We start from the raw sequence: 56,752 nt of genomic DNA on the forward strand, positions 1-56,752 counted from the left end.
CACGACTGTGGCAAGGTCACCAGCCCCGAGTATGTAGTGGACAAGGCGACCAAGCTGGAAACCTTGTACAACCGTATCCACGAGGTGCGCATGCGTTTCGAGGTGCTCTGGCGGGATGCCGAGCTGGCTTATTGGCAAGGCCTGGCCAGCGGTGGCGACCAGCAGGCGCTGCAAGCCACCCTGGTGCGCAGCCAGGCGCAGTTGCAGGACGACTTCGCCTTCGTCGCCCAGGCCAACATCGGCGGCGAGTTCATGCAGGACGCCGACATCGAGCGCCTGCAGCAGATTGGCCAGCGCCTTTGGCAGCGCCATTTCGACAACCGCCTGGGCATCTCCCGTGATGAGCTGGAGCGCTTTGCTGACGTGCCTCCACCTGCGCTACCGGTTGACGAGCCACTGCTGGCCGACCGCCCCGAGCATTGCGTGCCCTGGGGCCCCCGCAAGCCGCCGGTGGCCAAGGACGACCCGCGCAACCGCTGGGGCTTCGACATGCGCCTGCCGGCCTGTGCCAGCAATTACGGCGAGCTGTACAACCTGGCGATCCGCCGCGGCACGCTGAATGACGAGGAACGCTTCAAGATCAACGAACACATCGTGCAGACCATCATCATGCTCAGTTCCTTGCCGTTCCCCCGCCAGCTCAAGCGGGTTCCGGACATCGCTGGCAACCACCACGAGAAAATGGACGGCAGCGGCTACCCGCGCAGGCTGGGCGAGCAGGACCTGGGCATTGCCGAGCGGGTGATGGCGATTGCCGACATCTTCGAGGCGCTTACCGCGGCCGACCGGCCCTACAAGGCGCCGAAGACCTTGTCCGAGTCGGTGAAGATCCTGGTGGGCATGGCCCGCGGCGGGCACATCGACGGCCAGTTGCTGGAGCTGTTCCTCAGCAGCGGGGTGTACCGCCAGTATGCCGAGCGGTTCCTGCGTGCCGAGCAGATCGACGAGGTGGACGTGGCTTACTGGCTGGGGCAGATGCGTTGCCCGGCTTGAGCGAAAAATCAGATTTAGCCCCTTCCTTGTAGGCCATTTCCCAAAGATACTCACGCCGCCTGTTTCCCGTTGCGGCCGCTTTGGCAGCGCTCTAGTCTCGGCGGGTCGCTGCACATCAGCGATCGGCTTTGACAGGCCGCGACGAGATACTTCGCATGGCTTTGCGCTTCATGGTGGCTGTGCATGGGGCACGTTCGCGTGCGCCGGTTCTGGTATCCGCCGGTCTGTCAACCTATGTACAGCTGCCACCTACTTGTTTGACAGCAGGCCGGTAGTGGCCCAACAAATGGATACCAAAGCATGCTGAAAGTTGTCCCCGATCCACCCCACATCGCCCGATTCCTTCGAAGACACTTTGCACCAGGGCATAAGTAATGTGTTGCCTGTTCTGGCCTCTTCGCGGGCACGCCCGCTCCCACAGGATCTTCACCGTACTCAAGAGTTGCACAGTACCTGTGGGAGCGGGCGTGCCCGCGAAAGGGCCAGTGCAAGCAGTCGAGAAATTTCAGGGGATTCACCAATGACCACAGAAGAGACCCAATTTACCGTCGGCAAGACCACCTTCTACCAAGGCGAAAACGGCACCCATCCACTGTTCCGCATCGAGCCCGGCATCCCCTGCCGCGATGCCCGCGAGCAGTCCTCGGAATTGATGGGCTATGTCCGCGAACTGACCATTACCGGCCTGATGGATGAGAAACCGATGATGATCTGGGCCGCCCATTACCTGAGCGCGATGGCCAAGGCGCTGATGGATGATGCCGAACTGGGCATGAAGCACTGAGGTATCGCAGGCAGGCGCGGTTTCCTGTAGGAGCGGCCTTGTGTCGCGAAAGGGGTGCGAAGCGCCCCCAACGATCTGTGCATCACCGCAAAAACGCCGGGGCCGCTTTGCGGCCCTTTCGCGACACAAGGCCGCTCCTACAGGAATCGCGCCGTCCATGAGGTACAGGGCATGGCCATCAGTGATCGCTCACCTCATTCATACTCCCGCACCCCAGCAATATGCCGCCCGGCCACATAGCCAAAGGTCAGCGCCGGGCCCAGGTTGATACCACCCGACGGATACCAGCCGCCAAACACGCTGGCCATGTCGGTACCCGCCGCATACAGGCCAGCAATCGGCTGCCCAGCTTCATCCAGCACTCGGGCATTCCCGTCGGTGCGCAGCCCGGCAAAGGTGCCAAAGCAGCCGGGCTGCACCTTCACCGCATAGAACGGCCCATGTTCGATAGGCGCCACGCAAGGGTTTGGCCCCTTGTGCTGCGGGTCACCCTGCTTGCGGTTGAACGGTGTGGAACCACGGCCGAACGCCGGGTCCTGGCCGTTGCGGGCATGGTTGTTGAAGTCGCTGACCGTGGCGCGCAACCCTACCGGGTCGATGCCGCAGGCCTGGGCCAACTGCTCGAGGGTGGCAGCCCGCTTGAGATAGCCGCTGCGCACGTGCGGCCACACCGGCAGTGGCGCCGGGCGGGCGTGGCCCAGGCCGTAGCGGCGCAGGAAACGGTGGTCGCAGACCAGCCACGAACACACCTCTTCGCCCTGTGGCACCGCCGCGACCATCGCTGACACGTAGTCGTAGTAACCATGCGCTTCGTTGACGAAACGCTTGCCGTTGGCCAGCACGCCGATGATGCCCGGTTTGCCGCGTTCGATGATGTGCGGGAAATGGCCGACGCTGCCGTCGCGGTGCGGCACGCGCGAAACCGGCGCCCAGGCCACCGGCGACTTCAGGTCGGTAGCGACCACGCCGCCGGCCGACTCGCCCAGGCGCAGGCCGTCACCCGAACAACCTTTGGGGGGCAGGGCCAGGTTGTCATGGCCACTGGCATCGCGCGGGAACAGTTGCTTGCGGCGGGCGTTGTCGTTGGGGAAGCCACCCGCCGCAAGCACCACGGCCTTGGCACGGATCAGTTGCTCGCCCTGCGGTGTAGCCACTAGCGCGCCCCGCACCTGGCCATCCTCGACCAGCAGGCGTTTGGCCGGCGCCGATTCCTGCAGGCGCACGCCCAGGTCTTGTGCCGACCTGGCCAGGCGGGCCACCAGCGCCACGCCGTTGACCAGGTGCATCGCCCGGCCGTACCGGGCCAGGTGATACAGGTGGCGGCCAAAGCGTTTGCACACGTGCAGCAAGGCCTTGGGCGAGCGGGTCATGTTGAGGAACGCGGCAAGGTCGGCACCCGCCATGATCGGCATGCCCATGAACGAGGTTTCGCGCATGGTCTTGCGCAGGCGTGGCAGCAGCGCACCCACCTCGCGGGCATCATAGGGCGCGGCAATCACCTGGTGCCCGCCCTGGGCCGCGCCCGGTGTGTCGCCATGCATGTCGGGGATGCCGTTGCCGTCGGCAAACTGCAGTGCCGTGTGCTTTTCGAAAAACGTCACCATGTGCGGGCAGGCTTCGAGGAAGGCGTCGACGCGTTCGGCGTTGTAATACGCCCCCAGTTCATTGCGCAGGTAGGTACGCGGCTGCTCGATGTCCTCCTCGATGCCAGCCCGGCGTGCCAGCGGGTTGCGCGGCACCCAGGCCCAACCACCGGACCAGGCGGTGGCGCCGCCGAACACTGGCTCCTTCTCCACCACGATCACCTTCTGCCCATGCCAGGCCGCCGTCACGGCCGCAGCCAGCCCGGCGGCACCAGAACCTATGACCAGCACATCGCATTCGGTTTCGTAGGGAGCGGAAGGCATTGCGGGATTCCTGTATTGTTATTGGAACAAGGTTCCACATTCTTATTGGCAGCGAATCGGCCCGCAAGGGTATGGCGGCCCTTCCGGGCAAGTAATGGGCGATAACCGGACAGTTCGTGCCGCCCTTGCTGCGGCGGCTATTGGCGGTGTGGAATCATCTTCTAGAATTCGCAGAAATTTCAGGGACCTGTGTCATGGCTGGTAGTCAGATCGAACGCGCCTTCAGTCTTGTAGAAAGCCTTACCGGTGAGCCGCAAGGGCTGCCGTTGCAAACCCTGGCCGAGCGCCTGGATATCCCCAAGAGCGCCACCCATCGCATGCTCACCGAACTGGTGCGGCTGGGCTATGTGCGGCAGAACCGGGATAACAGCCGCTACCAGCTGTCGGCCAAGCTGGTGGCGCTGGGCTTCCGCTACCTGGCCAGCAGCGGTGCCGACATCATTCAGCCGATTCTCGACCGCCTGGCCCAGGACAGCGGCGAACTGGTGCGCCTTGGCGTGATCGACGGCGCCCGCCAGACCTGGATCGCCAAGTCCCAGGGGGCCCGCTCCGGGCTGCGCTATGACCCGGACATGGGCCGCGACGCGCCGCTGTTCTACACCGCGTCCGGGCATGCCTGGCTGGCCAGCCTGGACGATGAGCAGGCGCTGCAGATGGTGTTGCGCCAGGGTATTGCCGACCCGGCGCAGTTCGGCCCGAATGCGCCGCGCTCCACCGACGAGTTGCTCAGCTACCTGCGCCGCGCTCGCGAGCGCGGTTATGCCTGGGTCGAGGAAACCTCGGCCATTGGCACCTCGGCCCTGGCTGCGGTGGTGCGCCGCCCGCAAAGTGACGAGGTGATCGGTGTGCTGAGCATCGCCGGGCCCAGTGCGCGCCTGGCGCAAAGCCGCCTGGCAGAACTGGCGCCGCTGTTGCTGGCGGCGGCAGAGGAACTGTCGGCGGCCAGCCGGGCCAGTGAGTTGTTCGCCTGAAGGTGCATTTCCGGTCGATTACCGCACACTCTGTCCTGCGGCTTCTTCTTAAAAGCTGAACCTGGTTCTAAATTGTCGAATGTGGATTGTGGAATCGGATTCCGGAATCCGCATGACAACAATGACAAGAGGACAGGCTGTTGAACGCACCCCTTCGTATTGCCTTGATTGGCGCCGGCAGCATGGGCCGCCAGCATTACCAGCATTTGCTGAATGTGCCGCAGGCCCAGCTGTGCGCTGTGGCCGACCCGGGCCCGCAGGCCGAGGCCTTTGCCGCCGAATGCGGCGTGCCCTGTTTTGCCGACCACCGCCAGATGCTGGAGCACGCGCGCCCCGAGGCAGTGATCGTCGCCAATCCGAACAACCTGCATGTCGCCACCGCCCTGGACTGCGTCGAGGCCGGTGTACCGGTGCTGGTCGAAAAACCGGTGGGCGTGCACCTGGATGAAGTCCGCGCGCTGGTGGAAGCCTCGCGCCGCCACGATGTGCCGGTGTTGGTCGGCCATCATCGCCGGCATAACCCGCTGATCGCCAAGGCTCACCAGGTGATTGCCGACGGCAAGCTGGGCCGACTGATCAACGTCACCGCGCTGTGGCAGTTGCAAAAGCCCGACAGCTATTTCGACACCCCCTGGCGCCGCGAGCCGGGCGCTGGCTTCCTGCTGACCAACCTGATCCATGACCTCGACCTGCTGCGCCACCTGTGCGGCGAGGTGGTACAGGTGCAGGCATTCACCCGCAACGATGTGCGCGGTTTTGCCAACGAGGACAGCGCCGCGGTGCTACTGCAGTTCGCCAATGGAGCATTGGGCAGCCTGACTGGCTCCGACGCGGTGGCCGCGCCGTGGAGCTGGGAGCTGGACTCCGGCGAAAGCCCGGTCTACCCGCGCCAGGATGGCCAACCGTGCTACCTGCTGGCCGGCACCCAGGGGGCCCTGAGCATTCCGCAACTCAAGCGCTGGCACTACGCCGAGGTCGGGTCGGGCTGGCACACGCCGTTGTTGCAGAGCGAGGAAAGCATCCCCGCCGGCGAGGCATTGACCTTGCAGTTGCAACACTTCGTGCGGGTTGCCCGGGGTGAGCAGGCGCCACTGATCGATGCCGCCGATGGTGGCCGTACCCTGGCGCTGATCGAGGCGATCCGCCAGGCCGCGGAAACTGGCCGGGCCTGTGCGCCCGAGCACATTGCTTGAATTGTCGGGTGACGATAATGACTGAACGAATTTTCTCCCTGGCGGCCCTGACGGTACTCGAGCTGTCCCCGCCGGACATGGTCGAGGCAGCAGCCCGCGCCGGTTACAGCCACGTTGGCCTGCGCCTGGTGCCCGCCACCGAGCAGGAGCAGCATTTCCCGCTGGTGGCCGATGCCGGCCTGCGCCGGCAGACCCAGGCGCGCCTGCGCGATACGGGCATCAAGGTGCTCGACCTGGAGATCCTGAGGCTTAAGCCGGAAACCTGTGTCGCCGATTTCGAGCCGATCCTGGCGGTGGGCGCCGAGCTGGGCGGCACGGAGCTGCTGGTGGCTGGCAACGACCCGGATGAAGCGCGGCTGACCGAGCGCTTTGCTGCGTTGTGTGACCTGGCGGCGGGGTATGGCATTCATCCGCACCTGGAGTTCATGCCCTGGACTGATGTGCGTGACCTGCGCCAGGCCATGCGGGTGGTGGCCAACGCCGACCGCGCCAATGGCTGTGTGCTGGTGGATGCCTTCCACTTCAACCGCTCCGGTTCTTCGCTGGACGATCTGGCGCAACTGGCACCGCAGCGCATGCGCTATGCCCAGCTGTGCGACGTTGCCGGCCCGGTGCCGGCCGAGATGGACGAGATCCTGCGCCAGGCACGCAACGAGCGGCGCTTCCCGGGCGAGGGCGATGCCGATCTGGTCGGCCTGCTGCGCGGTTTGCCGCCAAGTGTGCCGTTGAGCCTGGAGATCCCCACACGGCAGTTGCTGGAACAGGGCATGAGCGGCGAACAGCGTGCGCGCATGGCGCTGGAGAAGGCCATGGCAGTGTTGGCCAGAGTCTGATTGACAGCGCGCGGCGCATGGCACGGGCTACCGCCCGTGTTCGCGGGCACGCCCGCTCCCACAGGTACAGCGACAACCTCGAGAGCAACGCTGTACCTGTGGGAGCTGGCTTGCCGGCGATGAGGCCGGGCAGGCAAATTACTGTTTGCTGACTGGCCAAAAAAAGGGCCCGCAAGGGCCCGTAGAGGAAAATGGTCAGCGCGTTCAGGCGCTCTCGATCTTGCGTGGTGCCATGAAGTACATCCACACCAGCGCCAGGAAGTACATCGCCGGGATCATGGTGAACAACACGGCATAGTTGTTATTGGTAGCGGTCAGCACGCTACCGACGATCTGCGTCATGAACATCCCGCCAATCGCCGCGCACATGCTGCCGAAACCGAACACCGTACTCACCAGGTGCTTGGGCGTGTAGTCCATCACCAGGCTCCAGATATTCGCCGTCCATGCCTGATGCGCGCCCACCGCCAGCGAGATGGCCGCCACCGCGACCCACAGGCCACTGGCGTTGGCGGCAAAGGTGACGCTGACCATGGTGCAGGCGAAGATCAGCATCGACACCAGCCGCGCGGTGGTGGCGCGCACGCCACGGCCGATCAGCCAGGAAGACAGGATGCCGCCGCCGATGCTGCCGAAGTCCGCCGTCAGCCAGATGATGATCAGCGGGATGCCCATCTGGGTCACGTTGATGCCCAGGCTGTATTGCTGGTTGAGGAACGGTGGCAGCCAGTACAGGTAGAACCAGAACACCGGTGCGGTAATCGCGTAGGCCACCGCGAAGGCCCAGGTGCCACGCAGGCGCAGGATACGGCTGAACGGCACGCGGGTCGGCTCGGGCTCGTCATCCTGCTGGATGTACTCCACCTCGCTCTGGCGCACGCGCGGGTGATCTTCAGGGTTGTAGTACTTCAACACCCACAGCACCACCCACACCAGGCCCAGGCTGCCCATGGCGATGAACGCGGCCTGCCAGCCCCACACGGCCAGAATCATCGGCAGCAGGGCCGGTGTGACCATGGCGCCGACGTTGGTGCCGGCATTGAACAGGCCGGTGGCGATGGCCCGCTCGCCAGCCGGGAACCACAGGCGCACGGTCTTCACGCAGGCCGGGTAGTTGGCGGCCTCGGTCAGGCCGAGGATGAAGCGGCAGACCATGAAGCCAGCGGCCGAGGTGGCCAGGCCGTGAGCGCCGGTGGCCAGGCTCCACAGCAGCACGGCGAAGAAGAACGCGCGCTTCACCCCGACCTTGTCGATCAGCCGGCCCTGCAGCAGGAAGCCGACCGCGTAGCCGACCTGAAACCAGAAGTTGATGTTGGCGTAGTCCATCGCCGTCCAGCTCATTTCCTTGGCCAGGACGGGCTGCATGATGCCGAGCGCGGCACGGTCGATGTAGTTCAGGGTGGTGGCGAAGAACACCAGGGCGAGCATGCCCCAACGGGTCTTGCCGACGCCGAAGGCGCCGCGAAGCTTGTCGCCGATCGAACCCTGGGGCATCCGGGGGGCGGCGGGGGTGATCTTGGAGTGGTTCATAAACTGCTCGATTCTTGAAATTGTATTCAGCTGCGGTGCTGCGAGTACGTGACCAGTTCCCAGGCAGGGGGCACGCAAGGCCGGTGCATGGTGAGCAGTGAAGGCGGCAGCGTCAATTAAAGGGAGGGGCTAGTGTTCGGTTACCGAACGGTTGCGTTGGGCCTGCGGGCGAGGCAAGGGGCAACGTGAATTCAGGTGGTCAAGGTACTCAACGCTCTACCAGCCAGATAACCGAATGTCATCCCCGGCCCCAGTGTGATACCGCCACTCGGGTAGTGCCCGCCCATCACGCTGTGCATGTCGTTGCCCACCGCATACAGCCCGGGGATCGGCCGCGCATTGCGGTCCAGTACCCGGGCCGAGGCATCCGTGCCCAGGCCGGCGAAGGTACCCAGGCTGCCCGGCAACAGTTTCACTGCGTGGAACGGCCCGTGCAGCAGTGGCCGCAGCGACGGATTGGGGGCTTGCGACGGCTCGCCCTGCGCCCGGTTGTAGGCCGATACACCGCGCTGGAAAAGCGGGTCTTCACCCCGGGTTGCATGGCGGTTGAAACCGTCCACCGTGCGCTGCAACTGCTCGACGTCGATCCCGCAGCGCTGCGCCAGTTCCTCCAGCGTGCGACCGCTGTGCAGGTAACCGCAGCGTTGATAGTGACGAGTGGGGAAAGGGAAGGGCTTGGCCCAGCCGATACCATAGCGACGTTGCGCGGCATGGTCGCAGATCAGCCAGGCTTCCGGCGCTTCACCCTGCGGCGTGGCGGCGAACAGCGCGTTCATGAAGTCGTGGTAGCAATCGGCCTCGTTGACGAAGCGCCGGCCATCGCCGCGCACGGCGATGAAACCGGGCTTGGCGCGATCGATCAAGTGCGGGAAATGGCCGAAACTGCCATCGCTGCGCGGCACCCTCGACACAGGTGCCCAGGCACCTGCATGGGTCGCAGTCGCCTGGACCATGCCACCGGCCTGTTCGCCCAGGCGCAGGCCGTCGCCGCTGTTTTCCCTGGGGGCTGCGGAGTAATGCTGGGTACCGTCCGGCGCATGTGGCATCAGGTGCGCGATGCGCTGGCGATCATGTGCAAAGCCACCGCAGGCCAGCACCACACCGCGGCGGGCGTGGATCATCTGGCCGTCGGCAAACTGTGCGCCGCTGACCCGGCCTTCGCCCAGCAGGCGGCTGGCCGGCTTGTCGGTCAGTAGCGTCACGCCCAGGTCCAGGGCGCTGCGCAGCAGCCGTGCCACCAGGGCGTTGCCATTGACCAGTTGCAGGCTGCGGCGGTGCAGCAGCAGGTCGCGGCCATGGCGCAGCAGGCGTTTGCCCACATGCAGCGCTGCCGTGGGCGAGCGTGTGGCGTTGAAGAAGGCGGCCATGTCGGCGCCGCCGGCAATGCCCATGCCGGCCAGGCTGACGATGTCCAGCGGTGGGCGCAGCTTGTGCAGCCAGGGCCCGAGCAGGCGCCCGTCGTATGGCAGGGCGCACAGCGAACGACCACCGCGCGTGCTGCCATCGCCCTCGCGCATGTCGGGCATGCGGCTGCCGCACTGGAACTGCACGGCGGTGTGTTGCTGGAAGAACGCCACCATCTCCGGGCCATGGTGCAGGAAGGCGCGCTGGCGCGGGTCCAGTTCGCTGACGTGGGTTTGCCCGCGCAGGTAGCGCTCCGGGGCATCGTCTGTCTCGACGATGCCTTCGGCAATGGCCAGCGGGTTGCGCGGTATCCACAGCCAGCCCCCCGACCAGGCACTGGTGCCGCCCAGTTGGCTGGCTTTTTCCGCGACGATCACCTGCTGGCCGTGATGGGCGGCAGTAACGGCGGCAGCCAGGCCAGAGGCACCGGAGCCGATGACAAGTACGTCACATTCGAGGGGTTGCATCGTGGGGTTCCGCTCAGGCATTGGAGGAAGATTTTAGTTTTACTGCAGCGGCGAAAAGCCGGTGGGCCGCAGCATTCGCGACTGCAAGCGCAGCACCGCGCCCAGTTCGCGATTGCGCCTTGAGAACTCTGCCCAACGGGGGTCCGCTGCCATGGCTGCGCGGCGTGCCATGCGTTCGTCGAGGCTGGCATAGCCCCAGATATGCACCACCTGGTTGACCTCGCCGAACTCGCTGGTGAAAAAGCCGACCAGGTTACCGAGATGCTCGCTTTGCACCTCCAGCGCGTGGCTTTGGTACAGGCTCAGCCAGTCGGCCATTTTCAGTGGGTCGAGGGTGTAGGTTCTCAGTTCGTAGTACATGCTGGGGTCTCCATTTGGGTGGGTGGCGCCTGCAGGCGCGCGGCGATGTGGTTGGCAGCGAGCCAGCCGAATGTGAGGGCGGGGCCCAGGGTGATGCCGGGGCCGGGGTAGGTGCCTTTCATCAGTGAGTTCATGTCGTTGCCGACTGCATACAGCCCGGCAATCGGCTGGCCATCGCGGTTCAGCACGTTGGCCTGGGCGTTGGTCACCAGGCCGCGGGCTGAGCCAAGGTCGCCGGTGTGGATGCGGATGGCGTAGAACGGGCCGCTGGTCAGCGGCGCCAGGCATGGGTTGGGCGTGTGTTGCGGGTCGCCCATGTAGCGGTTGTAGCTGTTGCCGCCTTTGCCGAACGCGCGGTCGATGCCGTTGCGGGCATCGGCGTTGAACTGCTCCAGGGTCTGCATGAATACCTGTGGGTCGACACCAATGGTCTTGGCCAGTGCCTGCGCTGTTGCGGCGCGGTGCAGGTAGCCGGCATGGATCAACGCCTGGTTGTCCACCGGCTTTGGCCGCGCCAGGCCCAGGCCGTAGCGGTTCATCGCTTCGGCATCGCAGACCAGCCAGCAGCTGGCGATGCCTTTGGCGAACATGGTCTGCACGAAGTGGTGGTAGGAATCGGACTCGTTGACGAAGCGTCGCCCGTCCGGGCCCACCGCGATCATCCCCGGCTTGGCGCGGTCGGTGACCAGGTGCGGGAAGCGCTCATGCTCGCCACTGGCATGGCGCAGTTCCGAAACCGGTGCCCAGAAGAAGTTGGCCACCAGGCCCTCACCCTGGGCTGCGGCCACGGCTTGGCCAAGGCGCAGGGCAGCGCCGTCATTTGTGGGCGGTGACATGGTCAGGTGCGGCGCTTGCCGGCCCGGCCGGTAGCTGTCGGCCAGCGCGCCTGCAGCGAACCCGCCCATGGCGCACACCACACCGCCCCGGGCCAGCACCCGTTCACGGCGCCCTTCGCGTTGCACCACCACGCCGGTGACCACGCCGCGTTCGACGATCAGCTCCAGGGCTTCGCTGCGCAACCACAGCTGCGTGCCATGGGCGAAGGCGCTGCTGGCCAGGCGGGCGATCAAGGCATTGCCGGTGGTAAGGCGGGTGCCGCGCGGATGATGCAGGCGGTCCCGCGCGTAACGCGCCATCAGCTTGAGGCAATGCCACAGCGACCGGGGCGAGCGGCGAATACTGAGAAAGTGCTGGATATCCACGCGGTTGACCATCATGCCGCCGAACAGCAACATGCCGGGCGGCGGCATCTGCAGGTCCTTGAAGTGCGAGCCGAGCTGCCTGCCGTCGTACTCGACCATCTCCAGCGCCCGGCCAAACTGGGTGGCACCGGGGGCGTCCGGGTAGTAGTCCGGCGAATGCGGGCGCAGGGCGTAGCGCAGTTCGGTGTTCTGCTCCAGCCAGCGCAGCGCCTGGTGGCCATGCTCGATGAAGGTGTCGACCAGCGCGGGGTCATAGCCGTCGCCGATGACCTGCCGGAGGTAGGTGCGAATGGCCTCGGGGGAATCCACCGCACCAGCGGCGCGGGCTTGATCAGTACCATAGAGCCACACCGCCCCACCGGAAATTGCCGAGGTACCGCCAAAGTGCTCGGCCTTTTCCACCACCAGCACTTTCAGCCCCCGGCGGGCGGCGGTGGCGGCAGCGGTAAGGCCACCGGCGCCGCTGCCCAGCACGACCAGGTCAAAGTTGTGTTGCGTATGTTCATGTGTCGGCATGGCTTCAGATCTCCAGCGGCGTGACGCCCATGAAGGCGCCCAGGTGGCCGAGTTGGGCGAAGGCCATTTCCGGGCCGGTCTGGACCGAGCAACCTGCCTGGCGTGCCCGTTTCAGCAGCGGGGTGATCTCGGGTGAGGTGACCACATCGGCGACCAGGGTTTCGGGTTGCAAGGTGGCGAGCAGGGCGGCAGGCAGTGGCAGCTCCGCGCTACCGCCCATGCCGACAGGGGAGGCGTTGACCAGCAGGTCGAAGCCTTCCAGCCCGTCGACCCGGGTGGCGAGTTCGACCGCGGGGAAGGCATTGCCGAGCAGCTCGCACACAGCGCCCATGCGCGCGGTGCTGGGGTCGCTGAGGGTGATGCTGGCGATGCCGGCCTCGCCCAGCGCATAGGCAATGGCACTGCCGACCCCGCCACAACCGATCACCAACGCACGCTTGCCCGCCGGCTCGAAGCCATGTTTGCGCGCAGCACCGAGGAAGCCGGCGCCGTCCACGTTGTCGCCCAGCAGTCGCCCGTCACGCTCTCGGCGAATCACATTGACCGAGCCCAGCGCGGCTGCGCGCTCGCTCAGGCCGTCAAGGCGGCTGGCCAGGGCCTGCTTGTACGGCACGGTGACCACGCAACCGCGCAGGTTCTGCCAGCCGCGCAGGGTGCCGGCGAAGGTAGCCAGCGCGGCCTCATGCAGATCGATGGGCAGCATGGCGAGGTTGCAGTTGTTGTTGGCGAACCAGGTGTTGAAGTTTTCGGGGGACTTCACCTGGGCAATGGGCGAACCGACGATGGCGACCAGTTCAGTCGAACCACGAATCATGCTGACCTCCTTATTGGCGTTGTTATGCAGGCCAAGGGTGAGGCAAGGGGGCGTGGGCAACAATGCGCTGATCGGGCGTTTGATGCGATAATCGCAACCTTGATCCGGTTATCGCGGTAATCGGCTGTTTTTGCCCTGCTTGCGAGTCGAATAGATGAACACCCCCGCTATCCACCCCCGTGACCTGATCGCCGGCTTGCAGAAGGGCCTGGCGCTGATGCAGCTGTTCAGCGCCGAGCAGCCGCGCCTTAGCGTGCCGCAGGCGGCCAGGTTGTCCGGCCTTACCCCCAGTGCCGCGCGGCGGTTTCTGTTGACCTTGGTGCACGAAGGGTTTGCCGAAACCGACAGCCGTGAGTACTGGCTTACGCCCAAGGCGCTGCGCCTCGGCCAGGCGTATGTGGATTCGGCGCAACTACCGCGCATGCTGCGGCCGATAGTCGAGCAGGTGGCGCGGCAGACGCAGGAGCATGTGTCGGTGGGTACCCGTGATGGTGACGAGATCATCCATCTGGTACGCAGCCGTTACAGCCATGTGTCCTCGTTGTCGATCCGGCCGGGTTCGCGGGTGCCGATGTATTGCACTGCCGGCGGGCGCGTCTGGCTGGCCTGGCTGGATGAGGGGGAGCGGGATGCCTACTTTGCGCGTAACCCGCTGCGAGGGTTGACGCCTTATACACAGACGGACCGGTTGCAACTGGAGGTGGAGTTGCTGCGGGTGAGGGAGCAAGGGTTCTGTATCGTGGACCAGGAGTATGAAGTCGGCATGCGCGTGCTGGGTGTGCCACTTCTGGACCGGGCTGGCCGGCTGAAGGCGACATTGACCATCACCACCCATGCTTCGCGGTTGAGTGTGGATGAAATACGCTTGCGGTATCTGCCGACCTTGTATGAGGCCCAGGCGTTATTGCGGCCGGTGCTGGATTGAGGCGGTATGGTTCGGGAATCGTGCTGCCGTCTTCGCGGGTAAACCCGCTCTCATAGAACAACACATGACTCATTGGTTTAGTGAGGTTCTGTAGGAGCAGCCTTGTGCTGCGAAGAGGCCGGTACTGACAAAGCCTGTCTATTGCTTGTACCGGCCTCTTCGCAGCACAAGGCTGCTCCTACAAAGGACGCTTCAAACGAGCGATATTTGTTCTATACGTGACGGCCCAGGTCCTCGGCTTATCGCTCGATCTGGCGGTTCCAGCGCGCGTTCCACTCGGGGCGCTGGGTATTGACCTGGTCCCAGTCGATGGTCACGGCGGTCTGCAGGTAGGTCTGCATGGCTTCGACCTGGCCACGGGTCTTGTCGCTGGTGGGCGTGTTGGGGTTGGACGGGATCTGGTCACCCAGCTCCAGTGCCGGCGACTGCGCCTCGGGGCTGAGCAGGAACTCGGCGAGCTTCTGTGCAAGCTCCGGCTGGTCGTTGTTGGCCGTGACGCATTCGGCCTGGTTGAGCACCACGGCACCTTCCTTGGGCGCGGCGTACTCCACCGGGATGCCTTTGAGCTTCAGCGCCGTCACCTGGGTGGGGGTGAGCGGGAACAGCGCGGCTTCGTCGGTTTGCACCATTTCCGAGAGCTTGGCCGAATTGGGGATGTACTCCAGCACGTTCGGGCCCACGTTCTTCTGCCAGGCGGCGAAGCCCGGGTTGACGTCGGTATCGCTACCGCCGTGCAGGCGGTTGTACATCAGGAAACCATGCAGGCCGAAGGTGGACGATGCCATCGACTGGAACACCACCTTGTCCTTGAAGCGCGGGTCGGCCAGGTCGTTCCATGAGGTAGGCGCTGCCCAGCCATTGGCCTTGAACAGGCGGCTGTTGTAGGCAAGCCCGGTCACGCCCAGGCTGACTGCGGCAGCCTTGTCCTTGATCAAAGCCTTTTCCGGCAACTGGGCCAAGGTCGGGTTGGGTTTGAGCGTGCTGCACAGGCCCATGCCGATGGCGCGGTACATGATGCCGTCATCCAGCACCATCACATGGATCGACGGCTTGTTCGGCGTGGCCTGGACCTTGGCCAGGATGTCGGCCGAGGTGCCGGGAACGATCACCACCTTCACCCCGTTGGCCTGCTCGAACCTTGGCAGGATATTGTCGCTGAACAGCCGCTCCATGGTGCCGCCGTTCATGCCCAGGTACAGCGTGGGTTGGGCCATGGCGGGCAGGCAGGCGAACAGGCCGGGCACGGTGCAGAACAGGGCGAGCAAACGTTGCTTGTGCGTCATGACAGGTTTTCCTTGTAGTGGTTGGGCTGAAAGCGGTTGATGGAAAAAGCCGCCAGGCTGAGTGCCGGCGCGCCGTGCAGGATGCATTGCGCCAACGCTTCACCGGCAGCCGGGCCTATCTGGAAGCCGGCACCGGCAAAGCCGAAACCATGCAGCAGGCCGGGCTGGTGCAGGCTGGGGCCGAGCACCGGTTCGTCATCGGGCAGGTAGCCTTCGGTGCCGCTCCAGGTGCGAATGGCCTGGGCGCCGGCCAGTGCCGGGTACAGCTCGGTGGCGTTGCGCAGGATGTCGAGCACTGCGGCCTGGCCCGGGCGTGCGGTGGTCGGGGTAAGGGCAAAACCGCGCCCGCCACCCAGCACGCAGTTGCCACGCGCCACCTGGCGGGCGTAGATGCCGCCGCCTTCGACCCCGGTGCTGGCGGTCATGAACAGCGGCAGCGGCTCGGTCACCAGCATGGCGGGGTGGGCCGCGGTCAGCGGCACCGGCTCGCCGAACTGCTCGGCCAGTTGCGCCGACCAGGCGCCGGCGCAATTCAACAGCCAGGGCGCCTTGAAGCCTTGGCCGCTGCTGGTGCTTACGCTGAAACGGTGGCCGTCGTGCCCCACCTCCAGCACCTTGCACTGCTCATGCACCTGGGCGCCGCTGCGTCTGGCCGCCTGGGCGAAGGCCGGTGACACCAGCCGTGGGTTGGCATGGCCGTCCTCGGGGCAGTACGAGGCGCCGACAGCGATATCGCCCACCCAGGGGAAGCGCTGGCGCAGTTCGCGTCGTTCAAGCAGTTGCAGGCGAAGGTCAAAAGCCTGGGTACGCCGGGCATAGGCCTTCAAGGCATCGAAGTCGGTTTCGCTGCGGGCCAGCTTCAGGTGGCCGCTGCGGGCGTATTCGCCATCGATGCCGATCCAATCGCGCAGATTCCCCCAGATGGCATGGGCGCGCATCGACAACGGCAGCTGGGCCAACGAGCGGCCCTGGCGGCGCACACCCCCGTAGTTCACCCCGCTGGAGTGCGAGCCGCAGAAGTCGCGTTCCAGCAATGCCACTTGCCGACCAGCGCGGGCCAGGGTCAAGGCAGCGCTGCTGCCGACGATGCCGCCGCCGACGACGATGGCGTCCACTTCGATCAGCTTCATGGTTTTATCTCCAGGCCAAAGGGCAGGGGCTTGACCGGAGCCTGGCCACGCAGGCGCCCGACCTGGTCAATGGCCCGACCGCTTTCGCAGGCGATCAACTCGGCGGCAGCAGCACCGCACACGCGGCCCTGGCAGCGGCCCATACCGACTCGGCATATGGCTTTGACCCGGTTGATTTCCCAGTGCCCGGCACGCACGGTGGCGCGGATTTCCCCGGCGCTGATCTGCTCGCAGCGGCACACGGTGAGCTGGTCCGGAGCTTGCCGTGCCCACTGCTCGGGAAACGGAAAGGCCTGCTCCAGCCCCTGGCGGAAGCGCTGCAGGGTGGCCAGGCGCCTTTCCAGTTGCTGCTGGCGCTGCGGGTTGCCGGGCTTGCCGAGGTCGGCCAGCAGTGTCAGGGCGGCCAGTTCACCGCTCATCTCGGCACCGTCGGCACCGAGGATGCCGGCACCGTCGCCTGCCAGGTATACGCCGGGGCTGCTGGCCCGGCCCTGGGCATCACGTACCGGTAGCCAGGCGCGGTTGAGCGCGCTCCAGGCGAACTGGCAACCCAGCAGGTCGGCCAGTTGGGTTTCACTGCGCAGGGCGTGGGCGAATGCCATGGCGTCGCACGGCAGGTCGTGTTGCTGGCCATTGCTCAACCAGCGCACACCGCTGGCGCGTTGCTCGCCGTCGATACCCAGCAGGGTCACGCCCTGGTGCACGGGCACCCCCTTGCGGGCCAGCCAGGCTCGGTAGTACAGGCCCTTGGCAAAGGTGCCCGGTTGCAGAAGCAGGCGTGGCAGGGCACGCACCTGGGTGCTGAACGGTGAGGTGTCGAGCACCGCGCTGACCCTGGCACCGGCCTTGGCATACTGGTAGGCCACCAGGTACAGCAGCGGCCCGCTGCCGCCCAGCACCACCCGTTCCCCGATCGCGCAGCCCTGGAACTTCAGGGCGATCTGCGCAGCGCCCAAGGTATAGACCCCAGGCAGGGTCCAACCGGGTATCGGCAACACCCGGTCGGTGGCACCGGTGGCGACGATCACCCGGTCGAACGCCAGGCGGTCGGCCAGGTGGCCCTGTTGCAAGGTGTCCAGCACTTGGTTCTCGGCGTTCCAAACCAGGGTGTCCGGGCGGTAGTCGACCTGCCCGCGCAGTTGCTCGAGGGTGTTGTGCAGGGCTTGGGCCTTGCCGGCCTCGAAGCCGTACAAGGCTTTGGCCGAGCGGCGAAAATTGGCCGGCTGCTGGCGGTAGATCTGCCCGCCGCCGCGGCTGGCTTCGTCCAGCAGCACCGGGCGCAGGCCGTGGGCTACGAGGGTTTGCGCGGCGCGGATGCCGGCCGGGCCGGCGCCGATGATCACGATCGCACTCATGGCTGGCGCCCCGGGTCGCGGGTCACGCACTGGCCCGATTCCAGAAAGGTCGAGCAGGCGCGTACCCGGCGGCCATCCTGCAGCCGTACCCAGCAGTCCTGGCAGGCGCCCATCAGGCAGAAGCCGGCGCGTGGTTCGGCGTTGAAGTCGCTGCCGCGCAGGTGCCCGGCATTGGTCAGGATGGCAGTCAGCAGGGTATCGCCGCTCATGCCTTTGGCCGGTTGGCCGTCGAGCAGGAAAGGCACAGGCTCGCGGTCGTGTTCGGCCACGCGCTTGAACAGGGGCATGGGAGCATTCCTTGTCATTGCTTGCCCACCAGCACGCGGTCCAGGCCATATACGCGGTTCAGGGCGACCATGGTCAGGGCGGTGACGGCGATCACCAGCGCCGAGACGGCGGCCATCATCGGGTCGATGGATTCGGTGGCGTATACGTACATGCGCACTGGCAGGGTCTGGGTGGCAGGCGAGGTGACGAAGATCGACAGGGTCACTTCGTCGAAGCTGTTGATGAACGCCAGCAGCCAGCCGCCGGCCACACCGGGCAGGATCATCGGCAGGGTGACCTTGCAGAACAGCGTGACCCGGCCAGCACCCAGGCTTTGCGCGGCCTGCTCGGCGCTGCGGTCGATACCGATGGCTGCAGCCAGTACCAGGCGCAGCACGTAAGGTGTGATCACCACGACATGGGCGAACACCAGCCAGGCGAAGCTGCCATTGACCCCCAGCAAGGCGAACAGCCGCAGCAAGGCAACACCCAGAACCAGGTGCGGGATGATGATCGGCGACAGCAGCAGGCCGTTGAGAAAGCCTTGGCCGGGGAAGCTGTAGCGGGTGATTGCCAGGCCCGCCGGCACGGCGATCAAAGTGGCCAGCGAGGCAGCCAGGGCCGCGAGTTTCAGGCTGTTGTAAAACGCATCGAGGAAATCGGCACGCTCGAACACGGCGCTGAACCAGCGCAGCGAGAAGCCGGCGGTGGGCAGGCTGAGGGTGTTTTCCGGGGTGAATGCCACCAGGCACACCACCACCAGCGGGGCGAGCATGAACAGCATCACCAGGGCGTGAAAGGACAGGGCCAGCGGGCCGTTACGGGTCATCGGTTCAGACTCCAAGTGCGCGTTTGTAGCGGTGTTCGACCAATCGGTTCCAGCTGAGCATCACCAGCAGGTTGATCAGCAGCAGGGCCACGGCGATGGTTGCACCCATCGGCCAGTTCAGTTCGGCCAGGTACTGGTCGTAGATCATGGTGGCGACCATCTTCAGGCGGCGACCGCCCAGCAGGCCTGGGATGGCGAACGAGCTGGCGGCCAGGCCGAACACGATCAGCGTGCCCGACAGCACGCCGGGCATGATCTGTGGCAGCACGATGCGGCGGAACACCGTCCACTGGCTGGCACCCAGCGATAGCGCAGCCTGCTCGGCAGTCGGGTCGAGTTTCTGCAGCGAAGTCCACACCGGGATGATCATGAACGGCAGCATCACGTGGACCAGGCCGATGATCACTGCAAACGGCGTATACAGCAGCTTCACCGGCTGCCCGCCGAGGGCAGTGATGCCCTGGTTGACCAGGCCGTCGGCGCCTAGCAGCAGGCTCCAGCCGAAGGCTCGCACCACTACCGAAATCAGCAGCGGGGTCAGCACCAGGATCAGGAATATGGAGCGCCACGGCGCGCCCATGCGGCTGAGCACCAAGGCCTCGGGGATGCCGATCAGCACGCAAAGCAGGGTGACCAGGGCGCTGATCCAGAAGGTGCGGAAGAAGATCTCGTAGTAGTAGGTGTCGGTCACCAGGCTCAGGTAATGGCCGAGGGTGTACTGGCCGGCCTGGATGCCGCTGCTGTAGTCGAACGCGTTGAACGACAGCAGCACGGTCAGCCCCAATGGCACCACCAGCAAGGCCAGGAACAACAGCAGCGCCGGGCTGCTCAAGCCATAGCCCCAGGCGCTGCTGCGCAGCTTTGCCGCGCTCATGCCGCCACCTCGCCAGCGTTCAGCACCCGCAGCAGGGCATCGTTCCAGTCCAGGCCGACCTGTGTGCCTTCATCCAGCGGGGTGTTGCCGTCGTTGGCACGCACCACGGCCAGGTTGCCCAGGGCGGTGTCGACCCGATACAGCCATTGGCTGCCGAGGAAGTAACGGCAGCTGATGCGGCCTGCGAGCTTGCCGCTGCCGGCCGGGCCGAGGCTGATCTTTTCCGGGCGCAGGCTGAGGGTCAGCGGGCCCTGGGCATCCGCCCGCGGTTGCCCGTCGGGGCCGGTTACGCCGTGCAGGCGGTTGGCCTTGCCGACAAAGTCGGAAATGAAAGGCGTGCCCGGGTGTTCATACAGGCGGTAGGGGGCATCGACCTGGGTAATGCGCCCGGCTTCCATCACCACCACCCGGTCGCTGATCGACAGCGCCTCGGCCTGGTCGTGGGTGACCATCAAAGTGGTAATGCCGACCTCGTTCTGGATACGGTAGATCTCGAACTGCATTTCTTCACGCAGATGGGCGTCCAGGTTGGACAGTGGTTCGTCCAGCAGCAGCACCGGCGGTTCGATCACCAGTGCACGGGCCAGGGCCACCCGTTGACGCTGGCCGCCGGAGAGTTCGCGCGGGTAGCGCTCGGCATGTTTGTCCAGGCGCACCAGCGCCAGGGCCTGGTCGACCCGGCGGGCTATGTCGGCGTTGGCCACCTTGCGCATGCGCAGGCCGAAGGCGACGTTGTCGCGCACGGTCATGTGCGGGAACAGCGCGTAGCTCTGGAATACCACGCCCAGGCCTCGGCTGGCCGGCTTGGCGTGGGTGATGTCGCGGCCGTCGAGGACAATGCGGCCGCTGGTGACCTCGACGAAGCCGGCAATCATTTGCAGGGTGGTGGTCTTGCCGCAGCCCGAAGGGCCAAGCAGGGAGACGAACTCGCCTTTCTCGATGGCCAGTGACGAGCTGGCCACTGCCTCCGTGGCGCCATAGCGCTTGCAAAGCTTGTCGATCAACAGAAAGGTCATGGCTGTGCTCCATCGCAAACGGAACCGGGGTCAACCGGCAGTTTCAGGGTGGGCAGAGCGCCAGCGGCGAAAAGCAATGCTTTTACGGACGTTGGCGCTCGCTTCTGTGGCGGCGGCCGATGTTGTGATATCGCCCTATGGACCGGAGAGTAGGGCAATGATTAGGATGGCGACAAAGGGTAATTTCACTGGGTGACAGCTATTTTGAAATTATTCCGCTGACTGGAATTTTCTAAGGTTTGACGAAAAATGGATTCCGATAAACGAAATGAGCAGGCCAAGGAAGTAGGTGTCAGTGCAGTGTCGCGTTTGTTCGCCGTGTTGCGTGCGCTGGGAGATTGCGGTGGCGAGGGCGAGAAGGTCAGCCAACTGGCGCAGCGGGTTGGCCTGGCGCAACCCACGACCCACCGCCTGCTGCGCAGCCTGATTGAAGAAGGCATGGTCGACCAGTGCGCGACCAGCAAGCGCTACCGGCTGAGCCTGGATTTTTTTGCCTTGGCGGCCAAGGCAGGGCAAGCCGGCAACCTGCGCGATGTGGTGCGCCCCAGCCTGCTGCGGCTGTCGGCCTCGCTGGGCGATTCGCTGTTCCTGCTGGCGCGCTCAGGGTTCGATGCGGTGTGCCTGGACCGCAGCGAAGGGCCATACCCGATTCGTACCTTCACCGGTGATATCGGCGGCCGTGTGGCCTTGGGGGTGGGGCAGGGCAGCCTGGCAATCCTGGCCTTCCTGCCGGAGGAGGAGCGCGACGAGGTGATCCGCTACAACCTGCCGCGGCTGAAGGATTTCCACCATTACGACGAAGTCATGCTGCGCGCCGAAATCGACAATGTGCGCAGCCTCGGCTATGCCGGGCGCAATACTGGAGTACTCGATGGCATGGCCGGCCTGGCGGTGCCGATCCTCGATCGTAACGGCCATGCGGTGGCGGCCATGAGCGTGGCGACCATCAGCGACCGCCTGGGGCCCAACCGCATGCCGACCGTGGTAGCGCTGCTCAAGCGCGAGGCGGCGGCGATTGGCGAGCGGGTCAACCCGTTCGACCCGGTGCTGCGCCGGCCTTCGCATGTGTTTGGTTGAGGGCCAGGATTGAGCTCAGTCCATCGTCGCGATGGAAACTGATGGAGGTCGACGCATGGCACCGGCTTTGCCGGTGTTCGCCGGGCCCGCTCCCATACAGGCCTACTCCATCGCTTCGGCCACGCCCTGGTCCTCACCCAGGAACCCGCCGCTCTGGTGCTGCCACAACCGCGCATAAGTACCGTTCTTCGCCAGCAGTTCCGCATGGGTGCCTTGCTCGATGATGCGCCCTTCATCCATCACGATCAGCCGGTCCATGGCGGCAATCGTCGACAACCGGTGGGCGATGGCGATGACGGTCTTGCCTTGCATCATTTCATCCAGGCTCTCCTGAATGGCCACTTCCACTTCCGAGTCCAGCGCACTGGTGGCTTCGTCCAGCAGCAGGATCGGCGCGTTCTTCAACATCACTCGGGCAATGGCGATGCGCTGGCGTTGGCCACCAGACAGCTTGATGCCGCGCTCTCCCACCAAGGTGTCGTAACCCGTGTTGCCCTGGCGGTCGCTGAGCTGGCTGATGAAACCATCGGCCTGGGCATTGGCCGCAGCGGCGCGGATCTGCGCTTCGGTGGCATCGGGGCGGCCATAGGCAATGTTGTCGCGAATCGAGCGGTGCAGCAGCGAGGTGTCCTGGGTGACCATGCCGATCGCCGCGCGCAGGCTGTCCTGAGTGACCTTGGCCACGTTCTGCCCGTCGATACGGATTTCCCCTCTGTCCACGTCGTAGAAGCGCAGCAGCAGGTTGATCAAGGTGGATTTGCCGGCGCCGGAGCGGCCGACCAGGCCGACTTTTTCGCCCGGGCGAATGTGCAGGCTCAGGTCGTCGAGCACCTGACGCTCGCCGTTGTAGTTGAAGCCCACCTTGTCGAAACTCACCGCGCCACCCGTGGTTACCAGCTCGGCAGCGCCCGGCGCATCCTTTACCTTGGGGCCGCGGGTGAGGGTGGCCATGCCGTCCTGCACGGTGCCGATGTTTTCGAACAGCGAGGTTATCTCCCACATGATCCAGTGCGACATGCCGTTGATACGCAAGGCCATGGCGGTGATCGCCGCCACCGCCCCGGTACCGACCTGGCCCTGGTGCCACAGCCACAGCGCATAGCCACCGGCAGCGATGATCAAGCCCACCACCAGCGCCTGGTTGACGATTTCGAACTGGCTGACCAGACGCATCTGGCGAAAGCCGGTCTGCTTGAAATCCTCCATGGCCGCGCGCGCGAAGTGCGCTTCGCGGTTGGCGTGCGAGAACAGCTTCACCGTGGTGATGTTGGTGTAGGCGTCGGACACCCGCCCGGTCATCGACGATCGCGCATTGGCCTGCTCCTGGCCGACCTTGCCCAGGCGTGGCACGAAATACAGCATGGCCAGGCCGAACAGTACGACCCAGGCAATGAATGGCAGCATGAGTTTCAGGGCAAAGCCACCGGCCAAGGCAATGATCGCGATGAAGTACACCCCGATCCCGGGCAGGATCTCGATGATGGTGAACAACACATCGCGCACCGCCAGTGCCGTCTGCATCACCTTGGTGGTGACCCGACCAGAAAACTCGTCAGAAAAGAACGACAGGCTCTGGCGTAGCATCAGCCGGTGAAAGTCCCAGCGCAGCCGCAGCGGCAAGTTGATCGCCAGCACCTGGTGCTGAACCATGGTGCGCAGCGCCACCAGCCCGATGCTGACCAGCAGGACGATGCCAATACCCCACAGCACCCGGGTTTCTTCGGGGCCGACGGTACCGCCGGCCTGCCAGGCCGAGAGCAGGTCCACGACCTGGCCGAGAAAGGCGAACAGCCAGGCTTCGTAGATCGATACCCCGGCACTGAGCAGCGCAAGCGCCAGGATGTAGCCGCGTGCGCCCCGGGTGCAGGCCCACATGAAGCGCAACAGGCCAACCGGTGGCGGTGGTACCTCATCAGGTGGGAAGGGATCGAGCCAGCGCTCAAAGATGCGAAGCATGCTTGTCTCCGGAAAATCAATTCTTGCCTGGCCGGTGACCATGACACGCAGCGATATGTCCGCTGTCGCCATGGCAGGCTTGGGCTGCAATGCAGCCCCAGTCAAGCCGGCAACCTTAACTGACAGACACTGACCCAACGGTCGTTGTTAACAAAACTTTGCAAATTATTACATTTCTGTCTGATTTCATTTTGCCTTGGTGCTGTAGGGGTACCCGCGACGAGATCGGGCCTGCAGGGAACGGTCAGCGCCGTGCCGACAACTGCTGCGGTGCCAAAAAAGCATCATGGAAGTAATTGCGTACAGCCTGCATCGCCGGGCTGAACGCCCGTTCCCGGTGCCAGGCCAACCCGACGCTCATCGGTGTCACCGGGTCGCTGATGCTAACCGTCTCGATACGCTTGCCCTCCAGCGACCAAGGCCGGTGCACCAGGTCCGACAGGATCGCTACACCGCTACCATTGGCAACCATGCTGCGCACGGCCTCCACCGAACTGGTCCGCACCCGCACTCTCGGCCGCTGCCCGGCCTGCTCCCAATAGCGCATGGCGCTTTGCTCGGCCTCATCCACGGTCAGCAGGATGAACGGCTCGCAGGCCACATCGGCCAGGCTTACCGCCGAGCGCTCGCACAGCGGATGGTTGCCAGGCAGCCACAGGCGGCGTTCGGAGTTGAACAGGGTTTCCGAGACGATGTCCGGGTGGGTGAGGTTGGCGGTGAGTACCACTGCCATGTCGAAACGACCCTCCAGCAACCCTTGCTCGATGGCGCTGCGCTCCTGCTCGTACAGCTCCAAGGTCACATCCGGATGCCAGTGCTCCAGCCGCTGCAGGTGATGGGGCAGGAAGTAGCCGATCACCGTGTAGCTTGCCGCCAGGCGCAGCAGGCCACTGGCGCGCACGTCCGGCAGCGGGCTATTCAACGCATCGTCCACGCTACGCAGGATCACGTAGGCGCGGTTGAGGAAGTGCCGGCCGGCCTCGGTCAGGCTCATGCCCTGCGCCGAGCGCTGGAACAGCAGCACGCCGAGCATCGCCTCCAGCTCCTTGATCGCCGTGGTCACTGCAGACTGGGAAATGTTCAGGTGGATTGCCGCCTGGGAAATCTGGCCGATCTCGGCGGTGGCGACGAAATAGCGGACCTGGCGCAGGGTCAGTGACACGATAGCTCCCGGGGTATCTGATTTTCAGAAGACACCCTATCTGTTTATAGATCTTCCCAAGGGGGTGCGGAGAATCTAACGTGGCTTGCATGCAGTCACAAGCGCCAGGAGAGACAGTCATGCAGGTGGTGGATTTCAACTCGGACATGGGTGAGGGCTTTGGCCCGTGGACGATTGGCGACGGCGTCGACAACGAGCTGATGGGCTACATCAGCACGGCCAACATCGCCACCGGCTTCCATGCTGGTGACCCCGGCACCATGCGCCGTACCGTCGAGCGGGCCAAGGCCCTGGGCGTCGCAGTGGGGGCGCACCCTGGGTTCCGTGACTTGGTCGGCTTCGGCCGCCGGCACATCAATGCCCCGGCCCAGGAACTGGTCGACGACATGCTCTACCAACTCGGCGCCCTGCGTGAAATTGCCCGCGCCCAGGGCGTGCGCCTGCAGCACATCAAGCCGCACGGTGCCCTGTACATGCATCTGGCACGTGACGAAGAAGCTGCACGGCTGCTGGTGGAGAACCTGCGGGTGATCGAGCCGGAGCTGCTGCTGTACTGCATGCCGGGTTCGGTGATCTGCCGCATTGCCCAGGAACTTGGCCAGCCGGTCATTCGCGAGTTCTACGCCGACCGCGAGTACGACCTGAGCGGTTCGATCGTGTTCACCCGCAATGTGCGGGGCTACGAACCTGGAGCGGTCGCTGAACGGGTGTTGCGGGCTTGTCAGCAAGGCGTGGTGCGCACGGTCGAGGGCCAGGACCTGGCCATCGAATTCGATTCCATCTGCCTGCACAGCGACACCCCGGGGGCGCTCGACCTGGTCGAGGCCACGCGCAAGGCGCTGGACGCTGCCGGTATCGTGGTGCGTGCGCCACGCTGAATCCGTGGGGCATCCGGCAGGTATACGCCGGAGCCCGTGCAATTTGCTTTCGCCTGCCTTTCTGTAAAGACTCCAAGAAAAGGAACAGTCATGGCCGAACCGCTCGCTACAACCCCTATCCGCTACAGCTTCGGCGCCGACGAGCACCTGTTTGCCGAAGTCAGCGAGAGCATGTCGCTGGAGGCCTTTTTCAAGGGCATGGCCGTCACCCGCGCGGTGGAGCGGCTGGCCCTGGATGGCGTGCTGGATGTGTGCCTGGCCAACGCCTCGTTCCAGATTCGCTTCGACCCGGACCGTATCGCGCCGCAGGCACTGCTGGAGGCGGTGCGCGGTGCCGAAGCGCAGGCGGTGGCCGAGCGCTCGTTGCAGACACGGATCATCGAGATTCCAGTGCTGTACAACGACCCCTGGACCCATGAAACACTGATGCGTTTTCGTGACCGCCACCAGGACCCGGGCAGCACCGACCTGGAGTACGCCGCGCGGATCAACGGCCTGGCCGATGTCGAGGGGTTCATTGCCGCGCACAGCGGTGCGCCGTGGTTCGTGTCGATGGTCGGGTTCGTTGCCGGCCTGCCGTTCATGTTCCAGATGGTCGAGCGAGAGCGGCAACTGCAGGTGCCCAAGTACCTGCGCCCGCGTACTGACACCCCCAGGCTCACCCTTGGCCATGGCGGCTGTTTCGGCTGCATCTATTCAGTGCGCGGGGCAGGTGGCTACCAGATGTTCGGCGTCACTCCGGCGCCTATCTACGACCCGCAGCAGACGCTGAACTACCTGAAGGAGCACATGGTGTTCTTCCGCCCGGGAGACATCGTGCAGTTCAAACCCATTGACCGCCGCACCTACGACCAGGCGGTGGCGGATGTCGAAGAAGGCCGTTTCGACCTGCGCATTCGCCCGGTGGAATTCTCCCTGGACGCGTTCCTTGCCGACCCGGTCGGTTATCCACGGATTCTGCAGGAGGTGCTGGCATGATCAAGGTACTCAAACCCGGCTTGGCTACCTCGGTGCAGGACCTGGGCCGCGAAGGCTACTACCATCTGGGCATCCCGCCGTCCGGCGCCCTCGATCAGTACGCCCTGAGGGCGGCCAACCACCTGGTGGGCAACCCGGCCGGCGCCGCCGGCCTTGAGTGTGCGCTGGTGGGGCCGGAGCTGGAGTTCCAGCGGGATGCCCTGGTGGCGGTTTGCGGTGCGCAGATGCCGGCCTTGCTCGATGGCCGTGAGCAACGCCCGGACACCGCGTTTGCCGTACGTGCCGGGCAGGTGTTGCGTTTCGGCTTCCCTACCGCAGGTGCCCGGGCCTACCTGGCGGTGGCCGGCGGTATCGATGTACCTGAGGTGCTCGGCAGCCGCTCCACCTATGCGTTGGGTGCATTGGGTGGCTTGCAAGGGCGCAAGCTGATGGCGGGTGACCTGTTGCCGGTCGGCATGCCCAGCGGCAAGACCCGCGCCGGCGCGAGCCTGCCGATGGCCTTGCGCCAGGCCTTGGGCGGCGAGGTGGTGCTGCGGGTAGTGCCGGGGCTGTACTTTCACCGCCTGACCAAGGCTGCGGTGCAAAGCTTTTTCACCGAAGCCTGGACGGTCGGCTCCGAGGCCGACCGTATCGGCTATCGCTACAAGGGCGGCAGTGCCTTGAGCTTCCAGCCACGGGAGCAGCCGTTCGGGGCCGGCTCGGACCCGTCGAACATCGTTGACAGCTGCTACCCGATCGGCTCGATCCAGGTGCCCGCGGGGCTGGAGCCGATCATCCTGCACCGTGACGCGGTGTCGGGTGGCGGCTACGCCATGATCGGCACGGTGATCAGCGCCGACCTGGATTTGATCGGGCAGATGCAGCCCAATCAGCAGGCGCGGTTCCTCGAGGTAAGCCTGGAGGAAGCCCTGGAAGCTCGGCGCTCGTACAAGAAGAAGCTGGGTTTCCTGGCCAGATTGTTTGGCTGATTGATGTTTGCGGCGGTGCGCCACCCACACAAGGGCTGGCGCAGTCGTTGCAGGAGCGGCCTTGTGACGCGAAAGGGCCGCCGAGCGGCCCCGGAATTCCGGCATCACAGCGTCCAGACAAGCCAAAAGGAGAAAATTCCTACAGCGCTTTGGGACGCACCACGCTCCTCGAAGAATTGATTCCCCGATAGTGTTCATGTCTTCAGCCTAACTGGAAGACAAGGACCTCTTCATGCCCGGCCCATCTGCTGTTCATATTGGAAAACCCCAGGCCGCCAACGCTGCCCATGACGTAACCGAAAGCAGCCTGCATGCCATGCTCGATGTCCCGGAGGGCAGCGATTCACCTTATCCACCCGGCCAGGGCAGGCGCGCGGATCATGAGGGTTATCCGGCCGACCCGGACTTCCAGCTACGCGGCGGCTTCGCCAACCTGATGCTCGACGCGGCCAACCCGCTGTTCGGCCTGGTCATACGCCTGCGTACGCTGGATGACCTGCCCAACATCGAACATGTGCACAAGACCCTGCAGATTCAGGTCAGCACAATCCGCGAGGAAATACAGCAGCACGGTTATTCCTCTGTGCACCTCGAAGCCTATTCCTATGCCTTGTGCCTTTACCTGGACGAGGCCGTGATGAGTCGCCCCTGGGGGAACAATTCGTGCTGGAGCCACGAACCGCTGCTCAGCATCTTCCATGGCGAAACCCAGGGTGGCGAGAAGATCTTCGTGTTGCTGGAGCGGTTGATGCAGTCTCCGGAGGAGTTCCAGGATGTGCTGGAGTTCCTGTACTTCTGCTTTTGCCTGGGCCTGAAGGGCAAGTACGCCCTGGACCCGAAGTGCGATGAAATCATCAACGCCCTGATTTCGCGGATGCACAAGGTCATTCGTGAACTGCGCGGCCCCACGCCGGAATTCCCGGGCGATCCCTATACCAACGTGGTCCCTCGCCCCCACCGTATGCGGCGTCGGGAATGGCCCTGGTGGAGCCCGTTGGTGATCTCCGCCATCGCCATGGTCTGCGCCTACTGCTACTACAGCTACCGCCTGAGCTTGATCACCGCCGAGGTGCTGGAGTCGCTCAACGGCATTTTGCAGCAGTAGCAAAGGGGATCCGCATGCCTAGCCAATCCGACTTGCGCTTCACCTTCCAGCCGCTGCTGGCCAGATTGACTTCGAAGTGGTTTCGTTCGAACTCGACGAAATGATCAGCTCACCGTTCCAGCTGAAACTGGAATGATCAGTTTTGAAGACGAGGTCGACTTCGGCCAGTTGCTCGACCAGCAGTGCTTTTCACGATCTGGCGCGGTGAGCGCCCCCTGCGCTATGTGCACGGCCTGGTCAGCAGTTTCAGCCAGGGTGAAACGGGGTTCTATCGCACCCGTTACCGCGCCTTGGTCGAACCCGTGCTGGCCCGTGCCGGCTTGCGTTCGAACTGGCGCATCTTCCAGCAGAAGACCGTGCCGCAGATTCTCGAATTGATGCTCAGGCGCCAGGGCATTGCCCGTTTCGAAATCAACAGCATGGGCGAGCATCAGGTGCGCGAGTTCTGCGTACAGGCCGGTGAAACGGACCTCGACTTCATCGCCCGCCTGGCGGGGGAAGAGGGTTTCGTCTATCGCTTCGAGCACACGCCGAAACATCACCAGCTGGTCATCACCGACCGACTGCTGGCGCTGGGGCAGATCAGCCGAAGCGCGCTCAAGGCCGACGACGAGGATGAAGACTTCTTCGACGAAGACGACATTGGCCCCGACCAGGTGCTGTACCGCGCCAACAGCGGTGGCGACCAGGCCAGGCCTTGTCTGCGCCGCCTGCGTTACAGCGAACAGGTGCGCACTGCACGTCAGGTGCAGCGGGACTACACCTTCACCAACCCGCAGTACCGGCAGGAACACCGCGCAGGTGACAGTAGCATCACCCATCAGTCCCGGGACTATGAGCGCTTCGACTACCCCGGCCGCTACAAGCGCGATGCGGTCGGAGTGCCCTTTACCGCCACGCGCTTGACGGCCCTGCGCCATGACGCCCGTATTGCCGAAGTCGAGGGTGACGATGTACGCCTGCAACCGGGGCTGAGCTTTACCCTCATCGAACACCCGCGCAAAGACCTCAACGCCCATTGGCGTGTGATGCGTGTACATCACGAGGGCAGCCAGTTCACCAGCCTGCAAGAAGAAGCTGCCGGGGCCGAACAAGGAACGCGCTACTCGCAGGAAGCCGTGCTGGTGCCCGGCCGAATCGAATGGCGCCCGGCGCCGTTGCCCAAGCCCCGCATCGACGGCCCGCACATGGCCACGGTCGTCGGGCCGCCCGGGGAAGAGATCTACTGCGACGAGTGGGGCCGGGTCAAGGTGAGCTTCCCCTGGGACCGGGAGAGCGAGAACAACGAGTTCAGCTCCTGCTGGGTGCGCGTGTCACAAGGCTGGGCCGGCGGTAGCTGGGGCTCGATGGCTATCCCGCGCATCGGCCAGGACGTGATCGTCCAGTACGTCAACGCCGACCCCGACCAGCCGATGATCACGGGGCGTACCTATTGCGGCGACCAGCTGCCGCCGTACGACCTGCCCGAACACAAGACGCGCATGACCATCAAGAGCCAGACCCACAAAGGCGATGGTTTCAACGAGCTGCGCTTCGAGGACGAACTCGGCAAGGAAGAAGTGTTCATCCATGCCCAGCGGGACCAGAACAATGTAGTCGGCAATGATGAGACCACGCGTGTGGGGCGTAATCGTGTCGAGCAGGTCGGCAATGATGAGCACTTGAGTATCGGCAATGACTTCCGCCAGGAAACCGGGGGTGACCATACCCAGCTCATTGGGCAAACCTGCCACGTAGACATCAAGCAGGACCTGATCGAGAAGATAGGCAACGACCGTAGCGAATCAACAGGGGCCAATCACAGGGCCCTTGTCGGGAAAGACGCCGAGCTGGTCGTCAAAGGTACGCAAAAGGTCACCGTCGGGCAGGGCATGGAGCAACATACGACGATCTATCAGCTGCGCGCCAGTGAGCGCATCGAGTTCAGAACCGCGGGCGGCAGCATTGTGCTGGACGGGCAGGGCATCACCATCAACGGGCTGAAGCTCGAGCTGTTGGGGCAAACCAGCGCGGCTGCGTCAGGGGCTGGAAACAGCCAGCCACTTACGCTTGCGCCTGACGCCAGCAACAAGTGCGAGGCCAAGGCCTGATGCGCACTGACAACCTGGCGAGGCTCATCGAAAGCCATCATGGGGCGCACTTGTACTGCCATGTGCTGATAGATCCGCTTGCGACTGCTCACGATGGCGACCACGGCGTGCTTGCCCCGCTGCGCAATGCCCTGGGTGAGCAGGCATTGACCCGTGTGCACCGGGCCGACCTGGCCCATGCCCCCCAACTGCATCCCGTACTGGTCTGCCTGGCTTCGCCCGGCATGGTCCCCAGTCGCCGTCTGTTGGAACTGACCGCCCGAGCGGCGCAGAGGGCGTTGTTTCAGCAACGGCGTTACCTGTGTGGCTGGCTGTTCAGTGAGGCGCCTTCGGCCACTGTCGCGTCCCATCTCACGGCCTTGTGTCGGCTACCCGATTCCAATCGGGAATTTGGCTGCTACCCGGTCTACGAACCCGTCCGGCTGGAGTTGCTGGCGGCGACGTTCGAGCGGCTTGAACAAGGCCCATGGTGGCCGATCAGTGACTGGTTGTTCCTGAGTAGCGGTGGGAGGTTGGCAAGCCTGAAAGGGCAGAGCGGGCAGCGACACCCTTTGCCGACCCCTGCGCGGCGAATTCAGGATGACGTGGGGCTGATCGAACGTGTGCTGGCTACCTGGAGAGTGTTGCGGGCGGGTTCGCAGCACATCAATCAGTGCCAGATTCCACCGTTTGCTGCGGTGCGTGCTTCGAACCATGTCGATGATGCACGCAGGTTGGGCCTGAGCGAGATGGAGGACATCGTGGCCTTCGCTCTCCATCACCTGTGCATTCACCCCAGGCTGCATACCGTACCTGCGGTGGGCGAAATGATCGACGCAGCGGCCAGAGGCCAGGCGCCTCTTGCCGCGTTGCTCGCCCGCTACTCCGAGGCGCAATGGCGCCAACTGATCGAATGCCTGCCGAAATCCGAGAATCGCTCATGACCATCAGCCAACGTATTGCCCTCGCGATCGCCGAAGCCGGGCTGCCGCACGACCAGTGCATGTTCTGCGAGCGCCAGGGCCTGCCGATCCTGCCGCTGCGCCGCGCCCTGGTGCCCGATACCCGCCCCGAGTGTGTCTCCACCGTGGCGGATAACCGGCATATCTCGACAAAGATCGGCTTGCGCACCTTGCGCAGGGGCTTCCTGTATGTGCTGCTCGACCAGCAGGTCTGGCATGCCTATGCCGTCAGCGAGCAAGGTCATCTGCGCCGCTTCAACCCTTACGAGCCGCCAGATGGCCCGCCTTCCCCGCTGCCCGAAAAATGCGTGAACGCAGATCACGACATTCCTTCGGCCTTTCTCAACCTCGATACCGGCAGGTACACCAGCGCCTGGCTGGCCTTCTCCAGCGATCCTTGGCCGGTGAGCGTTGCTGAACGCCTACAAGAGCGGCGCGTCGCCTGCGCATCGCTTCGAGGGCCTGGACCTGATTCAGGCCCGCAACAATCCCGAACTGTTAGGCATCGCCATGACGCCCGATAAGCTTGGGGTCGACCAGCAGGTGTTCGAGTACGCCCAGCATGGCTGTGCCCCCTTCGACAGTGCGCATGGCTTCCACAGCCGCTGGTTGCGCCGGTTCGCCCTGCGAGGGTATCTGGTCAATGCGATCAACCGGCACAAGCTGGAAAACGGCGTGCTGGCGGTGGTGCTCGACGACACTGTCGGGCTGATTCAGGAGTACAACCATCAGCGGCTGAACTGGGTAGTGAAGCGTCAGGCCTGGCGTGAAGAACCGATGCGCGCCTATCAGCTGCAAACCTCGCAGATCCTGCAGATCATTCGCGCCACGCACAGGGAATGGGCGGCGCAGAAGGTGCCGTCGCTGGAACCGATGACGGGTGATGGGCCGCCGGTGTTCACCGCCCCGGCAGTCGAGCGGCAGCTGTTGGTCGAGCGTGCGCAGCAGGAGAGTGACGAGCGGCTTGAAGAGCGCTACCACGAACCGCAGCGGGCCGCGTTCCAGGCTGACTATGAGCAGCAGGAACGTGAGTTTCAGCGTTACATCGACAAGGACGCGCAGGCGTACGTTGCCTTGTTCGATACGCCCATGTTCAAGGTGGCCGAGGCGTACGACTACGACGGTAATGATCGTGAGTCCGGGGTGGCCTACGCCAAGACCATGGCCCTGTGCCTGGGCGGTGGGGTTACGGAAGCTGTCGTCCCCCGCCTTGAACCGCATGTTCCTGCTTCCGGCACCAGTGAACTGCTCTGGTTGAAATGGCTGCAGGACCCGGACAGCCCGCCCTACCGCGCGTTGTTGATGCGCGACCAGGCACTGCTGGCCGGGCTGCTGCCCAGTTTCTCCGCCACAGAAGCGATCAGCTGGAACGACAGCGACAAGCTCTACGGCATGCTGAGCAAGATCATCGCCAGCGATGACGCCGGCTTGCGCACGCGCAATACCCTCAAACAGGCCATTGCTGAAACGCAGAGCGCACTCAATGCGGCCAGTCAGCGGCTGGCGCCATGTTTGTCACCTGGTATTCAGAAGGCTGTGCGGCATTTGAACAGTGCCACGCAGTTTCTCTACAACGGCGTCCACCTGATCGAACTGGAAGTGAAGATGAAGCTGGGCGAGTACTACGCGTTGCAGAGCGCCCACCTCCGGGAGTTGCAGCACAAGGCCAATGCGTCGATCGCCGAGGCGCGGGACCGGATGCGCCGCAATATCGATGACTTCGAGTTTGGCTCGATGAAGGCCATGCGCAAGGTGCGGCCGATCATCCAGCATGGGCTGATGAGCCTGGCCGTGCTCGATCCACGGTTCACCAATTCGATGATCAGCGTGACGGTGTGGGTCGAGGGCAAGGCTGAGGAAGTGCATGGGCGGTTGTTCAAGGAGGCCAGCATGGGGGTAACCCAGGCGAGCAGCGCGGCACAGCTTGCCCTGGTGGATATCTCGGTGGCAGCGGGGACGTTGGAAGCCGATGCGCGCAAATTATTGCAGGGGATGAAGATCACGTCGCAGCAGGCGGCCCGATTGGTAAAAACCGGTTTTTCCGGGTTGCGCGGGATTGCTGGCAGCTGGGAAGTCCTGCTGGCGATAGGCGGGTTGTATCTGCAGCAGGACAGCCTGGGCAGGAATCAGGAAAAGGCGGAAACGGAGATTGGGCCGAAGGCGCATGAGGCCAGGTTGGCGTTGCAAGGATCGTACTTGGGAGTGTTGGGAGGGAGTATCGAGCTAATTGGGCTCTTGTTGAGCTCAAGTACTAAGCATACTGGAAAATCGTGGGCTAGGGGCGCCTCAGAAGCTGGAGTATCGCTGATAAAAATCGGTGCGATGATAGGTGCAATAACGGGGGTTTTGGATACGGCACAAGCATTTTCTGCTGCTAAACGTGCACGAGCAGCTGGGGACAACCTAGCAGCGAGGAATTATTTTAGTGCAGGTCTTGTGTCCGTCTCTTCAACTGGCATGTTTGTCTACGCAATATTCAAACCCGTCCTGTTAGGGCCTTTAGGTCTGGCTATCGTACTGGCTCTCATCGCTTACGCATTTGCCAAGTCAGCTGAAAAAAACGAATCTAATGCATTAGAGCGCTGGGTGCGACGCTGCTGCTTTGGAACTAACGATGAAAATCCGGTCGTGTCTTGGAAGACACCTGAATATGCAGATATAGCGTTTGCAGAGCTGAATGCCGCCACGCTCGGCGTATATACGGCGGTTCATTTCGAATCCAAGCGTTTAAGCGACCCGACCACTTCTAAGATTGGTGGCTTGCTTAGCTTGGAGCTAGAGCAAAAACTAAAATTCCAAACCATATTGCCCAAATACCGTGATGAGCATTCGGCCTATCGTTTGACGCTTGTGGTACATCGTCATGGTGACGGAACCTTCCCCGACTTCAGTGGCGGAGAGGCTGTCGTTCTTGATGAGTACCAACCTGTTCGAGCCGAGGCGCTTACCAAAGCAGCAACATTCCATGACTTTTTTCAGCCGAGGTTGCCCGATTATAAGAGTGATATTTTAGTTAAAAAAATACGACGGTCGCCTAGCCGAAATGAGCCGCATATGTCTTGGCTAGAAATTACGGGTACTGTTAATCTGATGGCTACGATTGGGCCGCATACCATTAGAGCCGCGACACTGCTGATAAGTTATTGGCCGGATAGAAGGCTGCCAGACGCATATGTTGAGGTCTGCATTAAGGAAGCTAATGAATGAAGATCAAGCCCAGGATCCTTTCGGAGCGAGCTCTGTGTTGGAGTTATGATCTGCCTGGTGTCAGTTCGGATGAAGTTCCGCGTTCAAGCTTTGAAGATATAGATCCGCCACCAAACTACTGTGATGATGTGTTCCTGGAACTTCCCCGATCTACTGTCAGTTTGCGTGGTGTCGCAGTGCTGATAGGGGGACCAATTTTGGTTTTTTCTGTGGGTGCATTAATCTACATGCATTGGAGCTTTTTTGGTATCTACTGGTCGAATAATTGGGGCGTTGACATCCTCTCATCGCTAGCGATTTTGATTGGCATGTGGGCTACTGCGACATATGTAAAAATGGACCTATTGCTCCCACGGGACGAACCCATTCGTTTCAATCGCCTACGACGCAAAATCTATCTCTATCAATTCAGATTCCACTACATCTATCTGTTCAGCCGCAAACACTGGGGCGTTAAACCGGTCGCCTACAACTGGGACGACGTAACCGCCGAAGTCTACCGAGTCTACGCCCCCGGCCACGGTGGGCTGATCGAAAACGTCATGCTGTCGGTCCGCAACCCGGAAACCAACGAAGTCATCGACCGCGTCTTCTTCACCCACGACCTGTACCACGGTGAAGCCTACTGGGCCATCGCCCGGCTATTCATGCAGCAAGGCCCCGAAGCCCTGCCGAAGTTCGTACACCCACCCCGTGACTGGAACGATGACGATGGCCTGAGCCACATGCATTGCCTGGCACCCAAGGTTCATTGGCCGGAGGACATGGACCGTGAATCTCGTACTGCCCCATCTGACTGAGAGGGCCGATGAACCCCCGGGTCTAGAAGGGATACGCTGCCATGGGTTCGAAATTGCCATTAGCTTGGTCATGCTTTGTGCCGTGATACTGACCGTGGGGCTGGCGGCTGTGTTACGACGGGGCTGATGTATCAACGCGCCTGCCTGACTCAAATCCCTTATTCAGAGACGTTTCCTACAAACTTTTAGGAAGCCCAATGCCTCTCTGGAAAGCGATTCCCCGTTAGTGTTCAGAGGCCGTCAAGGCCCTGTCCAACACGAGGATCGCTCATGACCATCAGCCAACGTATTGCCCTCGCGATCGCCGAAGCCGGGCCGCCACACGACCAGTGCATGTCCTGTGAACGCCAGGGCCTGCCAATCCTGACTATAAAAGTGATTTTTAAGTGAATAAAAAGCGACAGTCGTCGGGATTAGGTGGCGTGCGTGCTTCGAGTATGGAAATCACCGGATCTATAGAGCTTATGTCGATTATCGGGATGCATAATATCAGGGCTGCGACACTGTTAGTAATGTACTGGCCAGATAGGAATGTGCCGAATGCCTATGTTGAGGTTTGTGCCAAGGAGGTTAATGAGTGAAAGCTAAGTTCAGGGCTCGGCGGGCTCTTTGTTGGAGTTATGATCTGCCTGATGTCAGCTCGCAGAAGGTTCCGCGTTTTAGTTTTGAGGATATAAATCCATCACCTAACTATCTAGATAAAGTGTACTTGGAGCTTCCTCGATCTACTGTCAGTTTGCGTGGTGTTGCGGTCCTGCTGGGCATTCCAGGGTTGATCGCGTCTTCTGGTGCGCTTATATATTTGTATTTGCTTATACTGGATGTTAGTTGGTCACGTGACTGGTATGTTGCTGTTATTATAGTGCTGGTGCCTATGATTGGAATGTGGGCTGTTGCGTCCTTTGTAAAGATCGACCTAATGCTCCCAAGGGACGAACCAATCCGCTTCAATCGCCTGCGACGCAAAATTTATCTCTATCAATTCAGATTCCACTACATCTATCTGTTCAGCCGCAAACACTGGGGCGTTAAACCGGTCGCCTACAACTGGGACGACGTAACCGCCGAAGTCTACCGAGTCTACGCCCCCGGCCACGGTGGGCTGATCGAAAACGTCATGCTGTCGGTCCGCAACCCGGAAACCAACGAAGTCATCGACCGCGTCTTCTTCACCCACGACCTGTACCACGGTGAAGCCTACTGGGCCATCGCCCGGCTATTCATGCAGCAAGGCCCCGAAGCCCTGCCGAAGTTCGTACACCCACCCCGTGACTGGAACGATGACGATGGCCTGAGCCACATGCATTGCCTGGCACCCAAGGTTAATTGGCCAGAGGAGATAGACCGTGAATCTCGCACCGGGCCATCAGAAGGAGAGACCCAATGAATCCTGTCGTACTTGTAGGCCATCGACATGTCTGCCCGCTGCATGGCATCAACGAGGTAGAAAGCGGCAGTGCAACGTACATCTTCAACGGCAGGGCGGTTGCCAGGGTGGGGGATCGGACCACGTGCGGTGCCGTGATTGAGAGTGGAGCCGAGCATTTCCTGATTGAAGGCGCGGCCGTGGCGCGTAAAGGTGACCGGACGGATCACGGTGGTGTGCTGGAGGAGGGTGATGCTGGGTGGATGCTGGACTGATCAAATGTCTCTTGTACAAGATCGGGCCCACAGATCTCTGTGCGGCTTTGGCAGTGAACACCAGCGCAGCCGGATGGGTTTGCTATCTCGGTGTTGACACCGAGTGCGCCGCGCCACCATTATCCAGCCATATCCACGCAACGGGCTTGCCGGCATGTCCATTTCCAACCACGCCATTTTCGCTTCGGGCTTCATCGCCCAGGCAGGCGCGTGCGTTGCCGTTGCCAAGAAATCCAAGAAACAGCCGCTCATCTGACCGAGGCGCGCTGTCTCGTCAGGTGGGCTGACGAGACAGAAGGCGCCAGGTATCCCTGCCAGACCACTTCGACTCTCCGCTCTGCTGACGCTGACTTTCGGTCAACATCAGGAGTTTTTGCATGTCGAATTTCCGTGGTATCTGGATTGCCCTCGTCACGCCATTGCGCGCCAATGAAGTCGACTTCGCCGCCCTGGAAAAACTGGTGAAGAAGCTGCTCGAAGAGGGTGTGGCCGGTTTTGTGGTGTGCGGTACCACGGGCGAGGCGGCGGCGCTGTCCAAGGCCGAACAACTGGCCGTGCTGGATGCCGTGCTGGCCTGGGTGGAGCCGGGCAGGGTGGTGATGGGCTTGTCGGGCTACAACTTGCGCGAGTTGTTGGCCTTCCAGGCTGAAATCCAGCGGCGTGAGATTGGCGGGCTGCTGGTCCCTGCGCCGTGCTACATCCGGCCTTCGCAGGCCGGCATCGAAGCGTTCTTCAGCACCGTGGCGGATGCCGCCAGCGTACCGGTGATCGTCTACGACATTCCCTACCGCACCGGGGTACGTATCGAGCGTGAAACCCTGCGCCGCATCGTGCGCCACCCGCGCATCGCGGCGGTGAAGGACTGCGGCGGTGACAGCGAGACCACCATGGCCCTGATCCAGGACGGCCACGCCCAGGTGCTGGCCGGTGAGGACGTGCAGATCTTCAACAACCTGTGCCTGGGTGGCGCAGGGGCCATTTCTGCTTCGGCGCATGTACGCGCCGACCTGTACGTGCGCATGCTGCAGCAGGTCGGCCATGGCGACTGGGTAGCCGCGCGCGGCACGTTCTACCAATTGCTGCCTTGGATGAAGATGGCCTTTGCCGAGCCCAACCCGGCTGTGGTCAAGGCGGCCTTGCAGCTGCAGGGGCTGATGACCGACGAACTGCGAGAGCCCATGCAGGCGTGCACGGAGATGACCCGGGGCAAGCTGCGAAGCGTTGTGGATTCGCTCGGCGCTTGAGGGTGTACCTGCCGGGCTGTTGTTCTGTTGACGAATGCCCGGCCTTTTGAGCTGCGCTGCCGCGTTGAAAACAAATATCGCTCACTTGGCGCGTCCTTTGTAGGAGCAGCCTTGTGCTGCGAAGAGGCCGGTACAGGCAACAGATACGAATTGTCAGTACGGGCCTCTTCGCAGCACAAGGCTGCTCCTACCGGGCCCCTGCTAAATTTTCATCCCAGGAGACCGACCTGGCCTCGCCAATCAGGATGTCTTCGAAAAACGCCCCGACCGGCTCGCTAGGGTGGCACAACTGGATCTCCAGCACCCACACCACTTCGCTCGGGACGATTTCCACCTCGGCCAGTTTGTCCTGCCCATACAGCACATGCGGGAAGTCGGCGATGCGATGCCCGGCCAGGTTGCGCTCCAGCTGCCAGCCTTTTACCTGGGCACTGCGCTCGGCGAAGTCGTACAGTTCGCGCCCGGTCAGGCCACGGCCCCAGGCCTGGCGGGTTTCGTCGAACACCTCATGCAGTGCCTTGACGCAGGCGTGGTGCAGCTCGTGCTGGCCGAACACGAAGGTGTCGCCATAGTCGCCCTCATAGCCATCCCATACCGGGCCGACGTCGACCACGACGATATCCGTAGTACGTAATACACGTTGCAGATCAATGCCTTGGCGCGGCGTGCGCACGGTGTCGTCGCCAAAGCGGATGTAGGTCGGGTGCCAGGTGTGCGATGCACCCATCGCCTGCAAGGTTTGCGCGGCCATCTCCAGCGCCTGGGCAGTGGTCATGCCGACTTTCAGCTGGTTCGCTATCGCAGCAACGGCCCGCACCGACTGCTCGCGGGCAGCGAGCATGCCGTCCAGCGAGTAGCGTGGGCCGACTTTTTCAAGCTCCGGGTGCAACGGGCTGGCTGTTGAAGCCTCTGGCGCCAGTGTGCCGCTGGCAACGAAAGCCTCCGCGACAAAACGATGGGCCTGCAGGCCTGCCGCGAGGCACTGCTCGCGAACCTGGCTGATCATCGCCGCATTGCCGCAGGCATAGACCTGGGTGTCGGCCCAGCGATGGGCCTGGGCCAGCGCTACCTGCTGCACCCGCGCCTGGTCCGATAGCACCGGGTACCAGCGAAAGTGAGCGTGTGCACGGCTGGCCTGATCGAGAAACTCACGGTCATAGAAGTCGGCGTCCGATCTGCCGCCCCAGTACAACGTGACCTCGGCATCACCTGCCAGGGCGGTCAGCAGCAATGGCTTGATGCCGGCGTAACCTGTGCCAGTGGCGAACAGCACCAGGGGCCGCTGGTCCTCGTGCTGCCAGGTGCAGGCACCCACCGGCCCTTCCAGCTTCAAGGTGTCACCTGCTTGCAGGGTTGGCAGCAGGCGTTCGGTAAACAGGCCGCCGCTTACCTTGCGGATGTGAAACACCAGTTTCCCCTGGTCCCGGTCGGGCAGGTTGGCGATGGAAAAACAGCGGCTATCGCCGTTGGCGAGCCGAATGCGTACGTACTGGCCAGCCCGTACCGCCAACGGCTGTGCAGGCTGCAGCACCAGTTCGATGATATCGGCGCTCAGTTCGCGTTTACCATGTACCTGCGCGTGGATTTCCAGTGTCTGGGTTTCCAGGGACCAGCCGGGGATTTCCAGGCGCATGTCGCTGCAGGCGTGGCTCTGGCACAGCAACATTTCGTCGTCGGCCAGGGGGTAGCAGGGCGCCGGCATGTCTGCCGTCCGCTGCTTGTCCCGATACTGCCCCGACACCACCTTGACCTTGCACGACCCGCAGGCGCCGCGGCGGCATGAGAAGGGCACCGGCAGGCCGCTGGCGAGCATGGCATCGAGCAGCAGCTCCTGGCTGGCGTCGAAGGTTTTGCCCGAGGGCGACAATTCAATGACGTGGCGGTTCTGCATGGGCATCTCGGGGCAAGTGGAGGTTCGATTGTTGCTATAGTCCAGGACCAGTAGAACCTCCAGTTTCGGTTAATTCACATGGTCCAGCTTCGCAAATGGCAGCCGCTGCTCAAGCTCGACGGGGCGCAGCCGCAGGCTTCGTACAGGCAGATCGTCGAGGGCCTGGTAGCCGCGATCTCCGAGGGCCGCCTGCGCCCCGGTACGCCGTTGCCCGGCACGCGGGAAATGGCGCAACTGCTGAACGTCAATCGCAAGACGGTGATCCTCGCCTACGAGGAAGCCGAGACCAAAGGCTGGCTGGAAAGCGTGCAGCGCCGTGGCACCTTCGTCAGTCGGCAGCTGGCGGCTGGCAACCTGGCCGAGCCCGATGCAGCGCAGCCCTTTGCCCTGGTGCTACAGGAGGAGCCTGCCGTTGCCTACTTCGCGGCCAACGAACAGGCTGCCGCGCAGCAGGATCGGCCGGGTGCGCTGTTCTTCGACAACGGCGCCTGTGACCACCGCCTGCTGCCGCAGACCGTTCTGCACCGCTATTACCGTAATGCCTTGCGCAACAGCTTTGCCGCCAACACCGTGCGCCATGGCAGCGCGTGCAGCAGCCACTCCCTGCGCAGCGCCTTGGCCGACATGCTGCGGCACAATCGCAGCCTGAACGTTGGCGCCGAGCATATCTGCCTGACCCAGGGCGTGCAGATGTCGCTGTACCTGGTGGCTAGCGTGCTGCTCAAGCCTGGTGACGTTGTGCTGGTCGAACGCCTGAGCTATCCGCCCGCGTGGGAGATCTTCCGCCAGCTGGGCGCCCGGCTGGTCACCGTGGACCTGGATGAGGAGGGCTGTCGGGTCGAGCAGATCGATGCACTGTGCCGGCTGCACCAGGTACGCATGCTGTACATCACACCCCATCACCAGTTCCCGACCACGGTCAGCCTGCCTGCCGGGCGCCGGCAGCAGTTGCTGGAACTGGCGCGGCAGCACGACTTCTGCGTGGTCGAGGAAGACTACGACCATGAATACCACTTTGCCGGGAGGCCTTACCTGCCGCTGGCCAGCGACCGTCAGCAGCGGCACGTGATCTACATTGGCTCATTGTCCAAGTCCCTGGGCAGTACGTTCCGTTGCAGTTTCATCGTGGCGCCGGCGGAGGTGGCTGCGGCGCTCGAACGCAGGGCGACGCTGACCCTGGGGCAGGGTGATGCGGTGATGCAGCAGATGCTGGCGGACTTGATCAATGATGGCGAACTGAAGAAGCACTTGCGTCGGGTCACCCGGGAGTATCGCCGACGTCGAGAGACCCTGTTGGTTTGCTTGCGCGATGCCTTTGGCGAGCAGGTAACCGTGCGCGAGCCGGAAGGTGGGCTGGCGCTGTGGGTGAGGTTTGCTGACGAGATCAATGTGGATCAGTTGGTTGGCAAGGCGTTGGAGTTGGACCTGGTGGTACGCAGTGGCCGGCAGTTTTCGCCGTTTGGTCATGCGGAAAATGCCTTGCGCCTCGGGTTTGCCTCGCTGGACATGGATGAAATCCGGCTGGCTACACAACGTTTGGCGCAGGCGGCGAAGGCGATTACCGGGTAGTAGAAAGGACAGCCTGCCTGGCAGTCCTGACCAGCGACGAGGCTGCCTATATCACCGGGCAGAACAATAGCGTCGCGCGCAGCGTCTTGCCGCCGTCAGTGTGCAGCCGTCGGCAGCATGCCCGAGCGCTGGGCCTTGTGCGCGGCTTCTATCAGCTGCAGGTTGCGGCTGCGCAGGGCGTGATTGTTGCCAACACGCAGGTTGGAGCGAAGCGCCAGGGTTTCGGCCTGTTCATACTGCCCTTGCTGAAGGCGCAAAACGCCAAGGTAGTGCAGCGTTGCCGGGTTGTTCGGTTGAATGTGCAGCGCACGCTCCAGGGTGGCCGCCGCCTGGTCCAGCTGGCCGTCGGCATACTGTTGCGAGGCGGTTTCGATCAGCACCGTCGAAGCATTGTTGCTGCGTGTGGGCGCGTAGCGTTCGCCGGCCAGTGCGCCCTGTGCCGTGATTGCGCTGAACAACAGGAGCAGGGCTGACAGAACAGGTGTGCTGGGCATCGGCGGAAGACTCGGCAGGGCTTGGGCGGGCCAGGTTGGAGGGCGAGGGGATGCTATCGACCGAATTGGAGCGTTGAAGTTCCCGCCTGGTCGGCTTGTTGCCCGTTGCCCGGTATGTGCCTCGACAACATCTGTTCGGTTACCGCCCATAACCGCACTCCGGCGCCTCAAGCCTGGGGCAGTACCTCCGATAGCAGCACACCCACCGTCGAATCATCGACCAGAAGTGGTGCCAACAAGGAGTACTGCCCCCATGCTTGCCAACCTGAAGATCCGCACCGGAATGTTCTGGGTGCTGTCGCTGTTCAGCGTGACCCTGCTGTTTTCCACCGTCAGTGCCTGGCGGGCGGCGGTGGGCAGCGACCAGCAGATCACCGAACTGGACCAGACCGCGCACCAGTCGGACCGGTTGAACAATGCGTTGCTGATGGCGATTCGCGCCAGTGCCAATGTGTCCTCGGGCTTCATCGAGCAGCTGGGTGGTCATGAGGAAAGCGCCAACAAGCGCATGGCGCTGTCGGTCGAGCTGAACGACAAGAGCCAGAAGCTGGTGGACGAGTTTGTCGAAAACGCCCGCGAGCCTGCGCTGCACGCACTGGCAACGGCACTGCAGGCCACCTACGGCGAGTATTCCAAGGCGGTCGCCGGGCAGCGTGAGGCAACCCGTCAACGTTCACTCGAGCAGTATTTCAAGGTCAACACCGACGCCGGCAACGCCATGGGCCGGCTGCAGGCGCTGCGCCAGCAACTGGTCGGCGCATTGAGTGAGCGCGGTCAGCAGATCATGCTGGAATCCGACCGGCGCCTGGCGCGCGCCCAACTGCTGAGTCTGGGGCTGCTGGGCGTGACGTTGGTGTTGGCGGTGCTGTGCTGGGCCTTTATTGCCCAGCGCGTGCTGCACCCGCTGCGTGAAGCTGGCCGGCACTTCCAGCGCATTGCCGGCGGCGACCTGAGCGTGCCGGTGCAGGGGCAGGGCAGTAACGAGATCGGCCAGCTGTTCCATGAACTTGAGCGCATGCAGCAGAGCCAGCGCGACACTCTGGGGCAGATCAGCAACTGTGCCAGGCAGCTGGACGCAGCCGCCACGGCGCTGAATACGGTCACCGAGGAAAGCGCCAACAACCTGCGCCAGCAGGGCCTGGAGCTGGAGCAGGCCGCTACCGCCGTTACCGAAATGACCACGGCTGTCGAGGAGGTTGCGCGCAATGCCATCACCACCTCGCAGACCACCAGCGAATCCAACCAGCTGGCGGCGCAAAGCCGCCGGCAAGTCAACGACAACATCGACGGCACCGAGGCCATGACTCGGGAGATCCAGGCCAGCAGCGCACACCTGGAGCAACTGGTCGGGCAGGTGCGGGACATCGGCAAGGTGCTGGAAGTGATTCGCTCGGTGTCCGAGCAAACCAACCTGCTGGCGCTCAATGCCGCCATCGAGGCCGCCCGTGCGGGCGAGGCCGGGCGCGGCTTTGCGGTGGTGGCTGATGAAGTGCGTACGCTGGCTTACCGCACGCAGCAGTCGACCCAGGAAATCGAGCAGATGATCGGGCGCGTGCAGGCGGGTACCGAAGCGGCCATGACCTCGATGCAGGCCAGTACCAGTCGTGCCCAGTCGACGCTGGACGTGACACTGGCCTCGGGGCAGGTGCTTGAGGGTATCTACAGTGCGATCGGCGAGATCAACGAGCGTAACCTGGTGATTGCCAGTGCAGCCGAAGAGCAGGCCCAGGTGGCGCGAGAGGTGGACCGCAACCTGCTGAACATTCGCGAGCTGTCGACATCCTCGGCAGCAGGGGCGCAGCAGACCAGTGAGGCGAGCAAGGCGTTGTCGGGGTTGGTGGGGGAGATGGCGGCGTTGGTGGCGCGGTTCAGGGTTTGAGGTCTGGCGGGCACCAGACTGTGGCAGTGGGCGCGCCCGCGAACACCGGCGTAGCCGGTGCCTTCCACCGCGTCGCCTGCTTCGCGGGTAAACCCGCACACAGGGGCACCACCAGCTGAAGGAATGCGCCATACCTGTGGGAGCGGGCGCGCCCGCGAACACCGGCGCAGCCGGTGCCATCCACGGCGTCGCCTGCTTCGCGGGCATGCCCGCTCCCACAGGGACCCCACCAGCTGAAGGAATGCGCCATACATGTGGGAGTGGGCGCGCCCGCGAACACCGGCGCAGCCGGTGCCATCAACCGCATCGCCCGGTTCGAGCGCACGCCATGTGTGCTTTCAGTTATCGATCGTGCTTCGAAGAGGAGCGCCCGGCCTTGTTGTGTTCCTTGGAATGGGCAATGCCGGACCGGGTAGTGCCACGGCCGTTGTCATCATTGCGCAGGCTTCCATAGTGATTGCCGCTCTCGCCATGGTTGCGGGTGGCCTTGCCTGCATGATCACTCTCGTAGCCGGCGCCATTACCGTTGAACCCACCTTTGCCACCGCCATTGCCATTACCTTTGGCATATGCGGAACCAATCGGCGAGACATCGGCAGGCAACAATGCAGTTGCGCCGAGCGCCAGGGCACAGGTAAAGACGGCTACCAGGGTTTTTTTCATGTTTGTTCGCCTCCAGAAGGCGCAGGGGGGGAGCTTGAGTGCGGATACGACATAAGGTTGCCTTTTAAGTTCCGCAGTGCGCAGCCTTTCGACGAAGCGGCTGCCAGGCCCTTTCAGTACCTGGCAGCCTCAAGCTTCATGACTGTTCAGATCTCGACCTGGGTGCCAAGCTCGATCACCCGGTTCAGCGGCAGCTTGAAGTACTTCAGGTTGCTGTTGGCATTCTTCAGCAGGAAGGCAAAAAGGTGCTCACGCCAGCGGGCCATGCCCATCTGCCTGCCTGCAATGACCGTCTCCCGGCTGAGGAAATAAGTGGTGCGCATGGGGCCGAACTCAAGGTCCGCACGCTGACAGCGGCTTAACGCCAACGGCACGTCGGGCTCCTCCATGAAGCCGAAATGCAGGCTCACGCGGAAGAAACCATCACCAAACTCCTCGACCTCAAAGCGCTTGCCAGCGTTGACCCGTGGCTCGTCCTCGAACACGACGGTCAACAGCACCACCTGTTCATGCAGTACCTGGTTATGCAGCAGGTTGTGCAGCAAGGCGTGAGGCACCGCCTCGGGCCTGGCGGACAGGAATACGGCAGTACCGCCCACGCGGTGAGGCGGCTGGGCCTTGAGGCTGGTAATGAACAGGTCCAGCGGCAGCGAACTTTCGTCCAGCCGCTCGACGATCATCCGTCGCCCGCGCTTCCAGGTAGTCATCAGGGTGAACAGTGCAAGGCCGGCAATCACCGGAAATGCACCGCCCTGGAGGATCTTCGGCGCATTGGCGGCGAAATACAGGCTGTCGACCAGCAGGAATGCCAGCAGCATCGGCACCGCCAGCCAGCGTGGTGCCTTCCACAGCAACAGCACCACTGCCGAAGCCAGCAGTGTGGTGATCAGCATGGTCCCGGTCACGGCTACGCCATAGGCTGCCGCAAGTGCCCCGGACGACTCGAAGCCGACCACCAGCAGCACCACGCCAACCATCAGTGCCCAGTTCACCATGCCGATGTAGATCTGCCCCTGTTCCTCGCTGGAGGTGTGCTGGATGAACATGCGCGGTACGTAACCCAGCTGGATGGCCTGGCGCGTCAGCGAGAACGCACCGGAAATCACGGCCTGGGACGCGATGATGGTGGCCAGCGTGGCCAGCCCGACCATGGGCAGCAGGGCCCATTCGGGCGCCAGCAGGTAAAACGGGTTGCGCACTGCCTGCGGGTCGCCGAGGATCAGTGCGCCCTGGCCGAAGTAGTTCAGTACCAGGCCGGGCAGCACCAGCAGGAACCAGGCCCGGGCGATGGGTTTGCGGCCGAAGTGCCCCATATCGGCGTAGAGCGCTTCGGCGCCGGTCAGCGCCAGCACCACCGCGCCCAGGATCGCCACCCCCATGCCCGGGTGCAGCACGAAGAACTTCACCGCCCAGAGCGGGTTGAGTGCCTGCAGCACCTCCGGGCGCTGGACTATGCCGTGCAGGCCCAGTGCACCCAGCACGACGAACCACAGCACCATGATCGGCCCGAAGAGGATGCCGATGCGCGCGGTGCCATGCTTCTGGATCAGGAACAGGGCCACCAGCACCACCACCGACAGTGGCACGACCCAATGCTCGATACCGTCGAAGGCCAGTTGCAGGCCCTCGACGGCCGATAGAACGGAAATCGCCGGCGTGATCATGCTGTCGCCGTAGAACAGCGCGGCGCCGAACAAGCCGAGCAGCACCAGTATCCTGCCCAGGCGCTGGTAGGGCGCCGCCGCCCGATGCGCCAGGGCGGTCAGGGCCATGATGCCGCCTTCGCCCTGGTTGTCGGCACGCAGGATGAACAGTACGTACTTGAGCGATACCACCCAGAGCAACGACCAGAAAACCAGCGACAGCACTCCGAGTACGCCAGCGGTGTTGGCCTGTACGCCATAGTGCCCGGCGAACACCTCCTTGAGGGTGTACAGCGGGCTGGTGCCGATGTCGCCATACACCACGCCGACAGCGGCGACGAGCATGCCGACAGGGTTGGACTTGGCGGGAAGGGATTGATTTGCGATGACGGTGGACTGGCTCACGAAAGGTTTCTCTGGACTGGCGGGTATAAATGCATGCCATCCCTGAGCATCGCGCGCCCAGTATTCCTTCTGTCTGCCGGCTCAGTCGTAAAAAGAGCGTAAAAAATCAGCCAGCGCCCCAATACCTGTCAGTTAAGCAATTCGGGGCCGCTTTGCGGCCCGGCCAACTCCCACAGGTACAGCGCAGACTTCAAGAGTTTACGTGGTCCCTGTGGGAGCTGGCCTGCCGGCGATGGTTTGGTCAGCCAGGTTGCGCCGCCAGGCTGTTGCTGACGTTACGCCCCAGCACCAGCACCGTAGCGAAACCGCAGCCCACCAGGGCCGTGGCCAGGCTCAGCAACACCGAGCTGCCCAGCTGGTCGACGATACGACCGCCGAAGAACGAGCCCAGTGCAATGATCACCTGGAACATGGCAACGAACAGCGGCATGCCACGTTCGACATCCTTGGGCGCGACGACGAACATCCAGATACTGGCGCAGGCCGGGAACGCGCCGAAGGCGAAGCCCCACAACCCGATCAGCATCGCGGCACCGGTCATGCCGGTGGCGAAGTGAGGGAACAGGGCAGTGCTGGTGCCGATCATCAGCGCTACCAGCAGCAGGGTGTGACGTACGCTGCGGTTGGCGGCGAAACCGGCGAAGATATTGCCGAATACCCCGGCCACGCCATAAAGCAGCAGCAACGAGCCAATGGTAGGCCCATCGAAGCCGGAGCTTTGCTTGAAGAAGGGGGCGACATAGGTGTACGCGGCAAAGTGCGCCAGCCCGATCAGCAACACGGCGATCAGGCCAACCCGCGCCTGTGGGTTGATGAACAGGGCCGGCAGGTCGCTGATGCGAATGGCTTTGTCCGGGTTGAGCCGCGGGAGCAACAGGATCTGCGCCAGCAGCACCGGTATGCCCAGTAGCGCGGTTATCAGGAAGGTCATGCGCCAGCCCATCAGGCCACTCAACCAGGTGCCTACCGGCACGCCCAGCACGGTGGCCAGGGTTACGCCGACCATGATGATCGAGGTGGCCTGGGCTACGCCCACGCCCTTTGGCGCCAGGCGGCCGCTGAGGGCAATGGCCGTTGCCCAGAAGCCGCCGATACTCACGCCCAGCAGCACGCGGCCGAACAGCAGCAGGTTGAAGTCGCTGGCGTAGGCTACTACCGCGTTGGCGATGATCATGATCAGCGTCAGCCCGATCAGCAGGTAGCGACGGTCCAGAGCGCCAATGCCCACCGAGAGTAGTGGGGCGGCGAGGGCGGCCATGATGCCGGGCAGGGTGACCATCAGGCCGGCGTGGCCTGCACTGATGCCAAGGTCGCTGGCGACATCGTTGAGTACGCCCACCGGCAGGAACTCGCTGGTCACCAGGGCGAAAGCGCCGACGGCGACCGAAAGGATTGCCAGCCACTGCTGGCTGACGCTTTGTTGATCATGTTCGGGGAGGCCGCGAGGGGCCTGGCTGGCACTTGGCATGGTATTGGATTCCAAGAGAGGGATGTCGCCTGAAGCAGGCGCAAGGAGCGGGGGAAATTTGCCGGGGATTATAGGGGGCGGTTTCGCCTGGCCAACATGCGGGTCGCTCGATAGTAATCATCAGCGCAATCGATGAAACGCCTTGCGCAGAGCGCCCGCTGTTGGATGGGAGCGCAGAGAACAAATATCGCTCGTTTGAAGCGTCCATTGTAGGAGCAGCCTTGTGCTGCGAAGAGGCCGGTACTGACAAAGCCTTTGTATTGCTTGTCCCGGCCTCTTCGCAGCACAAGGCTGCTCCTACAAAACCTCACTTAACCAATGAGTCGCCTGTCCGCGAAGGACAGGCACGTGTCCTCCACATCACATGCATCTTATGGCGATACCAGCACATCGCACTGGGATTCGTTCAGCACATGCTTGGTGACGCTGCCTATCAGCAGCTCTTCAAGCGCGCTTTCCCCTTGCTTGCCAACCACGATCAGGTCGCATTCCAGCTCTTGTTCCTGCTCGGCAATCCGCCAGGCAGGGTCGCCATGCACCACGATTTGCCGAGCATCTGCCACTCCGGCGGTTTCGCTCAAGGCCGCGAGCTGCTGGACCGCATCCTTGCGGATGACATTGCGGTAGTGTGCAAGGGTGTCATGGTCGATGTGGGCGAAACGCATGCTGCCTTCGAACGGCGCTTCGTAAACATGCAACAGAATGATCTCGGCCTGTGGGGCAATGGCTTTTGCCAGTTCGATGGAGCGCAGTGACGAAGGCGAAAAATCAACTGCAACCAGCAAGGTCCGGTAGGCATCGCGTGGCGCCTGCTTGACCACCAGCAAAGGGCAGGGCATGCGGTTCAGCATCTTCTGCACCGTGGAGCCCAGCAGCAGGCGCCGCGCGACGCTCTGGCCCTTCGCCCCGCATACCAGCAGGTCGCTGCGTTTATCCTGCACCACACGGGTGATCTCCGTGGTCACCGAGCCATGCGCTACCTGCACGCCAGCGGCGATGTCATGGCGCTGGAACAGCATTGCAGCCAGTGCGCGGATTTTTTCGCCAGCGGTATCCAGCACGCGCTTCAGCAGATCATCACCAGGTGCGACCAACTGCTTCAAGCGCTCGAAGGGGGCCGGGTTGGCAACGTACAGCAGGTCCAGCGATGCCTGCTGCGCCTTGCTCAGGTGCGCAGCGCGCTCTGCCGCGTTGCGGGCGGAGGTGGACAGGTCGGTTGCTACCAGTACGTGGTTCAGGTGGCTCATGTGGGACTCCTTATCCAAGGCCGCGCACAGTGCTCGATGGCGATGGCCTTGAGCACAATGCGCATGGCGGTTTTCGATTCGTTCCTTGCTGGCAGCCATCGTCGCGCGAACCCGGCCCAGCGGCTTGACGTGCGTCAAGGGAGCACTTCGGCTGATAGGCTCGCAGGGCTATTGCGATTGTTTGCATGAGTCAACTTGATGCTTTCCCGTAGCAGTACTAATACTAAGAGACTGCCGGGAGGGGGATGATCATGCAGACGCGCTTTGTTGTGGTTCCCGCTGTGCCGCTCAAGAAAGAGATTTACCCGCGTAGTCTTGGCTTTCCCGCAACGTTAGGGGAGGGCTATGACCTTTATGACACACAGGAAAAGCTGCGCCTGACCCTCAACTACCCCACACGTGCCGAGGCGGAATTCGTATGCGCATCCCGCAACAGTTGCCGGGATGCCGACACGGCGGATATCGCCGGGAATGGTTGATGCTGTGGCGGACACCGGCGTAGCCGGTGCCATGCATCACATTGCGTTCTTCGCGGGCACGCCCGCTCCCACAGGGATTGCGCCCGGATCAGGGCTTGCGGTCATGCGTGCTTGAGCGCTTCCACCAACTGTGCCTTGGTCATGGTGGAGCGCCCTTTGATGTTTTTGCTGCGCGCTTCCTTCATCAGGCTTTGCTTGCTCTGGGTTTCCAGGGAGCTGCCCGATGTGCGGGAATGACCTTGGCGCGACTTCGCCGCCCGTTTGGCCGAGTCCGAGCGGGCAGTTTTCTTCTCGCTGGAGGATGTAGCCTTACCCGAGCCACCTTTCTTCTCGCCTCCACCGGACTGTTTGTTCACGGTGGCCCAGGCACGCGCTTCGGCCTGCTCTTTGGGCACGCCTTTTTGCTCGTAGCTTTCCTCGATGTGTTCGGCCTTGCGCTTCTGCTTGTCGGTGTATTTGTCCTTGTCGCCGCGTGGCATGGCACTCACTCCCGTCTGCTTTGCATGTGCGGTTGAATGCCGCGGCAACGCCAGAGTGCCCGGTAATCGACGAGCGGCGCCACGAAGCCTGCTGCCTGCCGGAAGCAGTCATTCAATCGACACATCGAAGCCGTAGGGTTGAGACAAGAACCACTCCAGGGCTCTGGCCCCTGATGTTGCCGTGATGGCGCCGCCAGACGGCTCTACCCTGCGGCCTGCCATTCATCGGTCACAAAGCTGTAACATTGCTGCTGCAAAGTGTGCCGGCCATCACACGGAGCGCTTTTCGATGATACGCCTGATGAAATCTGCTGCACTCGCCGTTGCCGTTTCTCTTTGCGCCACTTCGGCATCCTTTGCCGCAGAGAACATCCGCCTGACCGGTTCCGGCGCAAGTTTCCCGGCACCGATCTACCTGACCTGGTTCAAGGCCTTCAGCAAGGAAACCGACGGTGTCACCGTTGACTACCAGTCCAAAGGGAGCGGGGCGGGTGTTCAGGACTTTCTGAACAAGACCGTCGACTTTGCCGCCAGCGACTCGGCAATGAAAGCCGAAGAAATCGCCAAGGTCGGCGAAGGCGTGCAGTTGCTGCCAATGACCGCCGGTGAAATCGTCCTGGCTTACAACCTGCCAGGCAACCCCAAAGGGCTGAAGCTGCCACGCGATGTGTACTCCAACATCTTCCTCGGCAAGATCACCCAGTGGAACGACCCGCAGATCGTCGCGGCCAACCCTGAGCTGAAACTGCCCGCCACCCCGATCACCGTGGTCGTGCGTGCCGACTCCAGCGGCACCACTGCGGTATTCACCAAGCACCTGTCGGCCATCAACGCTGACTTCAAGCAAGCGCTGGGTGAAGGCAACACCGTCAACTGGCCCGCCAGCGACAAGTTCATCAAGTCGCCGAAGAACGATGGCGTAACCGCCACCGTCCGCCAGACCCCAGGTGCCATCGGCTACATCGAATACGGCTTCGCCAAGCTGGCCAAGGTCGACTTCGCCCAGCTGCAGAACAAGGCCGGCCAATACGTCGTGCCGAACGCCGAGAGCGGTGCCGAGGCGCTGGCTGCGGTGAAGATGCCGGAGAACCTGGTGGCCTGGCTGCCTGACCCGGACGGTGCCAAGTCCTACCCGATCACCTCCTACACCTGGATGATCTTCCGCAAGGACAACGGTAACCCGGCCAAGGCCAAGGCCATGCGCGAAATGGTCGAATACAGCCTGACCGAAGGCCAGAAGATCGCCGACTCGATGGGCTACATCCCGCTGCCAGCGTCGGTTGTCGATCAGGTACGCAAAGCGTCGGCCAACATTCAGTAACACGTCCAGGCGCTCCCGGTGTGGTCTGGCGGCCATGCCGGGTGTGTTTGCCCTCTGTCCCGGAACTTGCCAATGAACACTCCTTTTGCCATCCCGGCTAACCCCGACTCCGCGTGCCAGCCACCGTCTGCGAAAGACTTCCTGGTTGATCGCACCTTTCGTGCGCTTGCACGCATCGGTGTGGTGCTGGTGCTGGCGCTGGTCTTCGCGCTGGTCTACGAAGTGGGCCGCAAGGCACTGCCAGGCATCGAGAAGCACGGTTTTGACGTGCTGTTCGGCAGTGTCTGGGACGTCAACCAAGGCAAGTACGGTATTCTGCCAGCGATCTGGGGCACGCTCTACAGCGCCCTGATCGCCCTGTTGATCGCCGGTTTCTTCGGCGTCAGCATGGCCATTTTCCTGACCCAGGACTTCCTCCCGGCCCGGCTGGCGGCGGTGTTCCGCACCATCGTCGAGCTGCTCGCTGCCATCCCCAGCGTCGTCTACGGCCTGTGGGGGATCTATGTGGTCATCCCGGCCATTCGCCCGCTGACCACCTGGCTGAACAGCGAGCTGGGCTGGATTCCCTTTTTTGGTACTTCCCTGAGCGGCCCAGGGCTGCTGCCTGCCGCGCTGGTGCTGGCGATCATGATTCTGCCGACCATCGCCGCCGTTTCGCAGGACGCCCTGACCAGCGTGCCGATGAAGACCAAGCAGGCCGCCTACGGCCTGGGCGCCACCCACTGGGAGGCCATTCTCAAGGTAATGGTGCCATCGGCAGCCACCGGCATCTTCGGTTCGCTGGTGCTCGGCCTGGGCCGTGCGCTGGGTGAAACCATGGCGCTGGCCATGCTGGTGGGCAATGCCAACAACATTTCCCTGTCCTTGTTCGCCCCGGCCAACACGCTGGCGGCCTTGCTGGCCCTGAACTTCCCGGAGGCCGGCCCGAACGAGGTCGAGGTACTGATGTACGCCGCACTGGTGCTGATGTTCATCACCCTGCTGGTGAACGTGCTCGGCTCGATGATCATGCTCTACGCCCAGCGGGGTAACAAATGATGACCAACCTCACCACCCCTGCAAACGCGTTGCCCAGCCTGCAGCGCAAGCTGGAAGGCCGTTCCCTGCGCAGCCTGTTGTTGACCACGCTGGCATGGTTCGCGGCACTGGTGGCCAGCGTGCCGCTGATCTCCGTGCTGTACATGCTGATCACTCGCGGTGGCGCACGCCTCAACCTGGAGGTGTTCACCGAGCTGCCACCCACCGGCTTCGAGATGGGCGGGGGCTTTGGCAACGCCATGGCCGGTACTTTCGTCATGGTCGGCATTGCTGCTGCCATCGCCGTCCCGGTCGGTATCCTGGCCGCGGTGTTCCTGGCCGAACTCGGCCCGGACAGCAAGCTGGCCAACACCGCGCGCTTTGCCGCCAAGATGCTCACCGGCCTGCCGTCGATCCTGGCTGGCGTATTCGCCTATGCCCTGGTGGTGATGACCACCGGCACCTACTCCGCGCCGGCAGGTGGTGTGGCCCTGGCGGTACTGATGCTGCCCATCGTCGTGCTGACCGCTGAAGAGTCGATGAAGATGGTGCCCAAGATCATGAAGGATGCGGCCTACGGCATGGGCTGCACCCGTGCCCAGGTGATCTGGAAAATCGTCCTGCCCAGCGGCCTGCCGGCCATCCTGACCGGCGTCATGCTGGCCGTGGCCCGTGCCGCCGGCGAGACCGCGCCGCTGCTGTTCACCGCGCTGTTCAGCAACTACTGGATCCTGCATGACGGCGATCTGGCGGTCATGAACCCGACGGCCTCGCTGGCCGTACTGATCTACAACTTCTCCGGCATGCCATTCGACAACCAGCTCGAGCTCGCCTGGGCGGCCTCGCTGGTACTGGTGATGATCGTGCTGGTAATCAACATTCTGAGCCGAGTATTCGGCAAGCCCAAGTATTGAGAAAGGGAGCATCCGACCTTGAACGTATCCACTGCGCCAAAAGCCGCTCCCGTGGTCAGCGAAGCCCCCATCGTCATGGACTGCAAGCTGGACAAGATCTTCTACGGCAATTTCATGGCCGTTCGCGACAGCCATGTGCCGATCCGCAAGAACGAGATCACCGGTTTCATCGGGCCGTCCGGCTGCGGCAAGAGTACCGTGCTGCGTAGCCTCAACCGCATGAACGACCTGGTGAAGGGCTTCCGTTTCGAAGGCCATGTGCACTTCCTGGGCCAGGACGTCTACGGCAAGGGCGTCGACCCTGTGGTGGTGCGCCGCTACATCGGCATGGTGTTCCAGCAGCCCAACCCGTTCTCGATGAGCATCTTCGACAACGTCGCCTTCGGCCTGCGCCTGAACCGCTACAAGGGCGATATCGGCGACCGCGTCAAGCACGCGCTGCAGGGCGCCGCGCTGTGGGACGAGGTGAAGGACAAGCTCAAGGTCAGCGGCCTGGCCCTGTCCGGCGGCCAGCAACAGCGTCTGTGCATCGCCCGCGCCATCGCCACCGAGCCGGAAGTGCTGCTGCTGGACGAACCCTGCTCGGCACTCGACCCGATTGCCACCCGCCGGGTGGAGGAGCTGATGGTCGAGTTGAAGAAGGACTACACCATCGCCCTGGTGACCCACAACATGCAGCAGGCGATTCGTGTGGCCGACACCACCGCGTTCTTCTCGGTCGATATCTCCAAGGGCACCCGTACCGGTTACCTGGTCGAGATGGGCCCGACCACGCAGATTTTCCAGAACCCGCGTGAGCAGCTGACTGCTGACTACATCAGCGGCAAGTTCAGCTGAGGCCGCACGTGCCAAGGTGGCCGGGTGTTGCAGTCAGGAAGGCTGCAACACCCGGCCGCATTACCTTCCGTCAAGTGTTACCAGGGATTTCCAATGCCAGCGACGCGTCGTCTTGATCTGCCAGCGGTAGAGCGCGCACTGCGTGAGGTGCAGGCCCGCTTTGCCGAACTCAGCCAGCATTTCACCGAACCGCGCGATCCGTTTACCGACGAGGTGCTGCTGAATGTGGTTGAAGGCTATGCCCTGATTGACGACTATGTCGCCCGGGGTGTCGACCTTTTCGACCTTCAGCAACTGAACCTGATGCTGGAGATCAATGCCACCGTGCTGTGCGGCAGCGACCCGGCACGCAGGCTGGAGTTTGCCCCGCACCTGGCGGCGACCGAGGCGCACTTTTTCAACAACGTGGAGGGCGGCATCAAGGACCTCTACAACTGGTATTGCTCGTACGGCAGCGACTCGATCTGGAAGCGCGCGGCGGGTGTCTACGTTCGAATTCTGAGCAAGCCGCAGCTGTTCATCGAAGGCAACAACCGCACAGGGTCGCTCATTGTCAGCTACCTGCTGATGCGCGCGGGGTTACCGCCATTCGTGTTGTCGCTGGACAATGCCGAGGGTTACTTCAACCCATCCTCGGTCATACGCAACTCTGCCAAGCATGGTGTCAAGGCTTTGTACGAACTACCCAAGATCAAGAAAAAGTATGCAGCTTTCCTTGAAGCGCACGCGCCTGAGCCCGGCAAGTTCTTCCTGGGCGTCACATCCATGCCTGCGCGCGAGAGGTGCCGCTGATGCAAAGCTCTTCTCTGTTCCAACGCGGGCGGCAAGCCATCGAGCGCACGTTCAACCGCCCGCAGATACGCATTTCGTTCGATATCGACGACACGCTCGCCTGCCAGGCCGACCATGCCGCCGCCGAGGACAGCAAGCTGCCGGCGTTCATCCACCGCTGGTTGGGTGAACCCCTGCGCAGTGGCACGCGCTCGCTGATGCGCGATTTGCGCCGCCAGGGCTGCAGCATCTGGATCTACACCTCGTCGGGGCGCACACCGTCCTACATACGCCGTTGGCTGATGCTCTACGGTATCCGGGTCGATGGCGTGGTCAACAGTGACCGGCACCAGCATATCCTGGCCGTGAACGGGCTTGAGAATGCGCCTTCCAAGTTGCCGTCGGCTTTCGATATCGACCTGCATGTCGATGATTCCGAGGGCGTGCGGCTGGAAGGCGTCGACCACGGTTTTCGCGTGGTGGTGGTGTGCCCCAAGGATGAGAACTGGGCGCAGAAAGTGATGGATGCGGCGGTCGATGTGCAGGCACAGCTGGCCTGGCAGCAACCGCACCGCTATGAAATGCCGGTACGGCAGCGTTCGCAGGCCCTCGCTTCCTGAGGGCTTCAAGGTACTTTTCTCGTTACGCCTCTTCGCTACTTGTTGCCCCCCCACACCTCCCTTCGCGGTTTCCCATTTTCAGCTTCGGCTTGACTCGTGAAATTTTTCATGTAATTTTTCATGAAAAATAACTCTAAAAATTTCACGGCAGTCTCAAACGATGAAGATGCACGAAGAGGTTGAAGCCCTCGCGATCCTTATTCACGACCTGCGCAAATTCAAGAACCTGACCCTGGGCGAACTGGCCGAGCGCATCAACCGCTCGGTGGGCTTCCTGTCCCAGGTCGAGCGCGGTGTTTCGCGCCCTACCGTGGCCGATCTCACCGCCATCAGTGAAGCGCTCGGCGTATCCACC

General features: G+C 63.1%; 49 protein-coding genes and 2 pseudogenes (2 of these 51 cut by a window edge). 29 read left to right on the forward strand and 22 right to left on the reverse strand.

Going from position 1 to position 56,752, the window contains the following annotated elements; translation table 11 throughout:
- Together GEV38_RS11550 and GEV38_RS11555 are read left to right on the forward strand one after the other, a co-directional pair.
- Positions 1-993, forward strand: the final stretch of a protein-coding gene (locus GEV38_RS11550; RefSeq protein WP_054571865.1) for an HD domain-containing phosphohydrolase. The gene continues 1,893 nt to the left of window position 1, outside the view; only the last 993 of its 2,886 coding nucleotides appear in the window; its start codon lies beyond the left edge, outside the window; it ends in the stop codon at positions 991-993.
- Positions 994-1,513: 520 nt separating this feature from the next.
- On the forward strand, positions 1,514-1,777 hold the full coding sequence (locus tag GEV38_RS11555; RefSeq protein WP_015269986.1) for a DUF3077 domain-containing protein: 264 nt from the start codon (positions 1,514-1,516) through the stop codon (positions 1,775-1,777).
- A gap of 194 nt (positions 1,778-1,971) precedes the next feature.
- On the opposite strand, the gene GEV38_RS11560 is transcribed toward GEV38_RS11555, so the two are convergent.
- On the reverse strand, positions 1,972-3,684 hold the full coding sequence (locus tag GEV38_RS11560; RefSeq protein WP_054571864.1) for an FAD-dependent oxidoreductase: 1,713 nt from the start codon (positions 3,682-3,684) through the stop codon (positions 1,972-1,974).
- Between the two features lie 194 nt (positions 3,685-3,878).
- Here GEV38_RS11560 and GEV38_RS11565 point away from each other — a divergent pair, with 194 nt between their 5' ends.
- The 3 genes from GEV38_RS11565 to GEV38_RS11575 all read left to right on the forward strand — a co-directional run bounded on the left by GEV38_RS11565 (position 3,879) and on the right by GEV38_RS11575 (position 6,681).
- On the forward strand, positions 3,879-4,655 hold the full coding sequence (locus GEV38_RS11565; RefSeq protein WP_023662480.1) for an IclR family transcriptional regulator: 777 nt from the start codon (positions 3,879-3,881) through the stop codon (positions 4,653-4,655).
- Between the two features lie 140 nt (positions 4,656-4,795).
- Complete coding sequence (locus GEV38_RS11570; protein WP_081013893.1) at positions 4,796-5,848, forward strand: Gfo/Idh/MocA family protein; 1,053 nt, start codon at positions 4,796-4,798, stop codon at positions 5,846-5,848.
- A gap of 17 nt (positions 5,849-5,865) precedes the next feature.
- Positions 5,866-6,681, forward strand: a complete 816-nt coding sequence (locus GEV38_RS11575) for a sugar phosphate isomerase/epimerase (RefSeq protein WP_054571863.1) — start codon at positions 5,866-5,868, stop codon at positions 6,679-6,681.
- 204 nt (positions 6,682-6,885) lie between these two features.
- Here GEV38_RS11575 and GEV38_RS11580 read toward each other — a convergent pair whose 3' ends face one another.
- The 5 genes from GEV38_RS11580 to GEV38_RS11600 all read right to left on the reverse strand — a co-directional run bounded on the left by GEV38_RS11580 (position 6,886) and on the right by GEV38_RS11600 (position 12,974).
- Positions 6,886-8,211, reverse strand: a complete 1,326-nt coding sequence (locus tag GEV38_RS11580) for an MFS transporter (RefSeq protein ID WP_015269991.1) — start codon at positions 8,209-8,211, stop codon at positions 6,886-6,888.
- Positions 8,212-8,402: 191 nt separating this feature from the next.
- Positions 8,403-10,082, reverse strand: coding sequence for an FAD-dependent oxidoreductase (locus tag GEV38_RS11585; RefSeq protein WP_054571862.1), 1,680 nt, complete (start codon positions 10,080-10,082; stop codon positions 8,403-8,405).
- 39 nt (positions 10,083-10,121) lie between these two features.
- On the reverse strand, positions 10,122-10,442 hold the full coding sequence (locus tag GEV38_RS11590) for an NIPSNAP family protein (protein WP_013972108.1): 321 nt from the start codon (positions 10,440-10,442) through the stop codon (positions 10,122-10,124).
- Positions 10,427-12,160: an FAD-dependent oxidoreductase gene (locus GEV38_RS11595; protein ID WP_054571861.1), complete on the reverse strand. Its 1,734-nt coding sequence runs from the start codon at positions 12,158-12,160 to the stop codon at positions 10,427-10,429. The genes GEV38_RS11590 and GEV38_RS11595 overlap by 16 nt, the downstream gene beginning before the upstream one ends.
- A gap of 4 nt (positions 12,161-12,164) precedes the next feature.
- The gene (locus GEV38_RS11600; protein ID WP_015269994.1) at positions 12,165-12,974 is read right to left on the reverse strand and encodes a shikimate dehydrogenase; all 810 of its coding nucleotides are present in this window, start codon (positions 12,972-12,974) and stop codon (positions 12,165-12,167) included.
- Positions 12,975-13,128: 154 nt separating this feature from the next.
- Here GEV38_RS11600 and GEV38_RS11605 point away from each other — a divergent pair, with 154 nt between their 5' ends.
- Positions 13,129-13,899 carry an IclR family transcriptional regulator C-terminal domain-containing protein gene (locus GEV38_RS11605; RefSeq protein WP_054571860.1) on the forward strand — a complete coding sequence of 257 codons (771 nt, stop codon included), beginning with the start codon at positions 13,129-13,131 and terminating at the stop codon, positions 13,897-13,899.
- Positions 13,900-14,138: 239 nt separating this feature from the next.
- Here the strand turns inward: GEV38_RS11605 and GEV38_RS11610 are convergent, their stop codons facing one another.
- The 7 genes from GEV38_RS11610 to GEV38_RS11640 are packed head-to-tail and all read right to left on the reverse strand — an operon-like array spanning position 14,139 to position 20,653.
- Positions 14,139-15,182: an ABC transporter substrate-binding protein gene (locus tag GEV38_RS11610; RefSeq protein WP_015269996.1), complete on the reverse strand. Its 1,044-nt coding sequence runs from the start codon at positions 15,180-15,182 to the stop codon at positions 14,139-14,141.
- The gene (locus GEV38_RS11615) at positions 15,179-16,312 is read right to left on the reverse strand and encodes an FAD-binding oxidoreductase (RefSeq protein ID WP_054571859.1); all 1,134 of its coding nucleotides are present in this window, start codon (positions 16,310-16,312) and stop codon (positions 15,179-15,181) included. The genes GEV38_RS11610 and GEV38_RS11615 overlap by 4 nt, the downstream gene beginning before the upstream one ends.
- Entirely contained in the window at positions 16,309-17,667 is a 1,359-nt protein-coding gene (locus GEV38_RS11620) for an NAD(P)/FAD-dependent oxidoreductase (RefSeq protein WP_054571858.1), read from the reverse strand. Before GEV38_RS11620 ends, GEV38_RS11615 begins: the two co-directional genes overlap by 4 nt.
- The gene (locus GEV38_RS11625; RefSeq protein WP_013972115.1) at positions 17,664-17,954 is read right to left on the reverse strand and encodes a (2Fe-2S)-binding protein; all 291 of its coding nucleotides are present in this window, start codon (positions 17,952-17,954) and stop codon (positions 17,664-17,666) included. The genes GEV38_RS11620 and GEV38_RS11625 overlap by 4 nt, the downstream gene beginning before the upstream one ends.
- A gap of 14 nt (positions 17,955-17,968) precedes the next feature.
- Entirely contained in the window at positions 17,969-18,763 is a 795-nt protein-coding gene (locus tag GEV38_RS11630; RefSeq protein ID WP_054571857.1) for an ABC transporter permease, read from the reverse strand.
- A gap of 4 nt (positions 18,764-18,767) precedes the next feature.
- Positions 18,768-19,637 (reverse strand): ABC transporter permease, encoded by an 870-nt coding sequence (locus tag GEV38_RS11635; RefSeq protein WP_015270000.1) that lies wholly within the window; start codon positions 19,635-19,637, stop codon positions 18,768-18,770.
- A complete protein-coding gene (locus GEV38_RS11640) occupies positions 19,634-20,653 on the reverse strand; it encodes an ABC transporter ATP-binding protein (protein ID WP_173895819.1) in 1,020 nt (339 codons plus the stop codon). Before GEV38_RS11640 ends, GEV38_RS11635 begins: the two co-directional genes overlap by 4 nt.
- A gap of 249 nt (positions 20,654-20,902) precedes the next feature.
- Between GEV38_RS11640 and GEV38_RS11645 the strand changes: the two genes are divergently transcribed.
- On the forward strand, positions 20,903-21,730 hold the full coding sequence (locus tag GEV38_RS11645) for an IclR family transcriptional regulator (RefSeq protein WP_054571856.1): 828 nt from the start codon (positions 20,903-20,905) through the stop codon (positions 21,728-21,730).
- Between the two features lie 102 nt (positions 21,731-21,832).
- On the opposite strand, the gene GEV38_RS11650 is transcribed toward GEV38_RS11645, so the two are convergent.
- Entirely contained in the window at positions 21,833-23,686 is a 1,854-nt protein-coding gene (locus tag GEV38_RS11650) for an ABC transporter ATP-binding protein (protein WP_054571855.1), read from the reverse strand.
- Positions 23,687-23,930: 244 nt separating this feature from the next.
- Complete coding sequence (locus tag GEV38_RS11655) at positions 23,931-24,848, reverse strand: LysR family transcriptional regulator (RefSeq protein WP_015270004.1); 918 nt, start codon at positions 24,846-24,848, stop codon at positions 23,931-23,933.
- Positions 24,849-24,967: 119 nt separating this feature from the next.
- On the opposite strand from GEV38_RS11655, the gene GEV38_RS11660 reads away from it, so the two are divergent.
- From GEV38_RS11660 to dapA, 12 genes and pseudogenes are all read left to right on the forward strand, one after another.
- Positions 24,968-25,726: a 5-oxoprolinase subunit PxpA gene (locus tag GEV38_RS11660; RefSeq protein ID WP_013972122.1), complete on the forward strand. Its 759-nt coding sequence runs from the start codon at positions 24,968-24,970 to the stop codon at positions 25,724-25,726.
- A 90-nt stretch (positions 25,727-25,816) separates the two neighbouring features.
- Complete coding sequence (locus GEV38_RS11665) at positions 25,817-26,704, forward strand: allophanate hydrolase subunit 1 (protein ID WP_054571854.1); 888 nt, start codon at positions 25,817-25,819, stop codon at positions 26,702-26,704.
- Positions 26,701-27,672 carry a biotin-dependent carboxyltransferase family protein gene (locus GEV38_RS11670; RefSeq protein ID WP_054571853.1) on the forward strand — a complete coding sequence of 324 codons (972 nt, stop codon included), beginning with the start codon at positions 26,701-26,703 and terminating at the stop codon, positions 27,670-27,672. The genes GEV38_RS11665 and GEV38_RS11670 overlap by 4 nt, the downstream gene beginning before the upstream one ends.
- A 232-nt stretch (positions 27,673-27,904) precedes the next feature.
- Positions 27,905-28,777: a type IVB secretion system protein IcmH/DotU gene (icmH, locus tag GEV38_RS11675; RefSeq protein ID WP_173895820.1), complete on the forward strand. Its 873-nt coding sequence runs from the start codon at positions 27,905-27,907 to the stop codon at positions 28,775-28,777.
- Between the two features lie 14 nt (positions 28,778-28,791).
- A pseudogene (locus GEV38_RS11680) lies at positions 28,792-30,867 on the forward strand (type VI secretion system Vgr family protein).
- Positions 30,867-31,790: a hypothetical protein gene (locus GEV38_RS11685; RefSeq protein WP_054572905.1), complete on the forward strand. Its 924-nt coding sequence runs from the start codon at positions 30,867-30,869 to the stop codon at positions 31,788-31,790. Before GEV38_RS11680 ends, GEV38_RS11685 begins: the two are co-directional and overlap by 1 nt.
- Positions 31,787-35,015 (forward strand): annotated as a pseudogene (locus GEV38_RS27665) (T6SS effector BTH_I2691 family protein). Before GEV38_RS11685 ends, GEV38_RS27665 begins: the two are co-directional and overlap by 4 nt.
- Positions 35,012-35,815, forward strand: a complete 804-nt coding sequence (locus GEV38_RS27670) for a DUF6708 domain-containing protein (RefSeq protein WP_235891304.1) — start codon at positions 35,012-35,014, stop codon at positions 35,813-35,815. The pseudogene GEV38_RS27665 and the gene GEV38_RS27670 overlap by 4 nt, the downstream one beginning before the upstream one ends.
- A gap of 577 nt (positions 35,816-36,392) precedes the next feature.
- Positions 36,393-37,202 carry a DUF6708 domain-containing protein gene (locus GEV38_RS27675; RefSeq protein WP_235891305.1) on the forward strand — a complete coding sequence of 270 codons (810 nt, stop codon included), beginning with the start codon at positions 36,393-36,395 and terminating at the stop codon, positions 37,200-37,202.
- On the forward strand, positions 37,199-37,456 hold the full coding sequence (locus tag GEV38_RS11710; protein WP_015270011.1) for a PAAR domain-containing protein: 258 nt from the start codon (positions 37,199-37,201) through the stop codon (positions 37,454-37,456). The genes GEV38_RS27675 and GEV38_RS11710 overlap by 4 nt, the downstream gene beginning before the upstream one ends.
- A gap of 103 nt (positions 37,457-37,559) precedes the next feature.
- Complete coding sequence (locus GEV38_RS11715) at positions 37,560-37,712, forward strand: hypothetical protein (protein ID WP_023661540.1); 153 nt, start codon at positions 37,560-37,562, stop codon at positions 37,710-37,712.
- 121 nt (positions 37,713-37,833) lie between these two features.
- Complete coding sequence (gene dapA, locus GEV38_RS11720) at positions 37,834-38,700, forward strand: 4-hydroxy-tetrahydrodipicolinate synthase (RefSeq protein ID WP_054572901.1); 867 nt, start codon at positions 37,834-37,836, stop codon at positions 38,698-38,700.
- 187 nt (positions 38,701-38,887) lie between these two features.
- On the opposite strand, the gene GEV38_RS11725 is transcribed toward dapA, so the two are convergent.
- The gene (locus GEV38_RS11725) at positions 38,888-40,591 is read right to left on the reverse strand and encodes an NAD(P)H dependent flavin oxidoreductase family protein (protein ID WP_173895824.1); all 1,704 of its coding nucleotides are present in this window, start codon (positions 40,589-40,591) and stop codon (positions 38,888-38,890) included.
- A 78-nt stretch (positions 40,592-40,669) separates the two neighbouring features.
- Between GEV38_RS11725 and GEV38_RS11730 the strand changes: the two genes are divergently transcribed.
- Positions 40,670-42,160 (forward strand): PLP-dependent aminotransferase family protein, encoded by a 1,491-nt coding sequence (locus GEV38_RS11730; protein ID WP_054572899.1) that lies wholly within the window; start codon positions 40,670-40,672, stop codon positions 42,158-42,160.
- A 95-nt stretch (positions 42,161-42,255) separates the two neighbouring features.
- On the opposite strand, the gene GEV38_RS11735 is transcribed toward GEV38_RS11730, so the two are convergent.
- Complete coding sequence (locus GEV38_RS11735) at positions 42,256-42,654, reverse strand: tetratricopeptide repeat protein (protein WP_054572898.1); 399 nt, start codon at positions 42,652-42,654, stop codon at positions 42,256-42,258.
- A gap of 253 nt (positions 42,655-42,907) precedes the next feature.
- Here GEV38_RS11735 and GEV38_RS11740 point away from each other — a divergent pair, with 253 nt between their 5' ends.
- Positions 42,908-44,533 (forward strand): methyl-accepting chemotaxis protein, encoded by a 1,626-nt coding sequence (locus GEV38_RS11740; protein ID WP_054572897.1) that lies wholly within the window; start codon positions 42,908-42,910, stop codon positions 44,531-44,533.
- 342 nt (positions 44,534-44,875) lie between these two features.
- Here GEV38_RS11740 and GEV38_RS11745 read toward each other — a convergent pair whose 3' ends face one another.
- From GEV38_RS11745 to GEV38_RS11760, 4 genes are all read right to left on the reverse strand, one after another.
- Positions 44,876-45,196, reverse strand: a complete 321-nt coding sequence (locus GEV38_RS11745; protein WP_015270018.1) for a hypothetical protein — start codon at positions 45,194-45,196, stop codon at positions 44,876-44,878.
- 146 nt (positions 45,197-45,342) lie between these two features.
- Positions 45,343-47,184: a potassium transporter Kup gene (locus tag GEV38_RS11750; RefSeq protein WP_080604860.1), complete on the reverse strand. Its 1,842-nt coding sequence runs from the start codon at positions 47,182-47,184 to the stop codon at positions 45,343-45,345.
- Positions 47,185-47,485: 301 nt separating this feature from the next.
- On the reverse strand, positions 47,486-48,712 hold the full coding sequence (locus GEV38_RS11755) for an MFS transporter (protein WP_013972141.1): 1,227 nt from the start codon (positions 48,710-48,712) through the stop codon (positions 47,486-47,488).
- 371 nt (positions 48,713-49,083) lie between these two features.
- Positions 49,084-49,959, reverse strand: a complete 876-nt coding sequence (locus GEV38_RS11760) for a universal stress protein (protein WP_038409345.1) — start codon at positions 49,957-49,959, stop codon at positions 49,084-49,086.
- Between the two features lie 245 nt (positions 49,960-50,204).
- Between GEV38_RS11760 and GEV38_RS11765 the strand changes: the two genes are divergently transcribed.
- The gene (locus GEV38_RS11765) at positions 50,205-50,438 is read left to right on the forward strand and encodes a hypothetical protein (RefSeq protein ID WP_054572896.1); all 234 of its coding nucleotides are present in this window, start codon (positions 50,205-50,207) and stop codon (positions 50,436-50,438) included.
- Positions 50,439-50,539: 101 nt separating this feature from the next.
- Here GEV38_RS11765 and GEV38_RS11770 read toward each other — a convergent pair whose 3' ends face one another.
- Positions 50,540-50,917 (reverse strand): hypothetical protein, encoded by a 378-nt coding sequence (locus tag GEV38_RS11770; protein WP_015270021.1) that lies wholly within the window; start codon positions 50,915-50,917, stop codon positions 50,540-50,542.
- Between the two features lie 289 nt (positions 50,918-51,206).
- On the opposite strand from GEV38_RS11770, the gene pstS reads away from it, so the two are divergent.
- The 7 genes from pstS to GEV38_RS11805 form a co-directional block, all read left to right on the forward strand.
- Positions 51,207-52,238: a phosphate ABC transporter substrate-binding protein PstS gene (gene pstS, locus GEV38_RS11775; protein WP_003259756.1), complete on the forward strand. Its 1,032-nt coding sequence runs from the start codon at positions 51,207-51,209 to the stop codon at positions 52,236-52,238.
- 72 nt (positions 52,239-52,310) lie between these two features.
- On the forward strand, positions 52,311-53,276 hold the full coding sequence (pstC, locus tag GEV38_RS11780; RefSeq protein ID WP_013972145.1) for a phosphate ABC transporter permease subunit PstC: 966 nt from the start codon (positions 52,311-52,313) through the stop codon (positions 53,274-53,276).
- On the forward strand, positions 53,276-54,169 hold the full coding sequence (pstA, locus tag GEV38_RS11785; protein ID WP_054572895.1) for a phosphate ABC transporter permease PstA: 894 nt from the start codon (positions 53,276-53,278) through the stop codon (positions 54,167-54,169). Before pstC ends, pstA begins: the two co-directional genes overlap by 1 nt.
- 75 nt (positions 54,170-54,244) lie before the next feature.
- Positions 54,245-55,006 (forward strand): phosphate ABC transporter ATP-binding protein PstB, encoded by a 762-nt coding sequence (gene pstB / locus GEV38_RS11790; RefSeq protein WP_031324478.1) that lies wholly within the window; start codon positions 54,245-54,247, stop codon positions 55,004-55,006.
- Positions 55,007-55,099: 93 nt separating this feature from the next.
- Positions 55,100-55,798, forward strand: coding sequence for a hypothetical protein (locus tag GEV38_RS11795; protein WP_015270024.1), 699 nt, complete (start codon positions 55,100-55,102; stop codon positions 55,796-55,798).
- Positions 55,798-56,397 (forward strand): hypothetical protein, encoded by a 600-nt coding sequence (locus tag GEV38_RS11800; RefSeq protein ID WP_015270025.1) that lies wholly within the window; start codon positions 55,798-55,800, stop codon positions 56,395-56,397. Before GEV38_RS11795 ends, GEV38_RS11800 begins: the two co-directional genes overlap by 1 nt.
- Before the next feature lie 160 nt (positions 56,398-56,557).
- Positions 56,558-56,752, forward strand: the beginning of a protein-coding gene (locus GEV38_RS11805) for a helix-turn-helix domain-containing protein (RefSeq protein WP_015270026.1). It continues 360 nt past the right edge of the window; only the first 195 of its 555 coding nucleotides appear in the window; it begins with the start codon at positions 56,558-56,560; its stop codon lies beyond the right edge, outside the window.

It is taken from the genome of Pseudomonas sp. 13159349 (genome assembly GCF_013305685.1).
Taxonomy (GTDB): Bacteria; Pseudomonadota; Gammaproteobacteria; order Pseudomonadales; family Pseudomonadaceae; genus Aquipseudomonas; species Aquipseudomonas asiatica.

What these genes read in the sequence shown, in the direction of transcription:
- GEV38_RS11555 (WP_015269986.1), top strand. Translation starts at nt 1,514, where the DNA reads ATGACCACAGAAGAGACCCAATTTACCGTCGGCAAGACCACCTTCTAC.
- GEV38_RS11560 (WP_054571864.1), bottom strand. Translation starts at nt 3,684, where the DNA reads ATGCCTTCCGCTCCCTACGAAACCGAATGCGATGTGCTGGTCATAGGT.
- GEV38_RS11565 (WP_023662480.1), top strand. Translation starts at nt 3,879, where the DNA reads ATGGCTGGTAGTCAGATCGAACGCGCCTTCAGTCTTGTAGAAAGCCTT.
- GEV38_RS11575 (WP_054571863.1), top strand. Translation starts at nt 5,866, where the DNA reads ATGACTGAACGAATTTTCTCCCTGGCGGCCCTGACGGTACTCGAGCTG.
- GEV38_RS11580 (WP_015269991.1), bottom strand. Translation starts at nt 8,211, where the DNA reads ATGAACCACTCCAAGATCACCCCCGCCGCCCCCCGGATGCCCCAGGGT.
- GEV38_RS11585 (WP_054571862.1), bottom strand. Translation starts at nt 10,082, where the DNA reads ATGCAACCCCTCGAATGTGACGTACTTGTCATCGGCTCCGGTGCCTCT.
- GEV38_RS11590 (WP_013972108.1), bottom strand. Translation starts at nt 10,442, where the DNA reads ATGTACTACGAACTGAGAACCTACACCCTCGACCCACTGAAAATGGCC.
- GEV38_RS11595 (WP_054571861.1), bottom strand. Translation starts at nt 12,160, where the DNA reads ATGCCGACACATGAACATACGCAACACAACTTTGACCTGGTCGTGCTG.
- GEV38_RS11600 (WP_015269994.1), bottom strand. Translation starts at nt 12,974, where the DNA reads ATGATTCGTGGTTCGACTGAACTGGTCGCCATCGTCGGTTCGCCCATT.
- GEV38_RS11605 (WP_054571860.1), top strand. Translation starts at nt 13,129, where the DNA reads ATGAACACCCCCGCTATCCACCCCCGTGACCTGATCGCCGGCTTGCAG.
- GEV38_RS11610 (WP_015269996.1), bottom strand. Translation starts at nt 15,182, where the DNA reads ATGACGCACAAGCAACGTTTGCTCGCCCTGTTCTGCACCGTGCCCGGC.
- GEV38_RS11615 (WP_054571859.1), bottom strand. Translation starts at nt 16,312, where the DNA reads ATGAAGCTGATCGAAGTGGACGCCATCGTCGTCGGCGGCGGCATCGTC.
- GEV38_RS11620 (WP_054571858.1), bottom strand. Translation starts at nt 17,667, where the DNA reads ATGAGTGCGATCGTGATCATCGGCGCCGGCCCGGCCGGCATCCGCGCC.
- GEV38_RS11625 (WP_013972115.1), bottom strand. Translation starts at nt 17,954, where the DNA reads ATGCCCCTGTTCAAGCGCGTGGCCGAACACGACCGCGAGCCTGTGCCT.
- GEV38_RS11630 (WP_054571857.1), bottom strand. Translation starts at nt 18,763, where the DNA reads ATGACCCGTAACGGCCCGCTGGCCCTGTCCTTTCACGCCCTGGTGATG.
- GEV38_RS11635 (WP_015270000.1), bottom strand. Translation starts at nt 19,637, where the DNA reads ATGAGCGCGGCAAAGCTGCGCAGCAGCGCCTGGGGCTATGGCTTGAGC.
- GEV38_RS11640 (WP_173895819.1), bottom strand. Translation starts at nt 20,653, where the DNA reads ATGACCTTTCTGTTGATCGACAAGCTTTGCAAGCGCTATGGCGCCACG.
- GEV38_RS11645 (WP_054571856.1), top strand. Translation starts at nt 20,903, where the DNA reads ATGGATTCCGATAAACGAAATGAGCAGGCCAAGGAAGTAGGTGTCAGT.
- GEV38_RS11650 (WP_054571855.1), bottom strand. Translation starts at nt 23,686, where the DNA reads ATGCTTCGCATCTTTGAGCGCTGGCTCGATCCCTTCCCACCTGATGAG.
- GEV38_RS11660 (WP_013972122.1), top strand. Translation starts at nt 24,968, where the DNA reads ATGCAGGTGGTGGATTTCAACTCGGACATGGGTGAGGGCTTTGGCCCG.
- GEV38_RS11665 (WP_054571854.1), top strand. Translation starts at nt 25,817, where the DNA reads ATGGCCGAACCGCTCGCTACAACCCCTATCCGCTACAGCTTCGGCGCC.
- GEV38_RS11670 (WP_054571853.1), top strand. Translation starts at nt 26,701, where the DNA reads ATGATCAAGGTACTCAAACCCGGCTTGGCTACCTCGGTGCAGGACCTG.
- icmH (WP_173895820.1), top strand. Translation starts at nt 27,905, where the DNA reads ATGCCCGGCCCATCTGCTGTTCATATTGGAAAACCCCAGGCCGCCAAC.
- GEV38_RS11685 (WP_054572905.1), top strand. Translation starts at nt 30,867, where the DNA reads ATGCGCACTGACAACCTGGCGAGGCTCATCGAAAGCCATCATGGGGCG.
- GEV38_RS27670 (WP_235891304.1), top strand. Translation starts at nt 35,012, where the DNA reads ATGAAGATCAAGCCCAGGATCCTTTCGGAGCGAGCTCTGTGTTGGAGT.
- GEV38_RS11710 (WP_015270011.1), top strand. Translation starts at nt 37,199, where the DNA reads ATGAATCCTGTCGTACTTGTAGGCCATCGACATGTCTGCCCGCTGCAT.
- dapA (WP_054572901.1), top strand. Translation starts at nt 37,834, where the DNA reads ATGTCGAATTTCCGTGGTATCTGGATTGCCCTCGTCACGCCATTGCGC.
- GEV38_RS11725 (WP_173895824.1), bottom strand. Translation starts at nt 40,591, where the DNA reads ATGCAGAACCGCCACGTCATTGAATTGTCGCCCTCGGGCAAAACCTTC.
- GEV38_RS11730 (WP_054572899.1), top strand. Translation starts at nt 40,670, where the DNA reads ATGGTCCAGCTTCGCAAATGGCAGCCGCTGCTCAAGCTCGACGGGGCG.
- GEV38_RS11735 (WP_054572898.1), bottom strand. Translation starts at nt 42,654, where the DNA reads ATGCCCAGCACACCTGTTCTGTCAGCCCTGCTCCTGTTGTTCAGCGCA.
- GEV38_RS11740 (WP_054572897.1), top strand. Translation starts at nt 42,908, where the DNA reads ATGCTTGCCAACCTGAAGATCCGCACCGGAATGTTCTGGGTGCTGTCG.
- GEV38_RS11745 (WP_015270018.1), bottom strand. Translation starts at nt 45,196, where the DNA reads ATGAAAAAAACCCTGGTAGCCGTCTTTACCTGTGCCCTGGCGCTCGGC.
- GEV38_RS11750 (WP_080604860.1), bottom strand. Translation starts at nt 47,184, where the DNA reads ATGCTCGTCGCCGCTGTCGGCGTGGTGTATGGCGACATCGGCACCAGC.
- GEV38_RS11755 (WP_013972141.1), bottom strand. Translation starts at nt 48,712, where the DNA reads ATGCCAAGTGCCAGCCAGGCCCCTCGCGGCCTCCCCGAACATGATCAA.
- GEV38_RS11760 (WP_038409345.1), bottom strand. Translation starts at nt 49,959, where the DNA reads ATGAGCCACCTGAACCACGTACTGGTAGCAACCGACCTGTCCACCTCC.
- GEV38_RS11765 (WP_054572896.1), top strand. Translation starts at nt 50,205, where the DNA reads ATGATCATGCAGACGCGCTTTGTTGTGGTTCCCGCTGTGCCGCTCAAG.
- GEV38_RS11770 (WP_015270021.1), bottom strand. Translation starts at nt 50,917, where the DNA reads ATGCCACGCGGCGACAAGGACAAATACACCGACAAGCAGAAGCGCAAG.
- pstS (WP_003259756.1), top strand. Translation starts at nt 51,207, where the DNA reads ATGATACGCCTGATGAAATCTGCTGCACTCGCCGTTGCCGTTTCTCTT.
- pstC (WP_013972145.1), top strand. Translation starts at nt 52,311, where the DNA reads ATGAACACTCCTTTTGCCATCCCGGCTAACCCCGACTCCGCGTGCCAG.
- pstA (WP_054572895.1), top strand. Translation starts at nt 53,276, where the DNA reads ATGACCAACCTCACCACCCCTGCAAACGCGTTGCCCAGCCTGCAGCGC.
- pstB (WP_031324478.1), top strand. Translation starts at nt 54,245, where the DNA reads ATGGACTGCAAGCTGGACAAGATCTTCTACGGCAATTTCATGGCCGTT.
- GEV38_RS11795 (WP_015270024.1), top strand. Translation starts at nt 55,100, where the DNA reads ATGCCAGCGACGCGTCGTCTTGATCTGCCAGCGGTAGAGCGCGCACTG.
- GEV38_RS11800 (WP_015270025.1), top strand. Translation starts at nt 55,798, where the DNA reads ATGCAAAGCTCTTCTCTGTTCCAACGCGGGCGGCAAGCCATCGAGCGC.